Genomic DNA, 57,458 nt, shown 5'->3' on the forward strand with positions numbered 1-57,458 from the left:
CGCGTCCGGTGGGACGGCATCGACACCGCAACCGCCGACCGCCACCAGCTCTTCAGCAGCGTCGCCCTGCTCGCACAGAACTTCCAGCGCTGGTCGTTCACGCTGCGCGCCAACCTGCTCCTCGGCCGCCCCGAAGTCGCCTGCGGCCAACAGCAGCTGGAAGCCGCCGCCGACTACGCCGACCTCAACCCGGTGATCGAGGAACTGCCCCGCGGCTGGGGCACCCTGATCGCCAAGGGCTTCGAAGGCGGGGTCGGCCTGTCCGGCGGCCAGTGGCAGAAGGTCGCCCTCGGCCGCACCCATCTGCGGCTGACCACCCCCGACGCCCACGGCCGGCTTCCCGCCCTCGTGGTCGTCGACGAACCGACCTCCGCCATGGACCCCGAAACCGAAGTCGAGACGTTCGAGCAGATCCGCCAGCTCACCGGCCTCGGCGTCACCGTCATCCTCATCACCCACCGCCTCGGCGCCACCGCCAAGGCCGACCACATCGTCGTCCTCGACCACGGCCGCCTGATCGAGCAGGGCACGCACGCCGAACTGATGGCCCAGGAGCCGGCCACCCGCTACCGCGAGTCCTACCTCCTCCAAGCCGCCCAGTACAGCACCACCGTCCCACGTGTAGGGTCCGCGATTCCGTGAGCACCGTCGGCTGATCATGAGCACTGTCCGAGCAAATCCGGGTGATCATGAGCACTGACTCAACGACCTGCCCCGGGTCGTGGAGGCAGATTGCCGGGGCGGCGTGCGGCTACGGTGCAGCCCAGCACGTTGACGCGTTCTGCGACCTCGGTGCCCTGTTCGCCAAGAACCAGGTCCGAACCGGCCCACACGCAGTGAAGGCCCGGTGGATACCGGGCCTTCACGTCTGAGTAGCGGGGACAGGATTTGAACCTGCGACCTCTGGGTTATGAGCCCAGCGAGCTACCGAGCTGCTCCACCCCGCGTCGGTACGGTGAACTGTACGGCACCGACCCGGATCGGCCCAATCGACTTTCGCGATCTCGTCGGCATTCCACCCCTGGCCGAGCAGGAGGTGCAGGAGGAGCCGGGCCTCGAAGGAAGCCTTCCCCGTCGTCCTGGCTTCCAGCCACTTGGCCCGACGCCGGGACCGACGCCACGAGCTGTTCGAAGCCGGCCCCTGGGACATCGTCTTCGTCGACGAGGCGCACCATGCGCGCCGCCGTGGTTCACGGCCCGACGCATCGCCTAATGCGCTTCTCTCCCTGTTGCAGGAGATGAAGGAGAGGCGAATGTGGCAAGCGCTCTACCTGGCCTCGGCCACCCCGATGCAGATGTCCCCGCACGAGGCATGGGACCTCATAGAACTCTTCGGCCTGCCCGGGGGGTGGGGCCGCAGCGCGGCAGACTTCCAGCGCTACTACACCAACTTGCAGGAGGATCCTGACAAGAGGGACTGGCTCTTCCTCCACAAGCTGTTGACCGACTATTTTGAGAAGGGCGACCTGGCAACGCGACGGGACGTCCGCCTCGAACAGCGCATCAAGGACCAGCTGAGCTTCGCCAAGGCTGGCGCAATCGTCAAGATGCACAGTCGCCCGCTCACCTCGAGCATGGTCCGCCGTTGGTCTCTCGAACAGACCGCAGCAGCAGGGGAGTGGCTCAGCGCCCACACCCCCATGCGCGACCGGGTCTTCCGCACGACCAGACAAACCATGCGCCGCTATCAAGAACTCGGCATTCTCAAAGCTGATGTTGTCATTCCCCAGAGGGAGGTCAACGACGAGTTCATCCCCATGACAACACCGGAAAAGGAACTTTACCAACGGATCGACGACTACATCCGTCGCCACTACAACGCCTACCAGGGTGATCAGCACAGCCAGGCGCTTGGCTTCATCATGACCGTCTACCGACGCCGTCTCACCAGCTCCTTCCACGCGATCCGCACCTCGCTCCAGCGCCGCCTCGAGGTGCTCAGCGCAGGCGCCGCCCTCCAAGACCTCCTGGACGAAGACGACCGCCTCAGCACCGAAGACGACGCACTCTTCGAAGTCGTCGACCTGAACGTACGGGGTGAGCTGCTGGGGGCAGAACTGGCAGAACTGCGCCGCTTCATCGACGACCTCGGTTACCGCCGCGGCGAGGACTCCAAGCTCAAGCAGCTCATCGAGGACCTGAACGAGACGTGGAGCTCATACGACTCGGTCGTGATCTTCACGCAGTACACGGACACAATGGACTTCCTGCGAGAACACCTCGCAGCTGTGTACGGGCGGATCGCCACCTACTCAGGCCGAGGCGGGGAGGTGTACGCCCCCGCGAGCGACACCTGGCAGACAATCTCGAAGGCCGAGCTCAAGTCCCGGTTCCGAGACAAGGAAATCCGCGTCCTCATCGGAACGGATTCCATGAGCGAAGGACTCAATCTCCAGACCTGCGGCCGACTGATCAACTACGACGTGCCCTGGAACCTCATGCGGGTCGAGCAGCGCATCGGCCGCGTGGATCGAATCAACGCGTCGTATCCCGTAGTGAGCATCAGCAACTACTTCTACGCCGACACGGTCGAGCAGCGCGTCTACGAGGGCATCAAGGGAGATTTCGGCGACTTCATCCACATCGTCGGCGATGCTCAACCCGTCCTTGCTGCCACCGAGGAGGCCATCCGAAGCGCGGCAATGAGCGAACCAGGCCACCAGCAGGAGGAGATCACCCGCCAGGTCAACGCAATCCACGACCAGGTCACCTTGGCGACGTCTGCCTCCGTTCGCCTATCAGACCTGGTAGAACCTGACCCTGAATCACCACCGCAACTGGAGCCAGTGATCACCCTGGAGGACATACACGAGATACTCACCCGAAATCCCCTCACCGGACCACGACTTACCCCGGTCCCAGGACAGTTGGGGGTATACAGTCTCGAGCTGGCTGGAGCTTGCTCCGTGATGAGCTTTCCAGTAGATGGAGGTGAGCAGCCGCTACTTGGCACCAAGCGGCGAAATGTTACCTTCGACCGCTCGGTGGCAGACAACGCCGATAGCGATATGGAGCTGCTGACCTTCGGAGCGCCAGCTCTTCGTGCTCTCCTTGTCGAAGCAATGAGTGAGGCATCATAGAGGGCGTCTGAGAAATCCAGCTCAGGAAAGGCGACTTGCCGGTCGCCTCTTCGAGTGAGGTGTGCGGCGGCCAGTCGGCATGCGGGCGAGGCCGCGTCGTAGACGGCGCGGCGGGACGCGTCCGGCAGAACCAGTTCCTGCAGCCAAGCGCGGCCTGGGGCGCTGAAGCATCCGCCGTCGCGGGCATGGCCGAAATCGGCGAGGACCGCGTGGATCCGGTTACGCAAGGTGCGCAGGCGCTCGAGCTGGAAGTGATGGCGGAGTAGGGCGCGCTGCTGGCGCACGTCCAGCGGAGCGATCCACGCCTCCGGGAGTAGGTCGGCCCGCAGCAGCTGGCCCAGGGTGGGCGGCATCGACCTTGTTGTTCTTCGGCCTGGCGGAGGCGATCGCCTCGCACCGCAGCAAGTGGACCAGGTGGGGTTCGCAGCCGTAGCCCTCGAGGAGTTCGACCAGCCAGCCCCAGCCGTAGGCGGCCTCCAACGCCCAGGGTTACCGATCGGCGGGTACCCGATCACGCCGAGCGCCGTCTCGATCCCGTTGGGGACGTTCCGGTTGACCTGCACCGCGCCGTTTTGGTCGACAACGGCGATCTGGGACCGGTTACGATGCACGTCGATCCCGACCTAGACAGACCTTGCCGGGTCTCCTTTCCGATCATGTATACACCCGGACGATAGGAATCGCCGGGCCGTGCGCGGAAGGGGGCCCGGCCCTCATAAAGTCAGGTCACTACGGCTGTGACCTTGGACTTCTCGCGAGCCGCCTGCAGCGATTCGGGCAGCAGGCGCCATCCGATGGCCAAGATCATCTCGTGGGACTTTTCAGGGACTTTCAGCGCCGTCCGAGGGACATCCGAGGGACTTTTCGCCGCGTAACACGGCAAGCCCCCGAAAGATCGGAAAGGGCCTCCGACGCAGGTCAGAGGCCCTTCCGGGGGCAAAGCCCCTGGTACGGCGGATGGAGCCGGCCTGTACGCCGGGTTCTGTCTCCCGGGTTGCTTGCGCGGCCCGGGGAGGCGGCCATCCATCTAGGGCTGCCGTTGCCGACAGCCTCGTGCGGTCCACCCGCGGACTCGGGCGAGCAGCCTTCAAACGTCCGCGCACGGTGCCCGAGGGCACCGATCTTGACCTTGCTCCAGGTGGGGTTTACCTAGCCGGCCGGGTCACCCCGGTCGCTGGTGGTCTCTTACACCACCGTTTCACCCTTACCCACGCGCCGAAGCGGTGGGCGGTCTGCTTTCTGTGGCACTGTCCCGCGGGTCACCCCGGGTGGGCGTTACCCACCACCCTGCTCTGTGGAGCCCGGACGTTCCTCGGCGGGTCAGGGACCCGTCGCGACCGCCCGGCCGGCTCTTCCGCCGTAGTGGTCATCGTAGCCGCTCGGGCGGAGCCTCCCGTACACCGGACCGGGCCGCGGGCGGCTCGGCGCCGAGGCGGGCGGCCACCCGGGCGGCGGTCCCGGTGGCCCAGGCGGTGGTGGTGAGCAGGCCGAGGGCGAGGATCACGGCGCCGAGGCCGACCAGGATCCACCAGCCGGCGTGGCTGGCCGGGGCGAAACCGGTGGCCACCGGGCCGACCACCGCCGAGGTGACGACCGTACCGATCACCGCCACCCCCAGCGACTGGCCCACCTGGCGGCTGGTCGAGGCGACCGCGGCGGCCACGCCCGCCTGGGCGCGCGGCATGCCGGAGACCGCCGCGTTGGTGATCGGCGGGTTGACCATGCCGAAGCCGAAGCCGAACAGCGCGTACGCGACCAGCAGCAGCGTCGGCGGGGAGTCGGCGGTCAGCCGGGTGAGCAGCAGGCCGCTCGCGGCGAGGCAGGTCCCGGCCACGGCCAGCGGCAGGCGCGGGCCCCGGCTGCCGACGATCCGTCCGGACAGCGGCGCGCAGACCAGCATCAGCCCGGCCATCGGCAGCGTCCACAGGCCCGCCTCGACCGGACCGTAGTGCCGGACGTCCTGCAGGTAGAGGGTGTTGAGGAAGAGGAAGCCGCCGAGCGCGGCGAAGGCGCAGACCGCGGTGACGGTGGCACCGGTGAACGGGGCGCTGGCGAAGAACCGCGGGTCCACCAGCGGCTCGGCCACCCGCCGTTCCCAGAGCGGGAAGGCGATCAGCGCGGCCACCGCCGCGGCGGCGAGGGCGAGGATCAGCGGGGAGGTCCAGCCGTTGCCCGGGCCCTCGATGATCGCGGCGGTCCCGCAGCCCAGCAGGACGATCATCAGCAGCTGGCCCACCGGGTCCAGCCGGCGCGGCCTCGGCGCGCGCGACTCGGGGACGTGGCGGACGGTCAGCAGTATGGCGGCCAGCGCCACCGGGACGTTGATCAGGAAGATCGAGGGCCAGCCGGCGCCGTCCACCAGGAAGCCGCCCAGCAGCGGGCCGAGCGCCATCGAGATGCCGACCACGCCGCCCCAGACGCCGATCGCCCGGGCCCGCTCGCCGGGGTCGGTGAAGGTGTTGGTGATGATCGACATCGCCACCGGGTTGAGCATCGAGCCGCCCACCGCCTGCAGCGCCCGGAACGCCACCAGCCACTCCAGGCTCGGCGCCAGGCTGCACAGCAGCGAGCCGAGCGCGAAGCAGGTCAGCCCGATCCGGAACACCCGGCGGCGGCCGAAGCGGTCGGCCACCGAGCCGAACAGCATCAGCAGCGAGGCCAGCACCAGGGTGTAGGCGTCGATGATCCACTGCAGCCCGGAGGCCGGGGCGTCCAGGTCCTTCTGGATCACCGGCAGGGCGATGTTCACCACGGTGTTGTCCAGGCCGACGATGAACAGGCTCATGCAACAGATCGCGAGGACGAGCAGACGGCGGCGCCGGCCGTCGGCGGGGGCGGCGAGTGAGGCGGCATGGGACACGGACCGATCCTCCCACCTCCGGGGCGGGCCAGGGGCTACGAATCGGACCGTCCGGGTGGCGGGTGTCCGACCCGGCGGGCGCCCCGGTCACCCGTACCCGCCCGGCCGTCACGGCCTCGGCAGCCGCCCGTACGGCGGACTCCAGCGCCCGCCGGGTCTGCGCCGGCAGGCCCGCGGGCAGTCGCACGGACGGGGACTCCTCCACGGCGTCGCCGTCACCGGGCACCAGGTCCAGGGGGGCGCACGGTCGCCTCGCTCGCTCTCCTCGCTGCTCACCGTAGTGGTGAACGTCGGGCGCTCCCGCCGGATCGCCGACCGGGCGCGCGGCCGTCGGGGGCGGTGTAAGCGCTCGTAGGGTGGGGGCGAGTGGGCGTGCGCGAAGGGGGTTCGGGTGATGGGTGGTGCGGTGCGGGTCGCCGGGGGTGTGGTGGCGGCGGGCCTGGGGGTGACCGGGGTGCTGCACGCGGTGTGGGCGGTGACGCCGTGGCCGTTGCGGACACCGGAGGAGTTCGCGGACGCCGTGGTCGGGGCGGGTGACGGAGTGCCACCTGCGGCGGCGTGCGTCGCGGTGGCGGGGCTGCTGGGGACGGCCGCGTACCTGGTGGGGGCGGAGGCCGGGGTGCTGCCGAAGGTGGGGCCGGAGCGGGTGCGGCGGGCCGGGGTGCGGACGGTGGCCGGGGTGCTGTTGGCGCGCGGGGTGGGCGGGCCGGTGGTGTTCGGGCGGGTGAGTGAGCGCACCGAGCGGTTCCGGCGGCTGAACGTGCGGTACTACTCGCCCCTCTGTGTGGCACTGGGAGCCGGAGCGGCCGCAGTAGGGTGGCGGGGTTCGTCCGCCACAAACTGTTGAGGAGTCCGCTGTGCTGGTGCTGTTGCCGCCCTCGGAAGGCAAGGCCGGGTCCGGGGACGGCGAGCCGGTCGCGCTCGACCGGCTGTCGCTGCCGGGGCTGACGGCGGCGCGCGGCGCGGTGCTGGACGCGCTGGTCGGCCTCTGCCGGGGCGACGAGGACACCGCGGCCGAGGTACTGGGCCTCACCCCCGGTCTGCGCGGCGAGATCGCCAAGAACGCCGGTCTGCCGACGGCGGGTGCCCGTCCGGCGGCCGAGGTGTACACCGGGGTGCTGTTCGACAACCTGGGCCTGGCCACCCTGGACGCCGCCGCGTACGACCGGGCCGAACGTTCGCTGCTGGTGTTCTCCGGCCTGTGGGGCGCGGTACGGATCTCGGACCGGATCCCGTCCTACCGCTGCTCGATGGGCGTGAAGCTCCCGGGGCCGGGGGCGCTCGGCGCGTACTGGCGGGGCGCGATGGCCTCCGTGCTGCCGGAGGCGGCGGACGGGCTGGTGCTGGACCTGCGCAGCTCCGCGTACGCGGCGGCCTGGAAGCCGGTCGGCGAAGTGGCCTCCCGTACCGCGACCGTCCGGGTACTGCAGGAGCGGGGCGGCAAGCGCACGGTGGTCAGCCACTTCAACAAGGCGACCAAGGGCCGGCTCGTCCGGGACCTGCTGGTCACCGGGGCCGAGCCGAAGACGCCGGGTGAGCTGATGGACGCGCTGCTGGGGCTGGGCCACCGGGTCGAGTTGGCGGCGGAGGGCACGGCGCGCAAGCCGTGGCAGCTGGACGTGGTGGTCGCCGACGTGCACTGAGCGTGCGGGCGTGCTCCCGGGATGTGTGGGCGGGCCGCCGGGCCCGCCCACGGACGTCAGCGCAGGTGCGAGGTGTCGTTGAGCAGCCGCAGCGAGGCGTTGCCGTCCGCGTAGTACTGGACGGCGCAGATCGAGGCGGCGGACAGCTCCATCCGGTACATCGAGTCCGGCGGGGCGCCGAGCGCCAGCCGGATCAGGGTCTTGATCGGGCTGACGTGCGAGACCACCAGTACGGTCTTCCCCGCGTACCGGGTGAGGATCTTGTCCCGGGCGACACCGGCCCGGTGGGTGAGCGTGGTGAAGCTCTCGCCGCTGCCGGTCGGCTTGACCTTGGCGGAGCCGAGCCAGGCGGCCAGGTCCTCCGGGTAGCGCTCCTGCACCTCGCCGAAGGTCAGGCCCTCCCAGTCGCCGAAGTCGACCTCACGCAGCCCGTCCTCGTAGCGGACCTCCAGACCGAGCCGGGCGGCGACGGTCTCGGCGGTCTGCCGGGTGCGGAGCATCGGGGAGGCGACCACCGCCTGGATGCTGCCGCGCGCGGCCAGCGCCTCGGCGGCCCGCTCGGCCTGCCAGCGGCCCTTGTCGGAGAGCTCCGGGTCGGTACCGCCGCTGCCGGAGAAGCGCTTCTCCGGGGTGAGCGGGGTCTCGCCGTGGCGCAGCAGGACGAAGGTGGTGGGGGTGCCGAGGTCGGCGAGGGCGGCCCAGCCGGCCTTGGGGGCGGGGGTCTCCAGCGGCGGCTCGACGACGACCGCGGCCTCGGGCTTCGGCTCCCACCGGCGGCCGGCCTGGCCGGCGTCCATCGCCTCGTTGGCCAGCCGGTCGGCGTCCTTGTTCCGCTCGCGCGGGATCCAGGTGTAGGTGACCCGGCCGCGCGGGAAGACCGTGCGCGCCTCGGCGGCGAGCGGCTGCATGTCGGGGTGCTTGATCTTCCAGCGCCCGGACATCTGCTCGACGACCAGCTTGGAGTCCATCCGGACGTCCACCGAGGCGTCCGGGTCGAGCTCACGGGCCGCCTTGAGGCCGGCGATCAGTCCCCGGTACTCGGCCACGTTGTTGGTGGCGTGGCCGATGAACTCGGCGGCCTCGGCGACGAGCTGCCCGGTGTCTCCGTCCCGGACCACCGCGCCGTAGCCGGCCGGCCCCGGGTTGCCCCGGGACCCGCCGTCCGCCTCGACGATGAAGCGCGACGGCACCGGCTCAGACGCCCGAGTCGGCGGTGCGGACCAGGATCCGCGAGCAGTTCTCGCAGCGGACGACCTTGTCGGCCGGCTCGGCCTTGATGGCGTTCAGCTCGGTGATCGAGAACTCGGTGCGGCAGCCCTCGCAGCGGCGCTGGTAGAGGCGGGCCGCGCCGACGCCGCCCTGGGTCTCGCGCAGCTTGGCGTACAGCTTCAGCAGGTCGGCCGGGATGACGGCGGCCACGGTCTCGCGGTCGCGCTTGACCTTGTCGGCCTCGCCGTCGATCTCGGCGAAGGCGGCGTCGCGGCGGCCCTCGGCCTCGGTGAGGACCACGGTGGAGTGCTCCAGGCGGGCGCTCAGCTCCTCGACCCGGGTCTGGGCGGACTCCTGGCGCTCCATGATCTCCAGCACGACCTCCTCCAGGTCGCCCTGGCGCTTGGCCAGCGAGCCGATCTCGTGCTGGAGGTTCTCCAGGTCCTTCGGCGAGGTGATCGCGCCGGAGTCCAGGCGCTGCTGGTTGCGGGCGGCGCGGGAGCGGACCTGCTCGACGTCCTGCTCGGCCTTGGTCAGCTCGCGGGCGGTGTCGCCCTTCTGGGCCTCGGCGGCGACGACGAGGTCCTTGAGGGCGGTGTGGTCGGCCTTGGCCTTCTCGATCTCGGCGTGCTCCGGCAGACTCCGGCGCCGGTGGGCCAGCTGGTCGAGCTTCGAGTCGATGGCCTGGAGGTCGAGCAGGCGGATCTGGTCGGCGGGCGCGGCGTTCAAGCGGAAAGCTCCTGTGAATCGGGTCAGGCGGTGAAGGACATGGGGGCGTGCGCGGTCCACGGGTCGGTGACCCGGTGGGAGACCTTGGTCTCCACGGCCCAGCCGCACTGGTCGGCGGCGGCCAGCAGGGCGCGCTCGGCCAGGGCGAGCCAGGGCCACTCGGTGGCCCAGTGGGCGGCGTCGATCAGCGCGACCGGCGCGGCCTCGGTGGCCTCGGACGCCGGGTGGTGGCGCAGGTCGGCGGTCACGTAGGCGTCCACGCCGGCCGCCCGTACGTCGGCGAAGAGGCTGTCGCCCGAGCCGCCGCACACCGCGACCCGGCTGACCAGCCGGTTCGGGTCGCCGGAGACGCGCACCCCGGCGGCGGTGGCGGGCAGGCCCCTGGCGACCTGCGCGGCGAAGGCGGACAGGGCCAGCGGGGGTTCCAGCAGGCCGATCCGGCCGGTGCCGCGGCGGCCCAGCGGGTCGGTCGGGTCCGGCACCAGCGGGCCGGTGACCCGCAGGCCGACCGCCTCGGCGAGCGCGTCCGAGACGCCGGGGTCGGCGTGGTCGGCGTTGGTGTGGGCGACGTGCAGCGCGATGCCGTTGGTGATCAGCGTGTGCACCACCCGGCCCTTGAAGGTGGTGGCGGCGACGCTGGTGGTGCCGCGCAGGTAGAGGGGGTGGTGGGTGACGACGAGGTCGGCGCCCCACTCCACGGCCTCGTCGACGACCGCCTGGACGGGGTCGACGGCGAACAGCACGCGGCGGACCTCGGCCTGAGGGTCCCCGCAGACCAGGCCGACGGCGTCCCAGGACTCCGCCCACTGCGGCGGGTAGACCTCTTCGAGCGCGGTGATGACGTCGGACAGTTTCGGCACCTGTCGAGACTACCGTGCGCGCGGGTGCGGTCGGGCCTCGGCCGTTCGGGGGGTCGACTCCGTCGGTGTTCGGACGCGGGTGCCGTGGGCGTACGGATGCGCGTCAACCCGACACGGAGGCGTGTCAACCTGCGGTGGGACGCTCGTGCGGGCCCGCACGAGCCGTGCGGGCCCGCGCGCCGGGCGCTCGTGGCGCACAACAGGACCCTCGCACAAATTCGAAACCGCCTACGGATCACCCTTACGAGTGAAGTGACCGGGTCTGCGTTGAGGCTTCGGTTTTCTCGAAACTAACTTCATCCCTGCGAACGGGAGTTGCCCCAGTCGCCCCGGCCCTTGGCGAGCCGGGGGTCGAGAAGGGGTCCGCCGGATCAAGTCCTGGTGCGACCGGACCGATGGCGGAACACAGGGATGTGGCGTTCCTGCCTGTCGAGGCGCTCCCGTTCATTCCGAGGAAACCGATCAAGCCGGGCCGTGGTGCCGCGGGTGCCGAGCAGCGGCACCCGCGGCGGGACGGCCGAGACGAAGGGATGTGGCGGCGAATGAGGGCGGGCACATCGCTGCGTACGGCCGGGGACCGGGGATCGGCGGGGCGCGGGCCGGGTGCGGCCGGCTCGTGGCCGGAGACGACGCGGGCGGCGCTGGCCGGTGCCGGCAGCCGGGGAGGCGACGGCGGCTGGGACGTCACCGTCGGTGGCTTCTGGTGCACGGCCAGGCCGTCCGCGTCATCGCCCCTACCGGAGCAGGGGTGGAAGCTTCATGTGAGCGCGGCGTCGGTGGTGGGCGGGGAGGTGCTCGCGGCGGTGGTGCGGGTGCTCGCCGCGGACCCGTGCAGCTTCAAGTTCGCCGCCGGGGAGGAGCGGCTGCACGAGCTCAACTCCCGTAACAGCGACCGGGGTTCGGCAGGCAAGTTCATCACCGTCTACCCGGTGGACGACGCCCAGTTCCAGCGGCTGGCGGCCGAACTGGACCGGGCCACGGCCGGGCTGCCGGGCCCTGTGGTGCTCTCCGACCGGCCGTACCGGCCGGGCAGCCGGGTGCACTACCGGTACGGCGCGTTCGCGTCGCGGGCGGAGCTGGGCAACGACGGGGAGTACCGGTCGGTGCTGCGCGGGCCCGCCGGGGAGCGGGCCGAGGACGTGCGCGGCGGGTCGTACCGGGCGCCGGGGTGGGTGCGGGACCCGTTCACCGTGCCCACCGCCCCTGCGGCCGCCGTCGTCGCGGGCCGCCGGAAGGGCGGGGTGTTGCTGGCCGGGCGGTACGCGGTGACCGCCGCCGCACGGCACGGCGCCAAGGGCGGCGTGTTCCTCGGGCGGGAGGCGGCCAGCGGCGCGGAGGTCGTGGTCAAGCAGGCCCGCGCCCACATCGAGGTCGACCGCGCCGGGACGGACGCTCGCGACGCGCTGCGGCACGAGGCCGCGCTGCTCGCCCGCCTGGACGGGCAGGAGCTGGCGCCGCGCGCCGTCGAACTGATCGAGCAGGACGACTCCGTCTTCCTGGTGCAGGAACGAATCGCCGGACAGCCGCTGGGCACCTGGGTCGCGGCCCGGCTGCGGCGCGACGGCAGCCCGGACGTGGACTGGGCCGAGGCCGAGCCGGTGGTGCACGGGCTGCTCGACCTGGTCGAGCGGGTGCACGCCCAGGGGCTGGTGCTGCGCGACCTCTCCCCCGGCAATGTGATGGTCCGCCCGGACGGCGGCCTGCGGCTGGTCGACCTCGAACTCGCCGCCGAGACCGGCCACCGGGCGGGCTCGGCCGGCACCCCCGGCTACCGCGCCCCGGAACAGGGGCGGCTCGCCCTCGCCGGCTCCTGTGTCGCCGACCCGGCCGTGGACCTGTACGCACTCGGCGGGCTGCTCTTCCTGCTCGCGACCGGGCACGACCCGCTGCTGCCGGAGGACCTGCCGCAGGCGCGGCCGGTCGCCGGGCGTCTCGGGCGCTGGCTCGCCCTCGCGGCCCGCACGGGTGCGACGGCGCGGCGGCTGGCGCCGTTGGTGCTGGGGCTGCGGGCGGAGGAGCCCGGGCAGCGGTGGGGGGTGGCGCGGGTTCGGGCGGCGCTGCGCGGCACCGCTTCCGCCGGCGTCGCCCCGCTCTGGCAGACCGCCGCCCGGCAGCACGCGGGCCCCGCGCCCCGGCACAGCGACGGCCCGACCCTCGACCGTCTGCTGCGCGACGGCCTGCGACACCTCGCCGCCTCCGCGACGCCCGAGCGGCCCGACCGGCTCTGGCCCGTCGTCCCCGCCGGGGAGCGGACGGACCCGTGCAACGTGCAGCACGGCGCCGCGGGCGTGCTCGCCGTTCTGGCCCGGGCCGCGGCGGCCGACGGGCTGCCGGAGGAGGTACGGGCGGAGGCCGCGCGCACGGCCCGTACCGCCGCGGACTGGATCGAACGGCGGATCGCGGCCGAGCCGGTGGTACTGCCCGGGCTGCACTTCGGGCGGTCGGGGACGGCGTGGGCGCTGCTGGACGCCGCGGGCGCGCTGGGCGACGCCGGGTTGGCGGAGCGGGCGGCCGGACTCGCCCGCCGGGTCGCCGTCGAGTGGCCCAACCCCGATGTGTGCCACGGCGCGGCGGGCGCCGGGTTCACCCAACTCCGCTTCGCCGCCGAGGACTTCGGGGCCGAGGACTTCCAGGCCGGCATCGGCGCGGGTTTCGGGGCGGGTTTCGGGGAGGGTTTCGGGGAGGGTTTCGGGGAGGGTTTCGGGGAGGACTTCCTCCCCCGGGCCGCCGGCTGCGCCCGCGCCCTGCTGACCGCCGCACGACAGGAGTCGTACGGGACGGTCTGGCCGGTGCCGGCGGACTTCGACTCGGCGCTCGCCGGGATCACCCACCTGGGCTTCGCGCACGGCGCGGCGGGCGTGGGCGCCTTCCTCCTCGCCGCCGCCGCAGCCGTCGAGGACCAGACCCTGCGCGCCGACGCACTCGGCGCCGCCGTCGACGCCGGGCGGACGCTCGCCGCGACCGTACGGTGGGGCGTCGACCGGCGGACCGCCTGGTGGCCGCAGAGCGCGGCCGACCCCGAGCACATCCGGCTCTCCCACTGGTGCAGCGGCTCCTCCGGTGCGGGCAGCTTCCTGCTCCGGCTCTGGCGGGCCACCGGCGACGCCGCCACCCTCGACCTCGCCCGCGCCGCCGGGCGGGCCGTACTGGCCGGGCGCTGGCACAGCGGGGTGAGCGCCTGCCACGGACTGGCCGGCGACGGCGAGTACCTGCTGGACCTCGCCGAGGCCACCGACGAGCACGAATTCCGCAACGGCGCCGAGGAGTTGGGTCAGTTGACCGCCACCCGAGCCGCCCTGCGCAACGGCCTGCTGGCACTCCCCGACGAGACCGGCACCGGCTGCGCCACCGCCTACGGCACCGGCACCGCGGGCCCGCTGGCCTTCCTGCTCCGACTGCGCCACGGCGGCCCCCGGCTCTGGCTCGACCCCGCCCCGCCCACCCGGCGCCGAATCCCCTCCGGCGCGGGCGGGGTGAGCGAGGCATGAACGTGGCCACCCGCACCACCACCCAGGCCCTGCGGCGGCTCAGCTTCGCCTTCTCCGCCGACGGCAGCCACGCGGCCTGCCTGGCAGCGACCGCCGACAGCGGCTGGTACGTGGAGAGTTGGCGACTCCCGACGAACGGCGAACCGGCCGCGCCGACCCCGCTGCCGCTGTCCGGCAACCGCTCGGAGAACCTGCGCTCGCAGCTGATCGCGCTGCCCGACGGCTCGGTGCTGATCTGCCGGCACGACGGCGAGCGACACGACCTCGTCCGCCTCTCGCACGGCGAGAACGCCGCCTTCGAGCAGCAGTTGGCCTCGCTCCGGATGCCCGGACTGCGCCTGCTGCCGCTCCCGGTGTCGCCCGGCGCCGGTCCGCGCACACCGGTGGCGCTCGCGCTCGGCACCGACACCCGTCCGACGACCACCGCCTGGCTGGTCCGGTCGGACGGCAGCGAGCCCGTACAGGTCGCCGAGATCCCCGGTCTGCACGGCGGAGGCGTCTGGCTGGACCACGCGGGCGCGCTGCTCGCGCTGGACCGGGTGGCCGGCGGGTTGGTCCGCAGCGTGGCGCTGGACCTGCGCAGCGGGACCACCACGCCGCTGCTGGAGATCGGCGAGCGCAGCAACGACCGGCTGGTGCTGTTCGACCCGGACAGCCGCTTCGCGATGGTGCGCAGCGACGCGCCGGGCGTCGACCGGCTCGGCTGGGGCGTGCTGGGCGGCGGCGAGCCGCTGCGGTTCCCGGAACGCCTGCACGTCGCGGGCATGTTCCTGCGGCCGGTCGCGCTGCGGCAGGCGGCGGACGGCCCCCGGGTCGCGGTGCAGATCGACCACGGCGCCGGGTCGGCGCTCGCCCTGTGGCGGCCCGCCGTCAGCCGGCTGGACCCGCTGCCGGTGCCGCCCGGGCGGCTCGGCGCGGTCGGGCACTGGGGCGAGGCGGGGCTGCGGATCCCGTACTCCTCGCCCGACCACCCGGCGGCCCTGGCCACCCTGGACCTGGACGCCCTGCTGGCGCACGGCCCGGTCCCGGCCGGCTCGGGCCCGATGCCGCTTCCGCTCCAACTCGCGCCGCTGGGCTCGGGGTTGCCCGGCCCGTGGCGGGACACCGTGCTGCCCTGGCAGCCCGGCGGGCTGCGCTCCGCCCACACCCCGCCCGCCGGTTGGCGCCTCGACGGCAGCACGCCGCCCGGCGACGGCGGCCGCTGGCAGCCCGCGCAGAGCCTCGAACTCGCGGGCCCGGCCGGCCCGTTGGAGGCCGTGGTGTACGGCGGGGACTCCTGGCTGAGCAGCCCGCACCTGGTGCTGGCGCTGCACGGCGGCCCCGCGGACGCCTGGCGGCTGGAGTTCGACCCGGCGTTGCAGCGGATGGCCGCCGAGGGCCTGGCGGTGGTCGCGCCCAACCAGCGCGGCTCCACCGGCTACGGGGTGCCGCACGCGCTGGCCATCCGGGGCGCCTGGGGCGGGCCCGACCTGGACGACGTGCTGTACCTGCTGGAGGGCATCGCCGGCCAGCGCGCGGCGCTCGGCCTGGAACCGCCCGCACTGTTCGGGGTCAGCTACGGCGCGTTCCTGGCCCTGCTGGCGGCCGCGCACGCGCCGGCCGAGCAGGTCGCCCGCTGCGCGGTGGTCGCCCCGTTCCTGTCCGGTGCCCGGCTGCTCGCCGAAGCGGCGCCCCCCGTACGGGCGTTGACCACCCGGCTGGGCGGCGGCGAGCCGATCGCGGACGCCCGTGGCCCACGCGACGTGCTGCAGCTGGCGCACCGGCTGAGCGCGCCGCTGCTGGTGGTGCACGGCAACCGGGACGAGGTCGTGCCGGTGAGCCAATCCCGGTCGCTGCGGCATGAGTTGCTGCGGATCGGTCGGGTCGAGGGGGTGGACTTCCGGTACGTCGAGGCGGCCGGTTCCGGGCACGAGGTGCTGGCCGAGGAGGGCGCCGCCGTGCTGCACGAGCTGCTGGCCGCGTTCCTGCGGACCGGCCGACCGGGCTGATCCCGGCTTTCCACGGACTCCCGGGCCCAGTGCGGTCCGGGGCATCACCCCCGGTGCGGCGGATGGAGGCCGCCCGGGGTCAACACCAGACGCCCGCAGGCAGATCGCGGCGGGCGTGAACTCAAGGGGAGGACCCGATCATGGAGAACATGGTGGACTTCGAGACCGACCTCGCGGCACTGCAGGACCTGCCGGAGACCGAGTCCGTCGAGCTGACCGGCCACGGCAGCGGCTGCCAGTACACCTGTCTCATCCTGACCTGCCTGATCTTCACCAACAGCTGAGCCGTCGGCTCGGCCACCGGCCGATCGGGCGGTAGCCGCCGGGTGCCGTCCCCGCCTGTCCGGACAGGCGGGGGCGGCACCCGTCTTCTCCCACTGTTTCCAATCCCCCGACGGGAGGCACGACTTGCCCCGCCGCCCCACCGGCTGGACCCTCGCCCTCGGCATCGCCCTGCCGGTCGAGGCCGGCACCACCCTCGCCCTGCCCGCCGTGCTCGCCGGGGCCGTCGACGCCGTCCTCGGCCACCGGTCCGGGCCCGACGCGCTCCTGCTGCTCGCCGGCGTCCTGGGCGCGGCGGCCGCCGCCAACGCCACCGCCGCGGCCGCCGGACCGGCCTGCTCCGCCGAGGCCACCGCCGCCCTGCGCGGACGCCTGCTCCGCCACCTGCTCGCCCTCGGGCCGGGCGGCCGACTGCACGGCGGGCCGCCGCCCGGCGACCTCTCCGCCCGACTGCTGGGCTCGGCGGGCGACGCGGGCGGCCGGCTGCCCGCCGCTCTCGGCGCCGCCACCGCACTGCTCACCTCGGTCGGCGCGATCGTCGGGCTCGCGGTGCTGTCGCCGTGGCTGGCGCTCGCCTTCTTCGCGGGCGTGGTGCCCGGAGTCCTGCTGATCCGGCTCTTCCTGTGCCAGGCCGGGCCGGTCTTCGCCCGCTACCAGGAGGTGCAGGCCGACATCGCCGGCCGGCTCAGCGGCGCCCTCGCCGGGCTGCGCAGCATCCACGCGGCGCGCGCCGAACAGCGCGAGGCCGCCCGGGTGCTGGCGCCGCTGCCGGAACTCTCCGCCGCCGGACACGCACTCTGGGCGGCCCAGCGACGCACCGCCTGGCAGGCGACCCTGCTGATCGCCCTGATCGAGGTCGCGGTGCTCACCACCGCCGGGGCCCTGCTCGCGGACGGCGCCCTCGCCCCCGGCGCGCTCGCCGCGGCGGCGGGCTGGGCGGCGCTCGGCGCGGGACTGTTCGAGCAGGTCGAGGCGCTGGTCGGGGTCGCCCACGCACGCGCCGGGCAGGCCCGGGTGGACGAACTGCTGGCGCTCGCGCCCGCGCCCAGCGGTACGGCGACGCTCCCGGCCGGCAGGCCCGGGGAGGTCTCGCTCCGGGGCGTGGTGGTGCGCGACGGCGACCGGGTACTGCTCGGTCCGCTCGACCTCACCGTCCCCGGCGGCCAGACGGTCGCCCTGGTCGGGCGCTCCGGCTCCGGCAAGTCCCTGCTGGCGGCGCTGCCCGGACGGCTGCGCGACCCCGACGAGGGCACGGTGCTGATCGACGGCGTCCCGGTGAGCAGCCTGTCGGCCGACGAGCTGCGGCAGGCGGTCGGCTACGCCTTCGCCCGGCCCGCGCTGGTCGGCCGTACGGTCCGCGACGCGCTGGCCGGCGCCGGACCGGCCGAGGCGGCCGCCGCCCGGGCGGACGACTTCCTGCGGCGACTGCCCCTGGGGTGGGACACACCGCTGGACGACCTCCGGCTCTCCGGCGGCGAACTGCAACGCCTCGGCCTCGCCCGCCTCCTGGCCCGCCCCACCCGGGTCGTCATCCTCGACGACGCCACCTCGGGCCTGGACCTCGCCACCGAACACCAGGTCACCCAAGCCCTCGACCACGCCACCCACGGCCGCACCCGCCTGGTCATCGCCCACCGCGCCACCATCGCCGCCCGCGCCGACCTCGTCGCCTGGCTGGACGCCGGCCGCCTCCGCGCCCTGGCCCCCCACACCTCTCTCCTGCCCCACCCCGATTACCGCGCGGCCCTGTCGGACACGGCGCTGCAGGCAGCGACGGCCTGAGTTCCGGTGCGCCCCTTCCCACGCCGTACAGAAAGTCGACGACGTCGACTTCCCATGCCGCTGCGCCTCGCGCGCAGGAAGTCGGCCCGATCGACTTCCTGCGCGAGCCGCCCCCGACGGAGACGGACTCCCATGCAACCCGAGCAGCCCCGCCCCCTCGGCCCACCCCGAACCGCACACGCACCCGCGCGTCAGCGGGTCGCCGGGGCTCCGGGCGGGCGGCGCAGGCGTCGGCGGGCTTCGGGGTGGGGGTTGTTGTTCCGGCAGTTGGGCAGTACCCGGCGAGCGCTGGTGCGGTTGCTCCTGTGGTCCGGGGTGGAGGCGCTGCCGCCGTTGCTTTCGGGGCTGTTCGTCTCGGCCGCGGTCGACCAGGGGTTCCTGGCCGGGCGGCCGGCGGTCGGGGCTGCCTGGTCGGCGGGGTTCGGGGTGGCGATGGGGGTCCGGGCGTATGCGGCACGGGCCGGGTTCCCGTACCTCGCCGGGGTGGTGGAGCCGCTGCGGGACGCGTTGGTCGAGCGGGTGGTCCGCAGTGCGCTCGCGCGCCCCTCGGCGGATCCGGCCGAGGTCGCCAGGCTCACCGAGCAGGTCGAATCCGCACGGCAGTTGACCGCGACGCTGCTCCGCACCCTGCGCGGGGTGGGGGTCACGCTGGTCGCCGCCCTGATCGGGCTGACGCTGCTGGCGCCCGCCGTCCTGCCACTGGTGCTGCTGCCGCTGCTGGCGGCGGGGTTGCTGTTCGTCCGGCTGCTGCGCCCGATGGTGGCGCGGCGGAGGACGGTCGTGCTGGCCGAGGAGCGGCTCGCCGCCGACGCCGGACGAACCCTGCACGGGCTGCGCGATGTGCAGGCGACGGGTACCGGAGAGGAGGTCGCCCGCGCGCTGGCCGAGGCCGCGCAGCAGAGCGCGGCCGCCTCCCGAGCGCTGGGCCGGGCCTCGGCCCTGCGCGCACTCGTCGTGACGCTCGGTGGACGGCTGCCGGTGCCGGCGGTCCTCGCCGCGGCTCCGTGGCTGCTCGCGCACGATGCGCTGACCGCGGGCGAGCTGCTCGGCGTCGCCACCTACCTGCTGCAGCAACTCGATCCGGCCGTAAGGACTTTGGCCGGTACGGTCGGCGGCTGGCTGCTCGACCTCGCCGTAGTGCTGGACCGCCTGGCGACGGTCACGGCCGACGGCGGCCCTCCCGGCGCGGGAATCGCCGAGGGCGGCCGGCGTGATGTCAGCGGGCCGGACCGGCCGCCCGGCGTCCGGTCTAGCGCATCGGCCACGGGAGGCGGCTCGGCGTCCGGGACGCAGGGTGCGGGCGTTGGCGCGGAGAGCGTCGCCCCCGCCGGGGAGGTGCGCCTGCACGGCGTCCGGTACGCGCACGGTGTCGGCGCTCCGCCCGTGCTCGACGGGCTCGATGCGACGTTCCTCCCCGGGGAGCACATCGCCGTCGTGGGGCCCAGCGGGACCGGGAAGTCGACCTTGGCGGCGCTCCTCGCCGGGCTGATGGCTCCGGCGGTGGGCACGGTGACGGCGCCGTCGGCCGCCCTGCTGCCGCAGGAGGCGTATGTGTTCCCGGGATCGGTGCGGGAGAACCTCGTCTGGCTCGCCCCGGCCACCAGCCAGGAGCGGCTTGCCGCGGCCGTCCGGCGGCTGGGCGCCGCGGAGTTGGTGGCACGTCTGGGCGGGGTGGCGGGCGCACTGGGCGATCCGGGTGAACTATCGGCGGGTGAACGGCAGTTGATCGCGCTGGTGCGGACGTATCTGTCGCCCGCGCCGCTGGTGGTGCTGGACGAGGCGACCTGCCATCTGGATGCCGCCGCCGAGGAGCGGGTGGAGCGGGCCTTCGCCGCCCGGCCCGGGACCTTGGTGGTGATCGCGCACCGGATCAGTTCGGCGTTGCGGGCGGATCGGGTGCTGTTGCTGGACGGTGGGCGGGGCGTGCTGGCGCGGCACGGGGACCTGCAGGTGCTGTCGCCGCTCTACCGGGAGCTGGTCGGGCACTGGCTCGACGCGGGACGCGCGTCGTGATCTCGATAGGATCTCGTCCGTCCCGGCCGTTATGGTGGCCGGGGCACGGGCCGCGATCACCGGCTGTGGCGCGTACCGAAGCGCCCGATCGGGGACCCGACCGTGCGCCGCCGGCGCCGGACGGGCGCCGATGACCTGCACCCTCCGCACGGAAAAGACGATTCTCATGTCCGACACCCTCACCGACACCACCGGAACCGTGGCCAACGGGACCGACGCCGACGAGAAGACGGCCGAGGACACCGCGACGCACGGCCGCCACCGCGGCGCGTCCGCGGCCGACGAAGCCCCCGGATCCGACCCGCACGGCCGCCACCGCGCGGCCGGCGCCCGGGCCTGAGCCAGGGAAGACGATCCAGGGGAAACAACGACGAGGGCCCGCCGGGGAACACCCGGCGGGCCCTCGCGCGACGGCGGCGAGGCGTCATCGGTCCAGCGAGACCACCGTCCGCAGCGCCTCGCCGCTGCGCATCTGGGCGATCGCCTCGTTCACGTCCGCCAGCCCGACCCGGTGCGTGATCATCCCGTCGAGGTCGATCCGCCCGGCCCGCCACAGCTCCACGACCAGCCCGATGGTGCGCGCCACCGGCGCCCCGCCGTACAGCGAGGGCAGCAGGCGCTTCTCGTTGAAGAACAGCTCCCCCATGGAGAACTGCGCGCGGTCGTCCTGCGCGCCCGCACCGATGACGACCACCGCGCCGCCGCGTCGGGCCGCGTCGTAGCCGGCCCGGACGGTGGCCGAGCGGCCGACCGCCTCGAAGACGTAGTCGAAGCCGCCGCCCGGCAGGCCCTTGGCGAAGGCCTTCAGCTCCTCGGGGGCGATCGCCTCGGTGGCGCCGAAGGCGAGGGCCCGTTCGCGGCGCGAGGCCACCGGGTCGACGACGGTGATCCGGGCGGCACCGCAGACCCGGGCGCCCTGGACGGCGGCCACGCCGACCCCGCCCGCGCCGATCACCGCGACCGAGGAGCCGGGCTCGACCTCGGCGGTGTTGACGGCGGCGCCGATGCCCGTGGTGACCCCGCAACCGATCAGCGCCGCGGCCTCGTAGGGCAGGTCGGACGGCACCTTGATCACGGCGTCGGCGGTGACCACCACCTCCTCGGCGAAGGCCCCGGTGCCGTAGAAGCCGGAGGCCTCGGTGCCGTCGTCCGCCAGCCGGAAGCCGGGTGCGCCGAGCCGCCGCAGACTGGCGATGCAGAGGTGGCCGCGGCCGTGCTCGCAGTGGGCGCAACGGCCGCAGGGGGCCATCCAGCAGAGCACCACGCGGTCCCCGGGCGCGACGCCGGTGACGCCCTCGCCGACCTCCACGACCTCCCCGGCGCCCTCGTGCCCGGGGACGAACGGCGCGGGCTGCGGCAGGACGCCGCTCATCGCGGAGAGGTCGGAGTGGCAGAGACTGGCGGCGCGCATCCGGACCCGTACGGCGCCCGGTCCGAAGCCGACCGCCGTCACGTCCTCGCGGACGTCGAGGGTGTCCTGGCCGGTCTTGTGCAGGACGGCTGCGCGCATGGGGCTGCTCCCGGTGTGCGTGGATCGACGGTCGGGCCGATTCTGGCACGGGCGTCGCGGGGCGGGTAGAACACGTTCCAGGACGGGGCGGAGCCGCCGGACGCGCGTGCGATGTCGCCACTCACTGGCATGATCCCGGCCGTGCCTACACCTGTGCCCGCCGACATACCCGCCACCGCACCCGCCCCCGTCCACGGCTCGCCCTGCCCGGACTGCGGCGAGTCCCTGACCGCCGACCCGCGTTTCACCGCCTGGTGCCCGGCCTGCGACTGGAACCTCGTCCCCGGGGCGGAGACCGCCACCGCGATCACCCGGCGCGAACGGGCCGCCACCGTCCGCGCCGACCGGCTGTTCCAGGACCTCACCGAGGGAGAGGCCTCGGCCACCGGACGCCTGGACTGGCTGCTGGCCTCCGCGGTCGCCGGTCTCGTCCACCTCTCCACCGCCGCCCTGTTCTGCTGGGGACTCTGGCTGCTCGTCACCGGCGACACCCCACTGCGCTGCCTCGGGGCCGCCGTCCTCGGGCTCGTCGTCCTGCTGCGGCCGCGGCTCGGGCGGATGCCACGCGGCGAGAGCGTGGTCGACCGCGACCGGGCGCCGGCGCTGTACGGCCTGGCGGACCGGGTCGCCGCCGAGGTCGGCGCCGAACCGGTCGACACCATCCTGGTCGACGAGTGCTTCAACGCCTCCTACGGGCTGCTCGGGTTCCGCCGGCGGTCCGTCCTCACCCTCGGCCTGCCGCTCTGGGAGGCGCTCGACGACCAACAGCGGATCGCCCTGCTCGGCCACGAGTTCGGCCACCGCGTCAACGGCGACCACCGGCGCTCCCTCTGGCTCCACAGCGCGATCACGGCGCTCGCCGCCTGGTACGGGCTGGCCCGCCCGAGCCGCCTGCGCCACCCGGGCTCTCCACTGCTGATCCAGTTCGGCGAGATGATCGCCAACGTGCTGCTGAAGGTCGTCGCCTGGTTGCTGTACCGGGGCGTCGTACTGCTCGACCGGCTCACCTCCCGGGCCGGCCACCAGGCCGAGTACCGGGCGGACGCGCTCGCCGCCCGGGTCGGCGGCACCGAGGCGGCCCGCGGCATGCTCGCGGCCCTCCTCCTCGGCGGCTCCGCGCGCATCGCCGTCAGCCGGGCCCGCGCCGACGGCCGTCAGCGTCCCCGGGGGCACCGCCGCACCGCCCGCGCACAGGGGACCCGCGCACAGGAGTCCCACGACACGCACGAGGCACCGGCCGCCGACCTGTTCTGGGAGCGGCTGCGCGAGCGCCTCGTCTCCGTCCCCGACACCGAGCGCGAGCGGCTGCGGCGCTGCAGCGCCCGGGAGCGCGCCGCCGTGGACACCACCCACCCGCCGACCCACCTACGGCTTGCCCTGATGGACCGCTGCGGGGCCCGGCCCGCCGCCGTCACGACGACCCCCGCCGAGGTCGAGGCGATCGCCGCGGAGCTCGCCCCGCACCGTGCCCGGGTCGCCGCCGCCCTGCTCGAAAGCTGAGCCTGCCGCGGCCGCCCCGGCTACCGTCGAGTAGGGTCCGAGCACGTCCGCCCGCCGTCCCGAACCCGAGGAGCACCGCATGTCCGACCTGCTGGAGAGCGCCCGCCCGGCGCCCGAGGTGCTGGCGGCGTTCGAGGCGGCCACCGGGTTCATGCCGGTGGACGAGGGCCTCGCGCTGTACGCGGCGGCCGTGGCGGCGGCCCGGCGGACCGGGCTGCCGGTGCTGGAGATCGGCACCTACTGCGGCCGCTCGGCGATCCTGCTGGCCGCGGCGGCCCGCGAGACCGGGACGGTCGCGCTGACCGTGGACCACCACCGCGGCTCGGAGGAGCAGCAGCCCGGCTGGGAGTACCACGACACGAGCCTGGTGGACCCGGAGGTCGGGCGGATGGACACCCTGCCCCGCTTCCGCCGCACCCTGCACGCCGCCGGGCTGGAGGACCACGTGGTCGCGCTGGTCGGCCGCTCACCGCAGATCGCCGCGCTGTGGGGCCGCCCGCTGGGCCTGGTCTTCATCGACGGCGGGCACACCGATGAGCACGCCACCGGCGACTACGAGGGCTGGGCGCCGCACCTGGCGCCGGAGGGCCTGCTGGTGGTGCACGACGTGTTCCCGGACCCGGCGGACGGCGGCCAGGCCCCGTACCGGGTGTACCTGCGGGCGCTGGCCGAGGGCTTCGAGGAGGTCTCGGTGACCGGCTCGCTGCGCGTCCTGCGCCGCGCCGCCGCCTGAACGGATCGCCCCCACAGCCCCGCACGGATGCTCTAACGTCGTGCCGGGGCTGTCGGCCGCGGGTTCGAACGGTACGGTGTCCGCGCAGCACCAGGCGGCTGCACCAGGCAGCACCAGGCAGCAGCACGAGGCAACAGCACCAGGCAGAGCATCGGCGGACGGTGGGGGCCAGCGGCACATGACGGACCAGCAGAACACCGCTCCGGCGGTCTGGGACCCGACCGCGCGCGGCGGCGCGGGCGGCTGGGTCCGCAACCCGCAGCGGCAGGACGCCGAGCCCGCGCCCCCCGCGCAAGGCGCACAGCCCGCCGCGCCCGCCCCCGGCGCACAACCACCGAAGCCCGGCCCGGTCGCGCCGCCCCCCTCCCCGGGCGCCGTCGGCGACCAGGGCCCGCCGCTGGGCGCCCGCCCGTACCTGGCCACCGCGCCCGGCTTCGGCCCGCCCGCGTCCGGCCCCGAGGCCGCGCCCGGCTTCGGCCCGCCAGTCCCCGGCTTCGGCCCACCCCCGGCCGACGCCGCGCCGGCCCAGGGCCACGGGGCGCCCACCGCCGCCTTCCCCGCCGTCGCCCCGCCGCCGCCCGCCGCCGCGCCGTTCCCCTCCCACGCGACCCCGCAGACCCGGGGCCCGCAGGGAGCGCCGACGACCCCCGGCCCCGGCTACGTCTACCCACCGCCGCCCCCGGCCGCCGCGCCGGCGCAGCCCCCGTACGGGGCCCAGCCGGACTACCCGACCCACTACCCGGTCGACGACGAGGACGACCGGCCGCGCCCGGGCAAGGGCAAGGCCCCGCTGCTGATCGGCTTCGCGCTGCTCCTGGTGCTGGCGGTCGGCGGCGGCCTGCTGTACGCGAGCCAGGGCGGCGACGACAAGAGCGGCCAGGCCGCGCCCGCCCCGACGGCCGCCGGCTCCGGCAACCCGCAGCCCGCCCCGGCACCCACCGGTACCGACGCCGCGCCGAGCACCGCCCCGACCACCCCGGCCGGCGGGACCCCGTCCCCCTCCGCGACCGGTCCGGGCCCAGGCGCCCAGGCCCAGGCGCAGGCACTGGACGGTCTGCTCAGCGAGGGCGAGAACGCCAGGGCCCAGATCGGCAACGCGGTCGCCAAGGTGAACAGCTGCCCCGCGAAGGCCGACATCGAGAGCGCGGCCCAGGTCTTCGACAGCGGCGCCAAGCAGCGCGACGGCCTGGTGACCAAGCTCTCCAAGCTGAGCGTCACGGACCTGCCGGGTGGCGCGGACGCGGTGAACTCGCTCAAGTCCGCCTGGCAGCTGTCCGCCGACATCGACCGGTCGTACGCGAGCTGGGCGCGTGCCGTCGCCGGCCAGGGCTGCTCCGACAAGGCGCCGACCACGGCGGACAAGAAACACGCGGACGAGCTCAACCCGCAGGCCACCCAAGCGAAGAACGACTTCCTGACCAAGTGGAAGCCGATCGCGACCGCTTACGGCCTCACCCCGCCCACCTCGGACAGGATCTGACCCACCCGTGACCGGCTCCACCTCCCGACCGCCCCGCCGCCGCTCCGCCCTGCTGCGCGCCACCACGGTGGTGGCCGCGGTCGTCCCGCTCTGCACGGCGGGCTGGTTGGGCTGGCGCGCCCTGGACGACTCCGGCCCGGCGGGCGCCACGGCCGCGCCGCCGCCCGGCGCCGTCCAGTCCACCACCCAGGCCCCGGCCACCCCCGAGGCCCCGCCGGCCGGCGGCACGCCCACCGGAACACCCGCAGCGACCGGAACGCCGTCCGAAACGCCGACCGGGACCCCCACCGCGGCCCCCGGGGGCACCGCCGACCTCGCCGGCCGCACCATCGTGCTGGACCCCGGCCACAACCCCGGCAACTTCGCCCACCCCACCGAGATCAACCGCCAGGTGGACATCGGCAACTCCCGCAAGGAGTGCGACACCACCGGCACCGAGACCGACTCCGGCTACACCGAGGCCGACTACACCCTGGACGTCTCCCGCCGGGCCCGCGCCCTGCTGACCGCCCGGGGCGCCAAGGTGGTGCTGGTGCAGGACGGCGACCGTGCCTGGGGCCCGTGCATCGACGAGCGGGCCAAGGCGGGCGCCGACGCGCACGCCGACGTCGCGGTCTCGGTGCACGGCGACGGCGGCCCGGCGAGCGGCAGCGGCTTCCACGTGATCATGCCCGCCAAGGTGGTCGCCGGTAAGGCGGACAACTCGGCGATCGTCGAACCCTCGCACCGGCTCGGTCTGCTGCTTCGCCAGCACTTCCACGACGCGACCGGCGAGCCCTACGCCGACTACATCGCCGACGAGGGCCTGGACACCCGCTCCGACCTGGGGGGGCTCAACCTCTCCACGGTCCCCAAGGTGTTCATCGAGTGCGGTAACATGCGCAACTCCGTGGACGCCCGGCGGATGACGGACCCTCAGTGGCGCCAACAGGCCGCCCAGGGGATCGCCGACGCGCTGGCCGCCTTCCTGACCACGCACTGAGCGGGCCCGGCAAGGGAGTTGGGACGAACGGGCCTGGCGGACGACACTCCGACCGGCCCGCGCGGTTTGCAACGACTTCGCCCCATTCCCGGTCCCGCCGTGCACCGGCAGGACGGTTGGGCCTAGGCTTCTGGTCCGTTCGGGAGTTTCGGCCGGTCAGCCCGACCGCACGAATCACCGTCCACGACACGTCAACGAGGGGAACGTAAGTGAATCTGCGCGCTCTCACCAGGGGAGACGCCGCCGTCGCAGGCGCGGCCGTCCTGCTCTTCATCGCCTCCTTCCTGCCCTACTGGACCGTGAGCTGCGCCGGTCGGTACTGCGGGCCCGATGCCTCGCAGAACGCGTGGAGCACCGAGCTGTTCCCCATCCTGCCCTCCATCTACCTCCTCGGCATCGCCGCCGCGGTGCTGATCCTGGTGCAGCGTTTCCAGGGTCCGGGTGCGGCCAACCGCCAGGTGCTCGGCCTGCGGCTGGACCAGTGGGGCATCGCGTTCGCCGTGGCGGCGCTGTGGACCTCGATCTGGGCGCTGGGCGGCGGCTTCAACGGCGCCGGCATCAGCCACGGCTTCGGCGCCTGGCTCGGCCTCATCTCGCTGATCGTGCTGGCCGGTGCGGCCGCCGCGAGCCCGCTGGTGCCCGCGCTGAAGGCCCCGCTGGTCACCGACCGCCCGGCCGTCCCGTACCAGGGCGGCTACCCGATGCCGGGTCAGCCCGGTCACCCGGGCGCCCCCGGTCAGCCCGGCCAGTACGGCTACCCGGCCCAGGGCCACGACCCGGCCTTCGGCGCCCAGCCGGCCGGTGGCTACGGCTACCCGGGTGCCGGTCAGCCGCAGCCGGGCCAGCCCGGTCAGCCGGTGGCCGGCCAGCCGCAGGACGCCGGCGTCCCGGCCCCGCAGCCGACCCCGGCCGCCCCGCAGCCGGCCGCCCCGGCGGCGGACTTCCAGCCGTTCTGGTTCGCCGTCCCGGCCCCGCGCCAGCTGGCCCCCAAGGACAACCCGGCCGGCGCCCCGGTCGGCGAGGTCGTGCCGGGCACCTGGTACCTGGCCGTCGAGCAGCGCGGTGCCGCGCTGGTCGCGCAGCTGCCGGACGGCACCCACGGTGTGCTGGGCGACACCTCGGGCATCCAGCGCGGCTGACGCCCACCACGCGGAAGGGGCGGGACCGGATCACCGGTCCCGCCCCTTCCGTATGCGCCGGTCGTCAGCAGCAGTCCTGGACCACCAGCCCGGCGGGCAGCTGCTCCCCGCCGAAGACCGCGACGGTTGCCGGGTCCCCGCCGAGCGCGGCCACCGCGAGCAGCAGCGACCCGGCCGTCCAGGTGGTGCGCTCCTCCGGCCAGATCGCGTCGTCCTCGAAGACGTACCCGGTCCAGTACGAGCCGTCCTCGTGCCGCAGGTGCTTCTGGATCCAGCGCAGGATGTCCACCGCGCGGTCGGACTCGCCGATCGCCCAGAGCGCGAGGGCCAGTTCGGCGCTCTCGCCGCCGGTCACCCACGGGCGGTCGCTGACGCAGCGCACGCCGAGGCCGGGGACGACGAAGCGGTCCCAGTCCCGCTCGATCCGGGCCACCGCCGCGTCGCCGCGCAGGCCGGTGCCGAGGATCGGGTAGTACCAGTCCATCGAGTAGCGGTCCTTGTCGAGGAACCGCTCGGGGTGGTGGGCGATGGCGTGCCGCAGCCGCCCGGCCGCGAGCTCCCAGTCGGGCTGGGGCTCCTCCAGGTAGTCGGCGACGGCCAGGCCGCAGCGCAGCGCGTGCAGGATGCTGGACGAGCCGGTGAGCAGCGCCTCGTCGGTGGCGGTGCCGTCCTCGTCGACCCGCCAGGCGATCGGGCCGCCGGGCAGCCGCAGGCCGACGATGAAGTCCAGGGCCCGGCGGACCACCGGCCAGATCCACTCCAGGAAGGCGTCGTCGCCGGTGCTGAGGTGGTGGTGCCAGACCCCGACCGCGATGTACGCGCAGAAGTTGCTCTCCTTGGCCCGGTCGGTGACCACGCCGTCGGTGTACGCGGCGTACCAGGAGCCGTCCGGGTTCTGCTGGGCGGCCAGCCAGCGGTAGGCGGCCTCGGCGGCGGCGTGCTCGCCGGCGGTGTCGAGGGCCATCGCGGCCTCGGTGTGGTCCCAGGGGTCCAGGTGGTGACCGGTGAACCACGGGATGGCGCCGTCGGGGCGCTGCTCGGCCAGGATGCTGCGGACGGTGCCGGCCGCCTGCTCGGCGTCCAGCACCCCGTCGAGCAGCAGCACCTCGGGGACGGCGGCGGTCATGCGCCGGCCCGGCCGGACTCGGCGCGCTGCGACCCGGTGCGGTGGGGCTTGGACGCGTAGGCGACGAAGCTCTTGCCGATGACCGGGTTGAGCGCCTTCTCGGCGGCCTTGGTGAGGGTGCTGATGACCGGGGTGCCGACGATGTCCCAGACCAGCAGCTGGTGGTACGCCTTGACCGGCAGCGCCTTGTCGTTGTTCACGCCGACCGCGCACTTGATCCACCAGTACGGCGAGTGCAGCGCGTGCGCGTGGTGGGTGCCGTACGGCTCCAGGCCGGCGTCCTTGAGCTTGCCGAGCAGCTCGTCACCCCGGTAGATCCGGATGTGGCCGCCCTCGACCTCGTGGTACTCGTCGGACAGCGCCCAGCAGATCTTCTCCGGCAGCCAGCGGGGCACGGTGACGGCGAGCAGGCCGCCCGGCTTGAGGACGCGGAACATCTCGTTGAGCACGCCCTTGTCGTCGGGTATGTGCTCCATCACCTCGGAGATGATGATCTTGTCGAAGTACTCGTCCTCGAACGGCAGCGCCAGCGCGTTGCCCTCCATCGCGACCGCCGATGCGCCCTCGGGGGCCTCACCGGCCTGCTCCATCGCGGCGAACCACTTCTTGACCTCGGCGATCTCCTCGGTGTTCTGGTCGAGGGCGATCACGTTGGCACCGCGGCGGTAGCACTCGAACGCGTGCCGGCCCCCGCCGCAGCCCAGGTCGAGCACCCGGTCGCCGGGGGCGAGCGGGAAGCGCGAGAAATCGACGGTCAGCACTGCAGGGCTCCCATTCCTATTGCTACCAAGCGCTCTTGACGCTTCGTCAGGTCACACGCGCGTCGTCGGATCGGTCGGGCGACACCGCTCGGGCGCGCCACTCAGGGCACGTACCGCCAGCCGGGCCCGGAACGCGCCCGGGCACCCGCGCCGGTGGCGATCGCCGCGCGGTACGCCTCGGCGGTCAGCTCGGCCGCCCGCTCCCAGGTGAACCGGGCCAGCACCCGCTCCCGCCCGGCCGCGCCGAGTTCGGCGCGCAGCCGCGGGTCGTCCAGCAGCCGGCCGAGTGCGGCGGCCAGCGCGTCCGCCTCCCCCGGCGGCACGGCCAGGCAGGTCTCGCCGTCCGGCCCGGCCACCTCGGGGATCGCCCCGCCGGTGGTGGCGACCAGCGGGGTGCCGGTGGCCATCGCCTCGGCGGCGGGCAGCGAGAAGCCCTCGTACAGCGACGGGACGCAGGCCACCTCGGCCGAGCGGTACAGGTCGACCAGCTCACGGTCGCTCAGGCCGGTGCGGAACTCGATGTGCTCCGCCAGCCCGAAGCGGCGCACCGCCTCGGCCACCGGCCCGTCGTCCTTCTGTGGCTTGCCGACCACCACCAGGTGAGCGTCCCGCTCGGTGCGGACCTTGGCCAGCGCCTCGACCAGGTACACCAGGCCCTTGAGCGGCACGTCCGCACTGGAGGTGGTGACGATCCGGCCGGGGACCCGCTCGATCTCCGCCGAGGGCGACCAGAGCCGGGTGTCGGCGCCGATCGGGACCACCGAGATGGCGCCGGGGGCGGCGCCCAGGTGCTCGGCGATCTCGCGCTGCGAGCTGCCGGAGACGGTGATCACGTGGTCCAGCCGGGCGGCGACCCGGCGCTGCATCCGGGTGAAGGCGTACCAGCGGCGCAGCGAGAGCCGCTTCAGCCGGGTGGTGGCCGCGTCCAGCTCCAACTGCCGGTCCACGGTGATCGGGTGGTGGATCGTGGTGACCAGCGGGAAGCCGTGCCGGGCCAGGCCCAGCAGGCCGTAGCCGAGGGTCTGGTTGTCGTGCACCACGTCGTAGCGGCCCTTGTGCCGGGCCAGGTACTGACGGGCGCGCAGCGAGAAGGTGAGCGGCTCGGGGAAGCCGCCGGTGCGCATGGTGGCGAACTCCAGCACGTCCACCGGCCCGCGGAACTCACCGCGGGCGGGCGTGCGGAAGGGGTCGTCGGCGCGGTAGAGGTCCAGGCTGGGCAGCTCGACCAGGCGCACCGAACCGGGCCCCTCGACCTCGTCCAGTACGGGGTAGGGCTGGGCGCCGATCACGTCCACGTGGTGGCCGAGCCCGGCCAGCTCGCGGGAGAGGTGCCGTACGTACACGCCCTGACCGCCGCAGAACGGGTCCCCGCGGTATGACAGCAGGGCAATCCGCAGCGGCTGCGCGGTCATCCTCGGCCCTCATCTCTGGTCTGCTATCGGTGCTACTGGTGCTGCCGGTCGCTAAAGTAGATCAGGTTTCAGTGGCTGTGGAACTCGTCATCGACCGTGTGAACAATGAGAGACCTCGAAGATACCGGCCCGTAGCTTTCGCTCAGGAGCCAGGGCTGGTGATTCCCGCCACGCCGGGCCGACCGACCGCGGGACGACTTCGGGCCGACCTTTCTGGAGCACGCCGCCACCCACGCGCCCCCCGGGAGCACACTTGCCGTCGCCGACCACGTCCGTGAGCCCCGCCTCCGAGCCCTCGGGCGAGCCGCCGCTGACCGCGCGCCAGGCCGAACGGCGCCGCCGCATCCTGCGGGCCGCCACCGCGCTGGCCGCTCGCGGCGGGTACGAGGCGGTGCAGATGCGGGAGGTCGCGGAGAGCGCGCAGGTCGCCCTCGGGACGCTGTACCGGTACTTCCCGTCCAAGGTTCACCTGCTGGTCGCGGTCATGCTGGAGCAGCTGCAGGGCCTCCAGGACCACATCCGACGCCACCCGCCGACCGACCGGGAGCCGGCCCTGCGGGTCGCCGACGCGCTCACCCGGGCCTTCCACGCGCTGCAGCGCGAACCGCTGCTGGCCGAGGCGATGGTCCGCTCGATGTGCTTCGCCGACCGCTCGGTCGCGGCCGTGGTGGACCGGATCAGCGCCGCCACCGGACAGCTCATCCTGGACGCGATCGGCCAGTCCGGGCCGCCCAGCGAGAGCCAGCGGGCGGCCGTCCGGGTGATCGAGCACACCTGGCACTCGGCCCTGGTCGCCTGGCTCTCCGGGCGCGCCTCGATCGCCGAGGTGAGGGCCGACCTGCACACCGCGGCACGGCTGCTGACGCTGGCCTGACCACACTCGGGCCGGAACCGGACTGGAACCTGTTCCTGCCCCACCGAGCCCGTCCGGCCCGGCCCGGCGGCTAGAGTCGACGGGCGTCGCGGCCCCGGCAAGGATCCAAAGAGTCCAAAGGATCCAAAGGGCCCAAAGGGTCCAAAGGGTCCACGAGACGGGCCCTGGCCCGGGCGCCCGCTCCCGGCACCCGTCGAGGACTACGGAACGGCCCCCGCCCGGGCCACCACCGCTCACCGAAAGGCACACCCGCACCATGCACACCGCCGCCCGACTGGGCGCCGCCGCCCTGTCCGCCGCGCTGCTCGCCGGCGTCGCCGCCGGACCCGCCCTCGCCGACAGCTCCTCACCGTCGGCCCCCCTGCCGGAGGGCCTGTACGGCAAGAGCGACCCCACGTACGACGGCGTCTGGCGGCAGTCCCTGGCGCTCACCGCGCTGTCGGCGGCCAAGGTCACCCCGGCCGACTCCGCGGTCGCGTGGCTCACCGGGCAGCAGTGCGATGACGGCGGCTGGCCCTCCTACCGGGCAGCCGGCGCGGCCTGCGACGCCAAGACCGAGGACAGCAACGCCACCGCCGTCGCCATCCAGGCGCTGGTCGCCCTCGGCGGACACCAGGACGCCGTCGACAAGGGCGTGAAGTGGCTCAAGGCCAATCAGAACGCCGACGGCAGCTGGCCCTACAACCCCGGTATCCCGGGCGACGCCAACTCCACCGGACTCGCCGTCAACGCGCTGTTCGCGGCCCGGACCGACCCGGCGAGCGTCGCCAAGGCAGGAAGCGGCGGCGCGGCCGGGAAGAACGCCTTCGACGGCCTCGCCCACTTCCAGCTCGGCTGCGCCGCCCCCGCCGACCAGCGCGGCGCCTTCGGCTACCAGCCGGACCCCGCCGCCGGCGCCCTCACCCCCAACACCCTGGCCAGCGCCCAGGCCGCGCTCGCCGCCGCCGGCGGACACCTGCCGGTCGCCACCTCGGTGCGCGCCGACACGGCGCCCAAGGCCCTCGCGTGCGCCGACGGCTCCGCGCCCGCGACCGTCCCGCACGCCGAGGCGGGCGAGGCCGTCGGCGCCTATCTCACCAGCCAGCTCACGGCGGGCGGCGAGCACCTCACCCTCATCACCCCGGGCGCCGATCCCAAGCCCGACTACACCGCCACCGCCTGGGCCGCGCTCGCCCTCATCCAGAGCGGCCACCCCGACCAGGCCACCGACGCCATCGGCTGGCTTGAGGGACAGGGCGCCACCTGGACCAAGGACGGCACCGACGCCGCCGCCACCGCCACCCTGCTCCTGGTCGGCCAGGCCGCCCACCGCGACCCGGCCGCCCTCACCGGCCAGCTCACCGCCCTCGGCCCGGCTCCCAAGGCCACCGCCGCCGCCTCGGAGGCGGCCTCCCCCTCGTCGAAGAAGAGCGACGGCATGGGCCAGGTCTGGCTGATCATCGTCGGCCTCCTCATCGGCATCGGCGGCGGCCTGCTGCTCAGCCTCCAGCGCAAGCGCAACCCGAACCTCTGATGCGCCCGGCGGTTCACCCTCCGGCGGGCCGGGCCCGCGCCCCGCGCGCCGGAGGCGGCTCGGCGGCCCGGGTTCTCCTCGCGCTGCTCGGGGCGCTGCTGCTCCTCTCCACCGCCGCGCCCGCGCAGGCCGCCTCCGGATATCGGTACTGGGCGTTCTGGCGCGGGGCCGACGGCGGGGCGTGGATGTACCAGCAGCAGGGGCCCGCGATCGCCGTACCGCCGGACGGGGCGGTCGACGGGTGGCGGTTCGCCGTCAGCCCCGACGGCGGGCAGGAGGCCGCGAAGCCCCGCGCTCAGGCGCGCTTCGACGAGATCTGCGCGCGCACGCCCGCGCAGGACGGCCACAAGCGGGTGGCCGTCGTGCTGGACTTCGGGACCGCCGAGGACGCCGGGTCGTCCGCCGCGCAGCCGCCCGAGCAGCGGACCGCCTGCGCCAGCGTCGCGCCGCGCGCCAGCTCGGCCGAGGTGCTGGCCGCCGTCGCGCCGCCGCTGCGCTACGACACCAACGGCCTGCTGTGCGCCATCGCCGGCTACCCGAAGGCGGGCTGCGCCGAGCAACTGGGTGCGGCCGCCGCGCGGCCGGACAGCACCGCCAAGGCCGGCCCACAGAGCGGCAGCAGCAGCGGCAGCAGCGGCCCGAACATCGGCCTGGTCGCCGGCGGCGCGCTGGTCGCCGTCCTGGCCGGGGGCGCCGTCCGGCAGGCGCGCCGCCGCAACCCTTGACCCCTGCCCGCAACTCCCGACCCCTGCCCCCGTCTCCCAGGACAGACCCGTGAGCAGCACCGCCCGCAGCACCCGACCGCCCACCGGCCCCCGCCAACTACACCCCGGGGCCTGGTGGTTGTGGGCGCTCGGGCTGGGCGCGGCGGCCACCCGCACCACCAACCCGGCGATCCTGCTGCTGCTCGCCGCGACCGCCGGGTACGTGGTCGCGGCGCGGCGCGGCGATGCGCCCTGGTCCCGTTCGTACGGGGCGTTCCTGCGCCTCGGCCTGGTCGTCCTCGGCATTCGCCTGACCTTCGCCGTGCTGCTCGGCTCCCCGATCCCCGGCACCCACGTGCTGTTCACCCTGCCCGAAGTCCCGCTCCCCACCTGGGCGCAGGGCATACGGATCGGCGGACGGGTCGCCGTCGAGGGCCTGCTCGCCGCGCTGTACGACGGGCTACGGCTGGCCACCCTGCTGATCTGCGTGGGCGCCGCCAACTCCCTCGCCAGCCCGGCCCGCCTGCTGCGCACCCTGCCCGGAGCGCTCTACGAGGCGGGCGTGGCCGTGGTGGTGGCGATGACCTTCGCGCCCAACCTGATCGCCGACGTCCGCCGGCTACGCGCCGCCCGGCGCCTGCGCGGCCGCACGGACAAGGGCGTCGCGGCCGTGCTGAGCGTCGGACTCCCCGTCCTGGAGGGCGCGTTGGAGCGGTCCATCGCCCTGGCCGCGGCGATGGACACCCGCGGCTTCGGCCGCACCGCCGACGTCCCGCGCACGCTCGCCCGGGCGACCGCCGTGCTCACCCTGGCCGGGCTGCTCGGAGTCTGCCTGGCCGCGTACGGACTGCTGACCGCCGGGGGCGCCGGATGGGCGTTGCCCGTCCTGCTGCTCGGTCTGGCCGCCGCCTTCGCCGGACTGCTGCTCGGCAACCGACGGTCCGTCAGAACACGCTACCGGCCGGATCCCTGGGCCCTGCCCGAGTGGCTCACGGCGGGCTCCGGCGTCGCCGTGGCGGCCCTCACCACCTACCTGGCCGCCCAGGACCCGGCCGCCTTCTCGCCCACCGTCGTCCCGCCGACCGTCCCCGTGCTGCCACTGGCCGCCGTGCTGACCGTACTGCTCGGCCTGGTACCGGCGCTCGCCGCCCCGACCCCGCCCCGGAGGGCATCGTGATCACCTTCGAGCAGGTCTCCGTACGGTACGCGGGCTCCGAAGCGCCCGTTCTCGACAACGTCGACCTCACCCTCCCCGAGGGCGAACTCTGCCTGCTGGTCGGCCCGTCCGGCTCCGGCAAGTCCACCCTGCTGGGGACGGTCAGCGGCCTGGTGCCGCACTTCACCGGCGGCGTGCTGCACGGCCGGGTCACCGTCGGCGGCCGCGACACCCGCGAGCACCGGCCGCGCGAACTCGCCGACCTGGTCGGCACGGTGGGCCAGGACCCGCCGGCCCAGTTCGTCACCGACACCGTGGAGGACGAACTCGCCTACGGCATGGAGTCCCTGGGCCTGCCGGGCGACGTCATGCGGCGCCGGGTCGAGGAGACCCTCGACCTGCTCGGCCTCGCCGACCTGCGCGACCGTTCACTGAGTTCCCTGTCCGGCGGCCAGCAACAGCGCGTCGCCATCGGCTCGGTGCTCACCGTGCACCCGCGCGTACTGGTCCTGGACGAACCCACCTCGGCACTCGACCCCGGCGCGGCCGAGGAGGTGCTCGCCGTCCTGCAGCGGCTGGTGCACGACCTCGGCACCACCGTGCTGATGGCCGAACACCGGCTGGAGCGGGTCGTCCAGTACGCCGACCAGGTGCTGCTGCTCACCCCGGGCGCGCCCCCGGTGCTGGGCGAACCGACCGAGGTGATGGCGCACTCGCCGGTGCACCCTCCGGTGGTCGGCCTCGGCCGGCTCGCGGGCTGGCGGCCGCTGCCGCTGTCCGTCCGCGACGCGCGCCGCAAGGCGGCTTCCCTGCGCGCCGAGCTGGACGGCCGCGTGCCCGCTGCCGCCGACGTTTCGGGCGGTGCGCCGATCGCCGTCTCCGACCGCCTCGCCGTCCGACGCGGCCCGGTGCACGCCCTGCGCGGCGTGGACCTCGCGCTGCGCCCCGGCGAGATCACCGCCCTCATGGGCCGCAACGGCGCCGGCAAGTCCACCCTGCTCGGCAGCCTGGTCGGCCTGCACGCCCCCGCCTCCGGCAGTGTCACCGTCGGCGGCCGCACCCCGCACCGGACCCGCCCCGCCGAACTGATCCGCCAGGTCGGCCTGGTCCCCCAGGACCCGCGCGACCTGCTGTACGGCGAGAGCGTCGCCGCCGAGTGCGCCGCCGCGGATGCGGACGCGGGCGCTGTCGCGGGTTCGTGTCGCGCCCTGGTCGAACGCCTGCTACCCGGCATCGCCGACACCGCGCACCCGCGCGACCTCTCCGAGGGCCAGCGGCTCACCCTCGCCCTCGCCGTGGTGCTCACCGCCCGACCCCCGCTCCTGCTCCTGGACGAGCCGACCCGCGGCCTGGACTACGCCGCCAAGGCCCGGCTGGTGGAGATCCTGCGCGACCTGGCGGCGGAGGGCCATGCCGTGCTGCTGGCCACGCACGACGTCGAGCTGGCCGCCGAACTGGCGCACCGGACTCTCATCCTGGCCGAGGGCGAGATCGTCGCGGACGGGCCGACGGCGGAGGTCGTGGTCTCCTCGCCCGCTTTCGCCCCGCAGGTCGCCAAGGTGCTGGCGCCCGGGCCGTGGCTCACCGTCCAGCAGGTCGCGGAGGCGCTGAGCGCATGAGCAGCCGTCCTGTTCCGCTCGGGCGCCGGTCGATCGGCGCGCTGCTGCTGGTGTCCTTCGTCGGCGTGACGGCCTTCGGCTGGCCGCTGCTCGCCTCCACCAAGTCGGCGCTGGTGGGGCACTCCGCCGATGCGCCGTGGCTGTTCGCCTTGCTGCTGCCGCTGTTGCTCGCCGTCGTGATCGCCCAGATCTCCGAGGGGCGTTCGGCGGGTGGCGGGGCACCCGGGCTGGACGCCAAGTCCGTTGCCCTGCTGGGGGTGTTGGCGGCCGCCGGCGCCGCGCTTCGGCCGCTGGGCGCCGGGACGGCGGGCCTGGAGCCGATGTTCTTCCTGATGGTGCTGTCGGGGCGGGTGCTCGGCCCCGGCTTCGGCTTCGTCCTGGGCTCCCTGTCGATGTTCGCGTCCGCGCTGCTCACGGGCGGGGTCGGGCCGTGGCTGCCGTTCCAGATGCTCGCGATGGGCTGGGTCTGCCTCGGCGCGGGCTTGTTGCCCGGCTCCGGCACTCTTCGTGGCCGCCGCGAACTGCTGCTGCTGGCTGTTTACGGCGCGCTGTCGTCCGTGTCGTACGGCACGATCATGAACCTCCAGGGCTGGGCGTACATCGGCGGGCTGGCCGGCTCCATCTCCTTCGTCCCCGGCGATCCGCTGCCCGCCAACCTGGTCCGCTTCGCCGCGTACTGCCTGGCCACGTCGCTGGGTTGGGACCTGACGCGCGCAGCGCTCACGGTCGTGCTCTGCCTCGCCCTCGGCACACCCGTCCTGCGTGCCCTGCGCCGCGCCACGCGGCGTGCGGCCTTCGACGCGCCGGTCACCTTCCGCCCGCCAGGCGAGTGAACCGCCGTTTCCCTGGCGCGCCGTACGCCTTCGATCTTCCCGTTCGTCCACGATCATCACGACCGTGATCCGAACCCTCGCCCGTACCGCCACCATCGCCGCGACGACCGTCACGCTCGCTGCCGCCTTCGTCTCCCCCGCCGCCGCCGTCACCTTCATCGGCCGCGACGTCCCCACCACCGCCACCATCGCCCCCGGCCAGACCGGCGCCGTCCCGTGGACGTACCAGAACACCGGCGGCGCCGGCCTGCTCCCGCCCTCCGGCATGACGGCAGTCTTCACCGCCCCCGGCAACACCACCTTCCCCGCCCAGACCACCGTCCCCACCGAGTACAGCGGCGACGGCGCATCCTGGACCGGCAACAACGTCGGCCTGCGCAACTGCACCCTCAGCAACGGAAACCTCACCCTCACCTGCGACGGCTACGGCCGCAACGGCGGCAACAGCGGCTGGCCGTCAGGCGGTTACTTCCGCTTCTCCCCGCAGGTCACCGTCGACCCGTACGCGCCGGACAGCACCACCCTCCCGCGCGGCAACGGCAGCTTCCGCTACATGCGTCCCGACAGCGGCACGGCCTACACCATCGACAACGGCACCCTCAACGTCGCCACCCCGCCCCGCACCTCCAGCGCCATGTGCCTGGACGTCGGCAACACCCGCTTCAACGCCGACAACGTCCGGGTGTGGCAGTGCCTCGGGCACACCAACCAGCGCTTCGTCCTGGACGGGGGCCGGGTGAAGGTCGCCGACACGGTGGGGACGGCGCAGGAGATGTGCCTCGACGCCGACTACACGGGCGAGAACGGCGACAACGTCCGGATCTGGGCCTGCGAGTACACCCAGGCCGCCCGCGCCAACCAGACCTGGCTGCTGCGCGAGGGCTCGTTCGTCCTCCAGCGGACCGTCGGCACCGCCGACGAGATGTGCATCGACGTCGGCCCCGACCGCGGCAACGGCGACAACGTCTTCCTCTACACCTGCGGCGCTGCCAACCAGAACCAGAAGTTCGTGGTCGAGAACGGCTACATCAAGGTCCGCGACTCGCTCTGATCGGGCCTGCCACTAGGGTGAACGTTCGAACTGCGAGCCAGAACGGGAGTTCACCCCGGTGTCCGACGAGCCCCACGACAGCACCGACGACGAGGACGAGGACGACCCCTGGATCGTCGCGGCCTGCCCCGTCGGCCCCGAACTGGCCGCCCAGATCGCCGGGATGGCGGAACTCGACTGGGAGGACATCGGCATCACCCGGAAGGCGATGACCGATGCCGGCTGGCGCCCGAACGGCGGCTACCTGGGCGACCTCAACGAGAGGGCCTACACGCCCGCAGGCCACTTCGTGTACGGCGACGACTGCTTCGCCATGCCGTTCGCGTACGAGTACTACGTCCACCCCGACCGGGCGATGTCGGAGGACTTCTGGGGCGCGCTGCCCGGCTGGCAAGGCCTCGTTCACCCGCCGACCGGGGCCTTCGGATCCCAACTGGAAGCCGTCGTCGCCCAGTTCACCGCATTGCTCGGCCCGCCCGACCACGACGTGACGCATGAGCGACGCCCGGGGCCCAACTACCGCTGGCGGTACCGAATCTGGCGCCGGGGCGACAACGCCTTGGTAGTGGCGCCTGGCCTGGACGGCTTCTCCTACTCCCAGTTCGAGCACGCCTTCGTCCAGATCCGCCCCCTCCCGGCCGACGCGCCGCTGCCGCCGGTCACCGGCCTGCCTGACTTCTTCTCCTGGTGAGCAGCACCGCTCAGGTCTGATCCGCCCGACAGACACCACACATCTGCCCAGCGAACGCGACGGGCCGCCCGCACATCCCGCCCTGCCCGGGGCACTCGTGCCGGCGCGGCCCGTCTGCTGCACGTTGTGCCACAGGCACAGGCGGCACCTTCGCAATCCGAGCCGCCACGATCACCCCGACGCTGTGCGTCACCTTCTCCGGCAAGGGAGCGCCCAGAATCCCCGCCAGCACGTCCTTGCTCCATCCACCCGCAAGCAACCCCTCCACCCGCACCGCCAGGTCGGTCAACGGCTTCCCCGCCAAATCCATACGAGGCTCCCGCCGCCCGAGTTCGAGCAGAAGCCCCATGCCGGCCGTCAACTTCTCGGACGGAGGGACGGAAGGGACTTCCACTTCCTTGACCCTCAGTTCCTTGGAAGGGCTTCCCGCGATCCCGTCGCCCGCCACCCCAGCTCCAGGCGGCCCGGCGGCCCGGCGGCCCGGCGGCCGGAGCCACGGGAACCGGCGGCACCGTGTGAACCGCCTTGCCCGTTGTCACCGGCACCTCATGCACCGAAACGACCGTCCGCACCTGCCCGGTGACCGGATCCCGCAACGTCCGCCGGACGTAATGCCCCGCCGCCTCCAACTCCCGCAGCGCCCGCGAGACGGTCGCCCGCCCCTCCACGCTCTTCGCGGCGAGCGTCCGGACGTCCTCCCGCGCCCCATCCGGCAAGCTGAGCAGGTAGCCAAGAAGGCCCCGTGCCGCCCAACTCAGCGAGTGCTTACGGACGACATGCCCGTTGTCGAGGACCATCCGCGCCGCAATGTTCACCCTAGTTCGGTAACGACACGTCAAACTCGGATCCACATCACCCATTCGGGCAGCGCACGCGCACACAACCCGGCGCGCCCCCGGCTCCACACATTTCGTGCTAGCTAACGGGCGCCTCACGGCAGCAGAAGAACTCGTCACAAGCGCGGCATCTAGTCTGAAGGTCGCGCCCCAGCGCTGCGGCGGTCCCGACCGGTCGAGCAGCGGCTCTGCGATCGGCCTTCCCCGGCGGGTGTGCTCAGCTGGCCTTCAACCGCTCCAGGAACTCCGGGACGCCGTCGACCTGGCGGTAGGGCTTGAAGGCCGGCGCAAGCTCCCGAACCAGGGCGACGCACCGCGGGGCGCCGATGCGGGTGGCCAGGTCGAGCGACTCACTGGTGACGGCGAGTGCCTGCTCAACGTCGTTGGCCTGGAGGTAGCCCTTGGCCTGGTAGGTCAGGAAGATGCCACGTGTCTTGTCCCTGGCGCGGGGCAGCAGGGTCATGCCCTCGGCGATCCGGGCATGGGCCTCGTCGGTTCGGCCGAGGTCGAGGAGGCACTGGCCGGAGTCCACGGCGAGGTCAGCCGGGCTCATCCATGCGCACCAGCCGGGTGCGGGGTCGGCGGCTTCGACGGCGAGGGCGGATTCGGCCTCGGACAGATCGAGGTAGCAGGCGGAGCGGTCGCCGAGCGCGGCGTGGGCCCTGGCCCGGCGGAGGAACAGCAGAGATCGGGCGGTGGGGTGCTCGATGCCGGAGAGCGCGTATCCGAGCTGGTCCACGGAAACCTTCGGCTCGCCGAGCCAGTTCGACTGGTAGGCGAAGTCGGAGAGCACTCCGGCGCCGTGGTCGCGGTCGCCGGCGGCGTGCGCGGACTGCAGGGCCGCACCCCACAGCTTCCCGGCCGCCCAGTGCTGGCCCTGGTCGAAGCGGTGCCATCCGCAGGTGGTGGCGAGCGAGGCCGCCAGCAGGTGCAGCCTGCGGCCAGTGCTCTCGTTGTAGCGGCCGTCCTCGATCAGCTCGGCCACCGTGGCGAGGTGAGCGTCCATCAGGCGGATCGTGTGCTGACGCTGCTCGGTGGGCAGGGCCGTCAGCTTCGTGCTGGTGTCCTCCAGCCAATCCACGAGTTCGGCGTCCACCCGCTTGCCCCCAGGGGCCGACGTGAGACGCTCGGGTTCGATCGTGGCCCACTGGGCGGCGAGGCCGGCCAGCGAGATAGCGCTGTAGGTCATGAAGCTGCGTCGGTCCATGGAGGCTCTCTGTGCATCGCGGAGGGCTTGAACGGTGTAGGCGGACCCCAGCGGCAGCGGTTCGTCGCGTCCGGGCAGCCAGTGGGGCCAGCCGTACGCCTCCATCTCCGAGACCTTGACGCCGAAGGCTTCGGCGATCAGGAGCTGGGAGTCGAGGTTCGGCGTCTTGCGCCAGTTCTCCCACCTGCTGACGGCCGCCTTGTCCGCGCCGGAGAGGAGCCCGTGGCGGCGGGCGGCCCGGTCGAGGCGGGCGACAAGGTCGCCCTGCGACCAGCCGCGCAGTACGCGTGCGTAGGCGAGGGGGTGCCGGATCGGGTCGTCCACGGGCCAATCCCATCATCGACAGTGACCGCGAGCCTACTGCCAGCGAGAGCGGGACAACCCCGGGACTACAGACAATGCCTGTTCAGTGACGGTGAGTTGGGCTGTACTCGACACACATCGAAGAACTTCCTTCACTAAGCGGAAGGAGTCTGCCCATGAAGCGACGCGCTGCGGTCATCGGTCTCGGCCACCAGGCGCGTGAGGACCACCTGCCCGGCCTGCTCGGCTCCGGCAGGGCCGAACTGGTCGCAATCTGCGACAGCAACCCCGACATCCTGCGCGAGCGTCAGAAGTCCCTCCAGGTAACTGCCTTTACCCGGGCCGCCGACCTGCTGGACACCGCCTGTCCGGACTTCGTGATCGTCGCCGTCCCGCACCACGCGGGCCGGGCCGTGATCGAAGAGTGCTCAGCCCGGGGCGTGCACGTCCTCAAGGAGAAGCCGTTCGCCACCTCGCTCGCCGAGGCTCGCGAACTCACCGCGATCTGCCAGGCCGGGCAGGTGGAGCTGATGGTCACCCTCCAGCGGCGGTTCAACCCGATCTACACCAGCGTGGTGCAGTTCCTCGACCAGATCGGCACCCCGTTCCTCATCGACGGCCAGTACACCTTCCACACCGACGACCCCGGCGCCGGCTGGCGCGGGGACGTCAAGCAGGCCGGTGGCGGCTGCATCATCGACATGGGCTACCACCTCATCGACCTGCTGCTGTGGTACTTCGGCCTGCCCAATCGCGTCATCGCTGATTTCTCGGCCACAGCCCTGCCCGAGGCCGGCTACGACGCGGAGGACACCGCCGTCATCCAGCTCGGCTACGAATCCGACCTCTACGGCTCCGTCCTACTCTCGCGCTGGGCGGCCCCGAAGACCGAGAAGCTGCACGTCGTCGGCACCCGCGGCTCGGTGCTGCTGACCAAGGGCCACCTCCAGCGGCTCGACCTGGGCGGCACCGTCGTGGAGGAGCTCGCCCGGCCGCACGCGCCCGCCAGCGCATCGACCGCCCAGATCGACTACTTCTGCCGGGTCCTGGACGGCGAACGCCCAAACACCTCCGGCCCGGAACAGCACCTCGCCCACGCCGCCTTCATCGCCTCCTGCTACGAGTCCAAGGCAGCCGGGCGCTACATCGACCCGAAAGAGATGCTGTGACCTCAACCCTCGCCCTCCTCGGCGGCCAGCCCGAAGTGACCGCCGCCGGCCCGCACTTCGAGTGGCCGCCGATCGACGACACCACCCGGGCCAAGGTCGCCGCCCAGCTGGACGCGGCCGTCTCCCTCCCCGGCCGGTCCGGCATCGTCGCCGACCTGGAGGACGGCCTGCAGGACTACTTCGGCGTCCGACACGCGGTCACCACCAGCTCCGGCACCGCCGCCCTGCACGCCACCTACTGGGCCGCGAGGATCAAGCCCGGCGACGAGGTCATCGTCCCGGCCTGGACCTTCCACGCCACCGCTTCCCCGCTGTTCCACCTCCGCGCCGTGCCGGTGCTGTGCGAGACCAGGCCGGACGGCAACATCGACCCGAACCGGGTCGAGGAGCTGATCACCCCGCGCACCCGCGCGATCATGGTCACCCACCTGTGGGGCAAGCCCGCCGACATGACCGACCTCGTGGCCGTGGCGAACGCCCACGACCTGGTGGTGCTGGAGGACGGCTCCCACGCCCACGGGGCCAGCATCACCGGGCAGAAGGTCGGCACCTTCGGCCTGGCCTCGGCCTTCTCCCTCAACGGACCCAAGCCACTGTCCGGCGGTGAGGGCGGGTTCGTCCTGACGGACGACGACGACACGTACCACCGGGTCATCACGCTCGCGCACTACAACAAGCAGGCCAAGACCGAGATCCCGGAAGGCCATTCGCTCGCGCGGTTCGCGGTCACCGGGGCCGGCCTCAAGCTCCGTATTCACCCCCTCGCCGCCGCAATCGCCCACGACCAGCTCGCTCGCTTGGACGGCTACCTCTCCGGCCGGGCGGAGATCGCGCGCTACCTGACCGGACAGCTGGCCCGGATACCGGGCCTGGAGGTCACCGAGATGCCCGAAGGGGTGGTCCCGTCCTGGTACGGGCTGACGCTCACCTACAAGCCGGACGAGCTCGGCGGCCTGCCGATCGAGAAGTTCCACCAGGCGCTGATCGCCGAGGGCGCCACCGAGTTCGACCGGCCCGGCTCCACCTGTCCGATGAACCAGCTGCCGCTTTACCAGCACCCGACGATGCTGTTCCCCGGCCACCCGAACTCCCACCGGCGGTACGAGCCGGGCGATTTCCCGGTCGCCGAGCATGCCCATGCCCACACGATCAAGCTCCCGGTCTGGCATCGTGAGCAGGATCTGGCGCTGGCCGAGCGGTACGCCCGTGCGGCCGTGAAGATCAGCGACCATCACAAGGAGCTGCTGTGACCGTCACCTCCCCCGAGTTCGTGGCCGGCTTGGCGGCCGACGCCTCAGCCGCCGGCATCACCGGCTTCGTCGCCGCCGCCGTGATCAACCACGACGGGCGGGTCCTACTCGTGCGCCGCAACCCCGACGACTACATGGGCGGCCTGTGGGAGATCCCTTCCGGGACGGTCGAGGCCGGGGAGACCATCCTGGACACCCTCCACCGAGAGACCGTCGAGGAAACCGGCCTGACCGTCGACCAGGTCACTGGCTACATCGGGCACTTCGACTACAAGAATAGCCACGGCGGTACCACTCGCCAGTTCAACTTCGCTGTCACTGTGGACAAGACCGAGCCGATCGTCCTGACCGAGCACGACGCTCACCAGTGGGCTCAGCCCAGCAACCTGCCCGAAGTCAGCGACGCAGTCCGCAACCTGATCACCTCCTGAGTCAGAGCCGTCAGGCTCTGCTGAGTGGCCCGCTCCTCGAAGCCATCGAGGAGCGGGCCGCTTCACCTCTGGAGCCAGCAAGGGCGGGGCCCAGAGCTCCCACCGGGGCCCGCGCGGCTGGAAGCCCAGCACGTCCGGCGGAAGGCCACTCGCGCCGCTGGCCGGCCAGACGTGGCGAAGCGGGCGCGGCGGGTGCCGGATCGGCGGACGGTATCAGGCGGGTGCCGTGAAGACAGTCAATCCCGAAGCCCAGGCAGCTCGGCTGGCGGGTTGCCCAGCAGCGCGCAGAACCGCATGGATGAGGCGCTCGCGCTTGCGCTGGACGCCGAGGAGCTGGCCCCCGAACAAGTCGGCTACCACTTCATCCCCAGGCAACTGGTGACCGACTGGGTCCGCCAACAGCGAGGCCGTCCAAGCTACCTGCTTGCGCGCGTCGCGCACCGGCTCGGAATCACCGGGTGATGGCCACCGACGGCTACAGTCATCGCCGTGAACAACTCCCAGTTCAACGAGGTCGTGGCTCAGCCGCGCTCCGCCGCCGGCGTGCTGTTTTTCGACGGGGATGACCGCGTACTCCTCGTGAAGCCGACCTACAAACCCGGCTGGGAGATCCCCGGCGGCTACCTGCACGCGGGTGAGACCCCAAGCGCGGGAGCGGCCCGGGAAGTCAAGGAGGAACTCGGCATCACGCCGCCGATCGGCCGCCTCCTGGTCGCCGACTGGGCACCCCACCCCACTGAGGGCGACAAACTCCTCTTCGTCTTCGACGGCGGAGTCCTCCCGTCCGATCGGCTCGACCAGATCGCTGTCGACCAGGTCGAGATCAGCGAACACGCCTTCCACTTCCGCGACCAGCTCGACGCACTCCTCATTCCACGCCTCGCCCGCCGGGTCCACGCCGCCTGCACCGCCCGGGTTCGCGCCGAGACCGTCTATCTGGAGCACGGTGCTCCCCTCACGTGACCCCGCGTGCCCGGGCCGCCAAGCCCGGGCACGCGGGCAAGTTTGACCGTGTGGAGCTGGTAAGTGAAGAAAGCAGCCACAGGGCCTGATGTCGGCCTTCGAGGGCCTCGAAGGCCAACATCACTCACCGATCACCTGTCCCCTATTGCATAGGGAGTCGGCTAATCGACTTCCTACGCAACCCCGCACAACTCCGTTGCCCCTTCGGCCCGGCTGGCAGACCGGCTGCGCATGGTGGCGTCGCTGGCGGCTCGCGTGGATACGGCAGTAGCACAAGACTGTGTTGAGGAACTTCGTGCACTCGGGGTTTCGGCCCGGAGACAGAGGGCGGCGTGACGGTAACGGTTCAGCTCCTGGACGGTGAGCACACTGCCGAGCTGGAGAACAAGTTGAAGCAGGTGTTCGCCGAGGCGTTCGCGGAGCCTCCCTATGGTGAGGGACCCCACAGGGCACAGCCCGTCGATGATCCCGGCGACGTCCAGACGGCACAGAAACCACGCGGACGCGGGCAGAAAGCCCAGCCGCTTCTCCATCACCGAGGTGGTCAGAAGCTCAGCGCAGGAACGGTGGACCCGAGAACGGGCCGAACCGCTGAAGACGGGCACGCCACCTTCAACGCCCCGCACCCCGTCCCGGACACCACCCCGACGTCAAAACGCCTCAACGAAGGACCTGCGAAAGACAGGCCTAGCGGTCCACAACCGACAACAGCACGTCCACCAGCCGCTCGGCGGCGTCCGGCCGGCCGTGCTCGGCGGCCCGCCGCGCGATGTCCGCGCGGCGGGCCGGGTCGGTCAGCAGCGGGCCGATCTCGGCCCGCAGGGTGTCCGAAGTGGCGCGGCCGAGCAGCGCGACCGCCGCGCCGGCGTCGGCCAGGTGGCGGGCGTTGTGCTCCTGCTCGTTCCCGGCCGATGTCGCCAGCGGGATGAACACCGCCGCGCGACCCAGGGCGGTCAGCTCAGCCAGCGTCCCCGCGCCACTGCGCGAGACCACCACGTCCGCCAGGGCGAGCACGTCAGGCAGCTCCGGGCCGACGAAGCCGGTCACCAGGTACCGGCCGCGCAGGTGCTCCGGAAGCGAGGCCGCGCGGTCGCGCAGGTCGGTCTCGTGGCTGGGGCCGCACTGATGGATCACGTTGGCGTGGCCGAGCAGCCACGGCAGGATCTCGCTGACCAACCCGTTGATCTGTTGGGAGCCCTGCGCGCCGCCGGTGACGTACACGGTCGGCCGGGAGCCGTCGAAGCCCCACAGGCCCAGCGCCTGAACCGCCTTGTCCGGCTGGCCGGTCAGCACCTCGGGGCGCACCGGGTTGCCGGTAACCACGGCGGTGGCTCGGGCACCCTCGGGCAGGAACTCCAACGTCGACTCGGAGGAGACCGCGACGCGCGCCGCCATCCGGGCCAGGGCCCGGTTGCCCAGACCAAGCCGGACAGTCTGCTCGTGAACGACCAGCGGCCGGTGGCACATCCGGGCGGCCAGCCCGACCGGCACGGCGACGTAACCGCCGGTGCCGAGGACCACATCCGGGTCGAAGGCGGTGACTGCGGAGCGGGCCTGGGCGACGCCGAGGGGGACGCGCCCCATGTCCTTCACGTTGGCGGGCGACATCAGCTTGAACGGGTTGGCGCTGCGCCGGATCTTCCCGGTGGCGACGGTCTTGAACGGGATGTTCTCGGCGGCGGCGACCTTGGCCTCAAGACCGGTGGCGGTGCCGATCCACAGCACGTCCAGGGTGCCGCCGGCGTGGGCCAGCCGTGACCGCAGGGTGCGGATCGCGGTGAGGGCCGGATAGGTGTGCCCGCCCGTCCCGCCGCCGGTGACGATCAGCCGCAGGGGCCGTCCGAGGCGGGAGACGAGAGCACTGGCGTCGCGGTTCACGTGTGGAACATACCAGCTGCCGATAGGCCTTCTGCGCAACTGATCTGATGCCACATCAGACACCTGGAAAATGTCCGGCGATCACGACTCGGGTCGACCACCGTCACGGCCGTGACATTCGGCATCCGTCGCGTCGGATCCGCAGCGCGCCTCGGAGTGAGGCCCCGAGGCGCGCTCGGTTCACGACGAGTGCGATGGATGACGTCCTCGACAGCCTCCGCGCGCCCCGACCGCGCGGCCGGCGCGCGCGGGGGCTGTGAGGGTCAGATCAGACCCTTGGCCTCGTCGCCGGCGGGGAAGGGCTCCATGACCGCGATGTCGAGGGGCTCGGCGAGCGCGTCGCCGATGGCGGCGGCGATGGCAGTCAGGGTGTCGCCTGCACTGTGGGCGTCCAGGGTGGCCTGGTCGGCCCACTTCTCGACGACGGTGACGCGGTCGGTGCCGGCGTGGACGGCGTAGAGCTCGCAGCCGTCCTCGGCGTGGACGGCCGGGGTGTGCTTCTCGAAGGCGGCCAGGACTTCGTCGCGTCGGCCGGGCTTGGTCTTGATCGTGGCAATGACAATGGGCATGAGGACCTCCAAGTACGTTGAGACGATCACGCTATCGACGGCGGTCGATGAGAATGATTCGGCGAACCACCCAATCGCCCGCCGAGGAGACGTTGTTGAGCCGGATCATCCTGATGTCAGACCCCGAGGTGGCCGCGGTCCCGGTCCGGGAGTGCGGCGAGCGACTCGTGGACGTACGCGGCCCCGAACTGCCGGTCGACGGCCGCAAGCAGGACGGCACCGGCGCGTTCGCCCAGCTGCGGACCGGCGTCCTGGACCGGCTCCTAGACGCCCAGACGAAGCTGCCCGACGGCATCCGCCTGCTGTTCGTCGAGGGCTACCGGCCGCCCGCCCTCCAGAGCCGCTACTTCGACGAGTACGCCGCCGAGTTGCGCACCGCGAACCCCGACTGGCCGGACGACCGGATCAGGTCGGCGACCAGCCGGTACGTCTCGCCGCCCGAGATCGCACCGCACAGTGCCGGTGCCGCCGTCGACCTCACCCTCGTCGATGCCGACGGCCGTGAGCTGGACCTCGGGACCAGGGTCAACGCGAGCCCCGAGGAGAGCGCCGGGGCCTGCTACACCGACGCCGACGGCATCAGCACGCAGGCCCGCGCCAACCGGCGTCTGCTCAGCGGCGTCCTGGCCGGCGCCGGGCTGGTCAACTACCCGACGGAGTGGTGGCACTGGTCTTACGGCGACCGCTACTGGGCGCTGGCCACCGGCGCACCGACCGCGCTCTACGGCCCGGAAGACCGGTAGCCGGCCACCACGACACACGGTTATGGGGTCACGCCCGAACGAGGGCTGGGGTCAGGATGGTCTCGACGTCCAGCAACCGCCCGGAGGAGAGCACGCGTGACCGGGCACAGTGCCGAGGAACTCCCCGGCATCGCCGTTGCGATCGTCGTACAGGATGGCCGGGTACTGATGGTGCGGCGACGGGTCGCCGAGGGGCAGTTCTCCTGGCAGTTCCCGGCCGGGCAGATCGAGCCGATGTTCGGACCGGTGCAGGAGTACCTGGACGCCGCACTCCCCGACTGAGCGCCCGGCTGAACGTCCGGCTGAACGTTCGGCTAAACATCCCAGCGGAAGCCCGGAGTCGGCCCGGCGCACCCCGAATGCACCCGACACGCCCTGGCACGCCACCTGCCCTCCAGTGTAGGTCCACCGTAAATTTGACGGAACGTCATCATTTCACCAGGCCCGCCCGGCTAGGTCCCTTTCTGTCGATCGGTGGTTGCCATGCGACGTATCCCCCTGTGGGCGCGACTCCTCCGGCTCGGGCTCGGCGGCTGCCTCCTGGCGGCCGCCACCACCGGCAGTGCCGCAGCCGTCCCCGTCACCCCCACCGCCCCCACCACCCCGCAGCACCCCAGGGCCGGCTCCCCACAGGAGCAGCGCATCGAGTCGCTGCTCTCCCAGCTCACCACCACCGAGAAGGCCACCCTCCTCCGCGGCGTCGGCGCCCCGGACGGCGTGCACTCCGTCGGCTACGTCCGGGGTGTCCCCCGTCTCGGCATCCCGCCGCTGCTGCTGTCCGACGGCCCGGCCGGTGTCCGGGACGGCCAGCCCGCGACCGCCCTGCCCGCGCCCGTGGCGCTGGCCGCCGCCTTCGACCCCGCGCTGGCCACGACGTACGGCGACGTCCTGGGCCGTGAGGCGAGGGCACGCGGCTACCAGGTGCTGTACGGGCCGATGGTGAACATCGTACGAATCCCGCAAGGTGGGCGGAACTTCGAGACGCTGGGCGAGGACCCGTTCCTCGCCGGGCAGCTCGCCGCCGCCGAGGTGCGCGGCATCCAGGCACGGAACATCGCCGCGCAGGTCAAGCACTACGCCGCCAACAACCAGGAGGACAACCGCCAGTCGTACAGCTCGGACGTCGACGAGCGTACGCTGACCGAGATCGAGCTGCCGGCCTTCCGGGCGGCCGTCCGGAGCGGCCGGGCCTGGTCGGCGATGTGCGGCTACAACCCGGTCAACGGCATCTGGGCGTGCGAGCACTTCCCGTTCCTGCGCGATGTGCTGAAGGGCCGCTGGGGCTTCGACGGGGTGGTCGGCTCCGACTACCCGGCCACCCACTCCACCGTCAACGCGGCGACCGGCGGCCTGGACCAGGAGTTCGGCGGTTCGACGTACTTCGCCGACCTGCCCGCCGCGGTGGCCGACGGACGGCTCGCCCCGGCCGTACTGGACGACCAGGTCCGCCGGGTCCTGCGGCTGATGGTGCGCACCGGGGCGCTCGACGGCGGACAGCCGCCCGCCTCCGACCCGGCCGCCGGCGCACGCGACGCCCGGACCGCGGCCGCCGCCGGGACGGTGCTGCTGCGCAACCAGGCGGCCGGCGATCAGGGGGCGGTGCTGCCGCTGGACTCCACCCGGCTCAGGTCCGTCGCGGTGATCGGCCCGTGGGCGGACCGGGCGTACACCGGCGGCGGCGGATCCTCGCACGTCACCCCCTACACCGAGCACACGGTGACGCCCCGCCAGGGAATCGCGGCAAGGGTGGGAGCGGGGGTCTCCGTGCGCTACCACCCGGGCGACGACGCGTCCGCGGCGGCCTCGGTGGCCGCCGGGGCGGACGCCGCCGTGGTGGTGGTCGGCGACGAGGAGACCGAGGGCGCGGACCGCGGCTCCCTCGACCTCGCCGCAGCGGACGACGCGCTGATCCGGGCCGTCGCCAAGGCCAATCCGCGCACGGTGGTGGTGCTGAACACCGGTGGTCCGGTCACCATGCCGTGGCTGGACGCGGTGTCGGCCGTGGTCGAGGCCTGGTATCCGGGCGAGCAGAGCGGCGCCGCGCTCGCCGACGTGCTGTTCGGCGACACCGAACCGGCCGGGCGGCTGCCCGTCACCTTCCCGACCTCGGCGAACGCCACCCCGGTCCAGGACGCCTCCCAGTACCCCGGCACGGACGGCGCCTACCACTACACCGAGGGCCTCAAGGTCGGCTACCGCTGGTACGACGCGAGCGGCACCGCCCCGCTCTTCCCCTTCGGCCACGGCCTCTCGTACACCACCTTCGACTACGCCAACCTCACCGTGACCGGCCCGGACCCCGCCGGGCGGGTCGGCGTCGGCTTCGACCTCACCAACCGGGGCAGCCGCACCGGCACCGAGGTGCCCCAGCTGTACGTCTCCTTCCCGTCCGCCGCCGGGGAACCGCCGCAGCAGCTCAAGGCCTTCGACAAGGTCACGCTGGAGCCAGGCCGTTCGACGCACGTGCAGCTCCGACTGGACCGTTCCTCCTTCGCCACCTGGGACACCGACGCCCACGGCTGGCGGGTCCCCGGCGGCCAGTACGGTCTGACGGTCGGCTCCTCCTCCCGCACGCCGAGGCTGCAGGGCGCCGCGCTCGTCCCGGACTCCCCCGCCGTCTCCGCCTGGTCCGGGCGGATCACCGGCGCCGACGGCTCCTGCCTGGACGCCGAGGCCGCCGCCACGGACTCCAACGAGTCGGTACGGACGGCCGGTTGCGCCGGAACGGCGGCCCAGGACGCCACGGTCGGCTCGGACGGCAGCATCGGCGTGCTCAACGGCTGCCTGACCCCGGACGGCTCCGCCGACGGCGCCGCCGTCCGGCTGCGGGACTGCGCCCAAAACGCAGCCCGGAGCACCGACCAGGTGTGGCGTCCACGCCCGGACGCCTCGCTCCTCCACCCGGCCTCCGGCCGCTGCCTCGCCACCGCCGACGGCCGACTTCTGCTGCGGGACTGCTCGGGCGCCGCCGAGCAACGCTGGGCCACCCCCCGCCCGAGCGGCCCGCTGACCGGCATCGCCGGGCAGTGCGTGGACATCGACCGCGCGGCGACGACCAACGGGAGCGCCGTGCAGCTCTATCACTGCAACTCCACCGGCGCGCAGGACTGGTCCGTCCAACAGGGCGGCGAACTCAAGGCGTTCGGCAAGTGCCTGGACGTCACCAACGGCTGGACCGCCGCCGGCACCCCCGCCCAGCTCTACGACTGCAACGGCACCGGCGCCCAACGCTGGCAACCCCGCGGCGACGGCACCCTCCTCAACCCCGCTTCCAACCGCTGTCTGGACGCCCGGGACGGCAGCAGCGCCGACTGGACCCGGCTGCAGATCTGGGACTGCCACGCGGGCCCCAACCAGCGCTGGACGCTGCCCTCCTGAGCCGCTCCCTCCTGAGCCGCGCCTACCTCGACCCCGCCGTCCTGAACCGTCAGGCGGCTGCCCGGCTCCGCCGCACCAGCACGGCGGACAGCGCACACACCGCCGCCGGGAGCAGCAGCGCCACTGCGAGCTCGCCGTCACCGCCGCCGACGAAGGCGCCCGTGACCGCCACGCCCACGGTGGCGCCGACCTGCCGTACGGCGTTGAGCAGGCCGCCCGCCGCACCGGCGATGCCCTCCGGCGCGGTGGTGACCACGGCGGTGACCAGCGCGGGCAGGGCGAAGGAGACCCCGAAGCCGGCCGCCGACAGGCCCACGGCCAGCAGCGGGTACGGCGTGCCGAGCAGCACGGCCACGGCGAACGCCGCGCAACCAACGGCCAGCAGCACCAGCCCGCCCAGCACCGGCTTCCGCGGGCCGACCTTGGCCACGATCCGCCCGGTGAGCAGCGGGTTGAAGCCCGGCGGCAGGGTCATCGGCAGGAACGCCAGCCCGGCCGCCGTCGGCGACAGCCCCAACTCCCCCTGCAGCAGCAGCGGCAGCAGGAACAGCACGCTCAGCATCGCGAAGTTCACCGCCGCGCCCGCCAGCAGCACCGCACCCATCCCGCGCGCCCGCAGCACGGCCGGCTGCAGTACGGGGGCGGGGCTGCGCCGCTCACGCCGGACGAAGGCGAGGCAGGCCGCGACCGCTCCGATCCCCGCCCAACTCACCTGAATCCACTCGGAGTCGCCGAGAGCGATCAGCGCGTCGGTGAACAGTGCGAGGGTCGCGCAGGCGGCCAGCTGGGCCCACCAGTCGATGCGGCGCTCCCCGCGCGGCCCGTACACCGCCCGCCCGGCGACCAGGCCGAGCACCAGCACCGCCAGCGGGACGTTCACCAGGAACACCGCCCGCCACCCGGCGAGGTCGACCAGCACCCCGCCGACCAGCGGCCCGAAGGCCATCGCGCAGCCGCTGACCGCCGCCCAGACGGCCACCGCCCGGGCCCGCTCGGCCGGTTCGGGGTACAGCCGGGTGATCAGCGCCATGCTGGCCGGCACGCAGGCCGCCGCCGCGACGCCCAGTACGGCGCGCAGCAGCACCAGCGTCCAGATGTCCGGCGCGAACGCGCTCAGCAGCGAGCCGGCGCCGAAGGCGGCGATGCCGAAGCGGAAGGCCCGGTGGGCGCCGTAGCGGTCGGCGGCGGCCCCGGCCGACAGCAGCAACGCGCCGAAGGCGACGCTGTAGCCGGTGACGGCCCACTCCAGTCCGGCGGTCGAACTGTCCAGCGAGGAGGCCAAGTCGGGCTCGGCGACCGCGAGGACGGTGGTGTCGAGCAGCACCATGAAGTAGCCGAGCGAGATGCCCAGCAGGGCGCGCAGGCGGGTCGCCCCCGACGGACCGGCCGAACCGGCCGAACCGGCCGAACCGGCCGAACCGGCCGAACCGGAGACAAGGACAGGAGCAGTCATCGGGTTTCTCCAAGTCGGTGGGGGATCGGCCACCCACTCTGCTGCCCCGCCCCGCCCCGCTCCACCGCCGATCCCTCATACACCGTTCGGAATACCCGAACGCCCCCGTACGCTGTCCCACAGCACCAGCACCAGCACCAGCACCGACATGACCACGACCACACCACGGCCGGCCGTTCGGGGGAACCGAGGAATCCAGTGGAACTCCGTCAGTTGCGCGTCTTCGAAGCCGTCGTCGCCCACCGCACCGTCACCGCGGCGGCGGTGTCGCTCGGCCTCGCACCGTCCTCCGTCTCCGAGCAGATCCGCACCCTCGAACGCAGCCTGGGCATCGAGCTGTTCGACCGGGCCCCGCGCGGGATGACCCTCACCCCGGCCGGCGAGCGGTTGCTGCCCTGGTCCCGCAAGCTGCTCGACCAGGCCGACCAGGCCCGCCGCGAGGTGGTCGCCGACCGGGCCCGGCTACGCCTCGGCGCCCTGGAGACCATCGCGGCCACCCACGTCCCGGCCGTCCTGGCCCGCCTCGCCGAACGCCGGCCCGACCTGGACGTCTCCCTGCACACCGACACCGCCCGGGACGCCCTGCTCGGCGGCGTCGCCGCCGGGGCCCTGGAAGCCGCGCTGATCCTGGACACCGCCGGCCCGCTCGGCGAACTCGGCTTCCACCTCCCGCCCGCCCCGCTCGACTACCTCGACCTCAAGGACGTCCCGCTCGCCCTGGTCGCCGCCCCCGCCCACCCGCTGGCCCGGGCCACCACCCTCACCCGCGAGGACCTCGGCGGCCAACGCCTCCTGGTCAACGCCCCCGCCTGCTCCTTCTGGCTGGCCGGCGAACGCCTGCTCGGCCACGACGTCGAACGCGTCCGCACCGGCGGCGTCGCCGTCACCCGCGCCTGCGCCGAACAGGGCCTCGGCATCGCCCTCCTCCCCGACTTCGCCGTCCACGCCCCCCTCACCGCCGGCACCCTCATCCGCCTCCCCCTCGACCCCCCACCCCTCCACCTCCGCCTCGTCTGGCGCGCCGACCGCGAAACCGTCCCGGGCCTGCGCGACGTCCTCTACGCCGCTGCGGCCTGATCCGCCGCGCCGCCCACGGCGGGTCCAGCCCGCCCGAAGTGCCCGTCGCCGGGCGCACACGGCGAACGGCGCGCCCCGGAAAACCGGGACGCGCCGCTCACCGTGTCCTGGCGTCAGGCCTTCGGGCCCGCCGACTGGACGACCTCGAAGGACCACAGCGTGGAGCCCGAGGCGGCCGGACGCTTGGGGGCCTCACCCTCGTGGTGGGCCGCCTTCATCGGGCCCTCCATCCAGGCCTGGAAGGACGCCTCGTCGCGCCAGCGGGTGTAGACGAGGTACTCGTCGGTGCCCTCGACCGGGCGGAGCAGCTCGAACCACTCGAAGCCGTCCGAGTTCTCCACCGCGCCGGCCCGCGAGGCGAAGCGCTGCTCCAGCACCTCGCGCTGCTCGGCGGGAACCGTCAGTACGTTGATCTTGACGACGGACATGCCGCTCCTTCTCCTCCGCCGGGGTCCCGGGTGCGGGCTCCGGCTCGGTTGCTGCCTACGGTCAGCAGTCTCCTACACCTCACGCGGGCAGGTCAGGCGACCCACGGCGGGAGGACGCGCCGGTCGTCACGCGGAGCGAGGGCGCAGGCGCCGGGCGGGGTGACGGCGTCGGGGTTGTAGGCGTGGGAGGGGGAGGTGGAGGCGACGAGGGCGGTGAAGCCGTCGGCGGTGGAGATCCGGCGGGGCGCGTCGGCGGGGAGGACGAGGCTGTCGCCGGCGCCGAGGGTGTGGGACTCCCCGGCCAGGTCCACCGTCACGGAGCCGGCCAGGAAGGTCCAGATCTGCTCGGCGTCCATCGCGTGCAGCGGACCCTGCGTGTCGGCTGACATTTCAACTCGCCACAGGGCGAGGGAGGTCGAGCCCTGGGTGGGCGAGGCACAGGTGGTCATGACGGCGTTCGGGGTCTCGGTGCGGCGGGCGTCGACCGAACGGATCACGGGCATGGCGAAGGAACCCCCTAAGATGGACAATGACATTGTCTATATGGTCAATGAGGTTGTCTATCGTGTCAACTGAGCCCGCCCCGCCCGGCTTCGAGCTGCCGCTGCGCCTGCTGTTCGCCTTTCGGACGATCATCGACGAGCTGCACGAGCGGATCGCCCGCGAGGGGCACCCCGACCTGCGCCCGATGCACGGCTTCGTCTTCCAGGCGATCGGCCCCGACGGCACCACCGCCGTCGAACTCGGACGGCGGCTCGGCGTCTCCAAGCAGGCGGCGGGCAAGACGGTCGAGAACCTGGAACAGCTCGGCTACGTCGAACGCGGCAGCGACCCCGCCGACGCCCGGCGCAAGGTGGTCCGCCTCACCGACCAGGGGGTGGACTGTCTGGTCCGCTCGGCGCGGATCTTCGACGAGCTGCGCGCGGAGTGGTCGCAGACCCTCGGCGAGGAGCAGCTCCGCCAGGTCGAGGACGGCCTGCGGCGACTCGCCCCCGGGGACCCGTTCCGGCTCGACACCCCCCGCTGGTTCGGCGGTCCGTGAGCAACAATCGGGGTGCGTACGGACCACATGGGGGGATCGGATGAGAGCGCGCACGGCCATCACGGTGGCCACCATCCTGCTACTCACGGCTTGCTCGTCGACAGGCTCGGGCTCCGGGCGGATGTCCCCGGAGGCCCGCACCTACCTGTCCGAGGCGCTGGACCTGCTCCAGCGGAAGTCCCTGAACACCGCGAAGGTGGACTGGCCGACGGTCCGCAGTCGGGCCTTCGCCCAGGCAGCCGCGGCCCGCACCCCGGCCGACACCCACGCCGCGATCCGCACCGCCGTGGCCGCCCTCGGCGATCGGCACAGCCGGTTCTACCCGCCCGGGCAGGCCGCCGCACTCACTGCCGACCCGGCGACCGTCGACGCCCCGACGGTCTCCCAACTGCCCGGCCGGATCGCCCGCTTGAGCCTCCCGGCGGTGAACGGCTCGGAGCACACCTACACCGAGTACGTCACCCGCGGCCGCACCGCGGTCTCGGGCACGGAAGCCTGCGGCTGGGTGGTGGACCTGCGCCGGGAGACCGGCGGCGGGATGTGGGCGCCGCTCGCCGTCGCCGCGCCGCTGCTCGGCGACGGCCCGCTCGGCGCCTTCGTCACCGCGGACGGCAGCCGCAGCACCTGGTCGATCCGCGGCGGCGTGCCGTACCTGGACGACGCCCCGCAGGCCGCGCCGGACACCGGCAACAGCACCGCCGCCGTCCCGCCGGTCGCCGTCCTCACCGGCCCGGCGACGGGCAGCGCGGGCGAGGCCGTCACCATCGCCTTCATCGGCCGCCCGGACACACGCAGCTTCGGCGCTCCCACCTACGGGGTGCCCACCGGCAACGACCCGTACCGCCTCTCCGACGGCGCCGTCCTGCTGCTCACCGGCGCCGCCGAGGCCGACCGCGCCGGCCGCGTCCACGAGGGCCCGATCGAGCCGGACGAGTTCGTCGACCCCCGCAAGGACGACGACCCGACGCTCGCCGCCGCCGTCGAGTGGCTGTCACGGCAAACGGCTTGCAAGCAGAGCGACAGGAGCGCCGACCGCTAGAACGACCGACCCTCGCCCCGGTACGGCGGCTCCGGTCCGACCGGGTCCGGCCGGTCCCGGAGGTCGGCGCAGAGGGTGGTGCTGAGCCGGGTGAGCAGTTCGGCGAGGTCCGCGTACTGTTTCTCGTCCCAGTCGCCCAGCAGCTCGGAGAGTTGGGTGCGCCGGGCCTCGACGAGGCGCAGCGCCGTCTCCTCCCCCGCTTCGGTGAGCCGCAGCGACCGGCTGCCGGTACGGGCGGCGAGGCCCCGGCCCTCCACCTCGCGGACGGCCTCCTCGACGACCGCGATCGGGATGATCCGGTGCTCGGCCAGTTCGGCGGGCTCCGTCGAGCCGTGGTGGTGGATCTGGAGCAGCAGCCAGCTGGAGGCGGGCAACAGGTCGAGTCCGGCGGTGGCGGTGATCCGCCGGAACAGGTCCCGCCGGGCCTCCCGGGTGCTCAGCACCGAGAGGGAGCGGGCGATCTCGTCCAGCGAGCTGCGTTCGACCGGATTGAGGCCGATGGACTCGCTGAGGTCCGGCGCGGTCACGGTGGAGCGCAGCTTCTGCTCGCGCAGGAAGAGCGACAGGACGAAGGCGACCGCCGCGACGGGCGCGGCGTACAGGAACACCCGGGTGATCGACTCGGCGTACGCGTGGTGGACCCCGGCCTGGGCGGCGGCCGGCAGCCGGGCGAT

The 57,458-nt window shown here is 73.4% G+C and carries 50 protein-coding genes, 1 tRNA gene, 1 other RNA gene and 2 pseudogenes (1 of these 54 running past the window's edge); 35 read left to right on the top strand and 19 right to left on the bottom strand.

Features of this window, described 5'->3' with window-relative positions; translation table 11 throughout:
* The coding region (locus tag ABZW30_RS27745; protein ID WP_355673923.1) for an ABC transporter ATP-binding protein at positions 1 to 642 on the top strand (642 nt) is incomplete at its 5' end.
* A 231-nt stretch (positions 643 to 873) separates the two neighbouring features.
* Here ABZW30_RS27745 and ABZW30_RS27750 read toward each other — a convergent pair.
* Positions 874 to 947, bottom strand: a tRNA-Met gene (locus ABZW30_RS27750).
* 306 nt (positions 948 to 1,253) lie between these two features.
* On the opposite strand from ABZW30_RS27750, the gene ABZW30_RS27755 reads away from it, so the two are divergent.
* Together ABZW30_RS27755 and ABZW30_RS27760 are read left to right on the top strand one after the other, a co-directional pair.
* Positions 1,254 to 3,080 carry a helicase-related protein gene (locus ABZW30_RS27755; protein ID WP_355673924.1) on the top strand — a complete coding sequence of 609 codons (1,827 nt, stop codon included), beginning with the start codon at positions 1,254 to 1,256 and terminating at the stop codon, positions 3,078 to 3,080.
* A 35-nt stretch (positions 3,081 to 3,115) separates the two neighbouring features.
* Positions 3,116 to 3,346 (top strand): hypothetical protein, encoded by a 231-nt coding sequence (locus tag ABZW30_RS27760; protein WP_355673925.1) that lies wholly within the window; start codon positions 3,116 to 3,118, stop codon positions 3,344 to 3,346.
* A 689-nt stretch (positions 3,347 to 4,035) separates the two neighbouring features.
* Here the strand turns inward: ABZW30_RS27760 and rnpB are convergent.
* Positions 4,036 to 4,433, bottom strand: an RNA gene (gene rnpB, locus ABZW30_RS27765) — RNase P RNA component class A.
* 13 nt (positions 4,434 to 4,446) lie between these two features.
* Positions 4,447 to 5,940 (bottom strand): MFS transporter, encoded by a 1,494-nt coding sequence (locus ABZW30_RS27770; RefSeq protein ID WP_355673926.1) that lies wholly within the window; start codon positions 5,938 to 5,940, stop codon positions 4,447 to 4,449.
* A gap of 394 nt (positions 5,941 to 6,334) precedes the next feature.
* Between ABZW30_RS27770 and ABZW30_RS27775 the strand changes: the two genes are divergently transcribed.
* Both ABZW30_RS27775 and yaaA read left to right on the top strand, forming a co-directional pair.
* Positions 6,335 to 6,787, top strand: coding sequence for a DUF3995 domain-containing protein (locus ABZW30_RS27775; protein ID WP_355673927.1), 453 nt, complete (start codon positions 6,335 to 6,337; stop codon positions 6,785 to 6,787).
* Between the two features lie 10 nt (positions 6,788 to 6,797).
* The gene (yaaA, locus tag ABZW30_RS27780; protein ID WP_355673928.1) at positions 6,798 to 7,583 is read left to right on the top strand and encodes a peroxide stress protein YaaA; all 786 of its coding nucleotides are present in this window, start codon (positions 6,798 to 6,800) and stop codon (positions 7,581 to 7,583) included.
* 56 nt (positions 7,584 to 7,639) lie between these two features.
* On the opposite strand, the gene ABZW30_RS27785 is transcribed toward yaaA, so the two are convergent.
* From ABZW30_RS27785 to ABZW30_RS27795, 3 genes are read right to left on the bottom strand one after another with little or no spacing between them, the layout of a single operon-like run.
* A complete protein-coding gene (locus ABZW30_RS27785; RefSeq protein WP_355673929.1) occupies positions 7,640 to 8,773 on the bottom strand; it encodes a bifunctional RNase H/acid phosphatase in 1,134 nt (377 codons plus the stop codon).
* A 4-nt stretch (positions 8,774 to 8,777) separates the two neighbouring features.
* Positions 8,778 to 9,521, bottom strand: coding sequence for a C4-type zinc ribbon domain-containing protein (locus ABZW30_RS27790; RefSeq protein WP_355673930.1), 744 nt, complete (start codon positions 9,519 to 9,521; stop codon positions 8,778 to 8,780).
* 23 nt (positions 9,522 to 9,544) lie between these two features.
* Positions 9,545 to 10,381, bottom strand: coding sequence for a Nif3-like dinuclear metal center hexameric protein (locus ABZW30_RS27795; protein ID WP_355673931.1), 837 nt, complete (start codon positions 10,379 to 10,381; stop codon positions 9,545 to 9,547).
* A 542-nt stretch (positions 10,382 to 10,923) separates the two neighbouring features.
* On the opposite strand from ABZW30_RS27795, the gene lanL reads away from it, so the two are divergent.
* The 6 genes from lanL (at position 10,924) to ABZW30_RS27825 (ending at position 20,274) form a co-directional block, all read left to right on the top strand.
* Positions 10,924 to 13,869, top strand: coding sequence for a class IV lanthionine synthetase LanL (gene lanL, locus ABZW30_RS27800; protein WP_355673932.1), 2,946 nt, complete (start codon positions 10,924 to 10,926; stop codon positions 13,867 to 13,869).
* Positions 13,866 to 15,857: an alpha/beta fold hydrolase gene (locus tag ABZW30_RS27805; RefSeq protein WP_355673933.1), complete on the top strand. Its 1,992-nt coding sequence runs from the start codon at positions 13,866 to 13,868 to the stop codon at positions 15,855 to 15,857. The genes lanL and ABZW30_RS27805 overlap by 4 nt, the downstream gene beginning before the upstream one ends.
* A gap of 140 nt (positions 15,858 to 15,997) precedes the next feature.
* The gene (locus tag ABZW30_RS27810) at positions 15,998 to 16,141 is read left to right on the top strand and encodes a VenA family class IV lanthipeptide (RefSeq protein WP_157882160.1); all 144 of its coding nucleotides are present in this window, start codon (positions 15,998 to 16,000) and stop codon (positions 16,139 to 16,141) included.
* 124 nt (positions 16,142 to 16,265) lie between these two features.
* Entirely contained in the window at positions 16,266 to 17,921 is a 1,656-nt protein-coding gene (locus ABZW30_RS27815) for an ABC transporter ATP-binding protein (RefSeq protein ID WP_355673934.1), read from the top strand.
* A 291-nt stretch (positions 17,922 to 18,212) separates the two neighbouring features.
* A complete protein-coding gene (locus ABZW30_RS27820) occupies positions 18,213 to 19,934 on the top strand; it encodes an ABC transporter ATP-binding protein (protein WP_355673935.1) in 1,722 nt (573 codons plus the stop codon).
* A gap of 166 nt (positions 19,935 to 20,100) precedes the next feature.
* The gene (locus tag ABZW30_RS27825) at positions 20,101 to 20,274 is read left to right on the top strand and encodes a hypothetical protein (RefSeq protein WP_355673936.1); all 174 of its coding nucleotides are present in this window, start codon (positions 20,101 to 20,103) and stop codon (positions 20,272 to 20,274) included.
* Positions 20,275 to 20,358: 84 nt separating this feature from the next.
* On the opposite strand, the gene ABZW30_RS27830 is transcribed toward ABZW30_RS27825, so the two are convergent.
* The gene (locus ABZW30_RS27830) at positions 20,359 to 21,444 is read right to left on the bottom strand and encodes an alcohol dehydrogenase catalytic domain-containing protein (RefSeq protein ID WP_355673937.1); all 1,086 of its coding nucleotides are present in this window, start codon (positions 21,442 to 21,444) and stop codon (positions 20,359 to 20,361) included.
* Positions 21,445 to 21,585: 141 nt separating this feature from the next.
* On the opposite strand from ABZW30_RS27830, the gene ABZW30_RS27835 reads away from it, so the two are divergent.
* The 5 genes from ABZW30_RS27835 to ABZW30_RS27855 all read left to right on the top strand — a co-directional run bounded on the left by ABZW30_RS27835 (position 21,586) and on the right by ABZW30_RS27855 (position 27,278).
* On the top strand, positions 21,586 to 22,944 hold the full coding sequence (locus ABZW30_RS27835) for a M48 family metallopeptidase (RefSeq protein WP_355673938.1): 1,359 nt from the start codon (positions 21,586 to 21,588) through the stop codon (positions 22,942 to 22,944).
* A 79-nt stretch (positions 22,945 to 23,023) separates the two neighbouring features.
* Complete coding sequence (locus tag ABZW30_RS27840) at positions 23,024 to 23,677, top strand: class I SAM-dependent methyltransferase (RefSeq protein ID WP_355673939.1); 654 nt, start codon at positions 23,024 to 23,026, stop codon at positions 23,675 to 23,677.
* Between the two features lie 178 nt (positions 23,678 to 23,855).
* Positions 23,856 to 25,157: a hypothetical protein gene (locus tag ABZW30_RS27845; protein ID WP_355673940.1), complete on the top strand. Its 1,302-nt coding sequence runs from the start codon at positions 23,856 to 23,858 to the stop codon at positions 25,155 to 25,157.
* Positions 25,158 to 25,164: 7 nt separating this feature from the next.
* Entirely contained in the window at positions 25,165 to 26,139 is a 975-nt protein-coding gene (locus tag ABZW30_RS27850) for an N-acetylmuramoyl-L-alanine amidase (protein WP_355673941.1), read from the top strand.
* 209 nt (positions 26,140 to 26,348) lie between these two features.
* Positions 26,349 to 27,278, top strand: a complete 930-nt coding sequence (locus tag ABZW30_RS27855; RefSeq protein ID WP_355673942.1) for a hypothetical protein — start codon at positions 26,349 to 26,351, stop codon at positions 27,276 to 27,278.
* A 64-nt stretch (positions 27,279 to 27,342) separates the two neighbouring features.
* Here the strand turns inward: ABZW30_RS27855 and ABZW30_RS27860 are convergent, their stop codons facing one another.
* The 3 genes from ABZW30_RS27860 to ABZW30_RS27870 all read right to left on the bottom strand — a co-directional run bounded on the left by ABZW30_RS27860 (position 27,343) and on the right by ABZW30_RS27870 (position 30,577).
* Positions 27,343 to 28,404: a prenyltransferase gene (locus ABZW30_RS27860; RefSeq protein ID WP_355673943.1), complete on the bottom strand. Its 1,062-nt coding sequence runs from the start codon at positions 28,402 to 28,404 to the stop codon at positions 27,343 to 27,345.
* Entirely contained in the window at positions 28,401 to 29,165 is a 765-nt protein-coding gene (locus ABZW30_RS27865) for a class I SAM-dependent methyltransferase (protein WP_355673944.1), read from the bottom strand. The genes ABZW30_RS27860 and ABZW30_RS27865 overlap by 4 nt, the downstream gene beginning before the upstream one ends.
* A 101-nt stretch (positions 29,166 to 29,266) precedes the next feature.
* Positions 29,267 to 30,577 (bottom strand): glycosyltransferase family 4 protein, encoded by a 1,311-nt coding sequence (locus ABZW30_RS27870; protein WP_355673945.1) that lies wholly within the window; start codon positions 30,575 to 30,577, stop codon positions 29,267 to 29,269.
* 253 nt (positions 30,578 to 30,830) lie between these two features.
* Between ABZW30_RS27870 and ABZW30_RS27875 the strand changes: the two genes are divergently transcribed.
* From ABZW30_RS27875 to ABZW30_RS27910, 8 genes are all read left to right on the top strand, one after another.
* The gene (locus ABZW30_RS27875) at positions 30,831 to 31,451 is read left to right on the top strand and encodes a TetR family transcriptional regulator (RefSeq protein ID WP_355673946.1); all 621 of its coding nucleotides are present in this window, start codon (positions 30,831 to 30,833) and stop codon (positions 31,449 to 31,451) included.
* Positions 31,452 to 31,707: 256 nt separating this feature from the next.
* A complete protein-coding gene (locus ABZW30_RS27880; protein ID WP_355673947.1) occupies positions 31,708 to 32,964 on the top strand; it encodes a prenyltransferase/squalene oxidase repeat-containing protein in 1,257 nt (418 codons plus the stop codon).
* Entirely contained in the window at positions 32,964 to 33,689 is a 726-nt protein-coding gene (locus ABZW30_RS27885) for an SCO2322 family protein (protein WP_355673948.1), read from the top strand. Before ABZW30_RS27880 ends, ABZW30_RS27885 begins: the two co-directional genes overlap by 1 nt.
* Before the next feature lie 49 nt (positions 33,690 to 33,738).
* Complete coding sequence (locus tag ABZW30_RS27890; protein ID WP_355673949.1) at positions 33,739 to 34,845, top strand: energy-coupling factor transporter transmembrane protein EcfT; 1,107 nt, start codon at positions 33,739 to 33,741, stop codon at positions 34,843 to 34,845.
* Complete coding sequence (locus tag ABZW30_RS27895) at positions 34,842 to 36,443, top strand: ATP-binding cassette domain-containing protein (RefSeq protein ID WP_355673950.1); 1,602 nt, start codon at positions 34,842 to 34,844, stop codon at positions 36,441 to 36,443. Before ABZW30_RS27890 ends, ABZW30_RS27895 begins: the two co-directional genes overlap by 4 nt.
* Positions 36,440 to 37,276: an ECF transporter S component gene (locus ABZW30_RS27900; RefSeq protein WP_355673951.1), complete on the top strand. Its 837-nt coding sequence runs from the start codon at positions 36,440 to 36,442 to the stop codon at positions 37,274 to 37,276. Before ABZW30_RS27895 ends, ABZW30_RS27900 begins: the two co-directional genes overlap by 4 nt.
* Before the next feature lie 64 nt (positions 37,277 to 37,340).
* Positions 37,341 to 38,327 (top strand): RICIN domain-containing protein, encoded by a 987-nt coding sequence (locus ABZW30_RS27905; protein WP_355673952.1) that lies wholly within the window; start codon positions 37,341 to 37,343, stop codon positions 38,325 to 38,327.
* A gap of 58 nt (positions 38,328 to 38,385) precedes the next feature.
* A complete protein-coding gene (locus tag ABZW30_RS27910; protein WP_355673953.1) occupies positions 38,386 to 39,018 on the top strand; it encodes a hypothetical protein in 633 nt (210 codons plus the stop codon).
* 10 nt (positions 39,019 to 39,028) lie between these two features.
* Here the strand turns inward: ABZW30_RS27910 and ABZW30_RS27915 are convergent, their stop codons facing one another.
* From ABZW30_RS27915 to ABZW30_RS27925, 3 genes and pseudogenes are all read right to left on the bottom strand, one after another.
* Positions 39,029 to 39,466 (bottom strand): hypothetical protein, encoded by a 438-nt coding sequence (locus tag ABZW30_RS27915; RefSeq protein ID WP_355674001.1) that lies wholly within the window; start codon positions 39,464 to 39,466, stop codon positions 39,029 to 39,031.
* 178 nt (positions 39,467 to 39,644) lie between these two features.
* Positions 39,645 to 39,878 (bottom strand): annotated as a pseudogene (locus ABZW30_RS27920) (helix-turn-helix domain-containing protein); the annotation flags it as partial.
* Positions 39,879 to 40,071: 193 nt separating this feature from the next.
* Positions 40,072 to 41,385, bottom strand: coding sequence for a helix-turn-helix transcriptional regulator (locus ABZW30_RS27925; protein ID WP_355673954.1), 1,314 nt, complete (start codon positions 41,383 to 41,385; stop codon positions 40,072 to 40,074).
* Between the two features lie 155 nt (positions 41,386 to 41,540).
* Here ABZW30_RS27925 and ABZW30_RS27930 point away from each other — a divergent pair, with 155 nt between their 5' ends.
* From ABZW30_RS27930 to ABZW30_RS27950, 5 genes are all read left to right on the top strand, one after another.
* Entirely contained in the window at positions 41,541 to 42,533 is a 993-nt protein-coding gene (locus tag ABZW30_RS27930; RefSeq protein ID WP_355673955.1) for a Gfo/Idh/MocA family oxidoreductase, read from the top strand.
* A complete protein-coding gene (locus ABZW30_RS27935) occupies positions 42,530 to 43,783 on the top strand; it encodes a DegT/DnrJ/EryC1/StrS family aminotransferase (RefSeq protein ID WP_355673956.1) in 1,254 nt (417 codons plus the stop codon). The genes ABZW30_RS27930 and ABZW30_RS27935 overlap by 4 nt, the downstream gene beginning before the upstream one ends.
* A complete protein-coding gene (locus tag ABZW30_RS27940) occupies positions 43,780 to 44,214 on the top strand; it encodes an NUDIX hydrolase (protein ID WP_355673957.1) in 435 nt (144 codons plus the stop codon). Before ABZW30_RS27935 ends, ABZW30_RS27940 begins: the two co-directional genes overlap by 4 nt.
* A gap of 270 nt (positions 44,215 to 44,484) precedes the next feature.
* Positions 44,485 to 44,676: a hypothetical protein gene (locus tag ABZW30_RS27945; RefSeq protein ID WP_355673958.1), complete on the top strand. Its 192-nt coding sequence runs from the start codon at positions 44,485 to 44,487 to the stop codon at positions 44,674 to 44,676.
* 27 nt (positions 44,677 to 44,703) lie between these two features.
* Complete coding sequence (locus ABZW30_RS27950; RefSeq protein WP_355673959.1) at positions 44,704 to 45,177, top strand: NUDIX hydrolase; 474 nt, start codon at positions 44,704 to 44,706, stop codon at positions 45,175 to 45,177.
* A gap of 687 nt (positions 45,178 to 45,864) precedes the next feature.
* Here the strand turns inward: ABZW30_RS27950 and ABZW30_RS27955 are convergent.
* The gene (locus tag ABZW30_RS27955) at positions 45,865 to 47,055 is read right to left on the bottom strand and encodes a UDP-N-acetylglucosamine--N-acetylmuramyl-(pentapeptide) pyrophosphoryl-undecaprenol N-acetylglucosamine transferase (protein ID WP_355673960.1); all 1,191 of its coding nucleotides are present in this window, start codon (positions 47,053 to 47,055) and stop codon (positions 45,865 to 45,867) included.
* Positions 47,056 to 47,318: 263 nt separating this feature from the next.
* Complete coding sequence (locus tag ABZW30_RS27960; RefSeq protein WP_355673961.1) at positions 47,319 to 47,624, bottom strand: putative quinol monooxygenase; 306 nt, start codon at positions 47,622 to 47,624, stop codon at positions 47,319 to 47,321.
* Positions 47,625 to 47,719: 95 nt separating this feature from the next.
* Between ABZW30_RS27960 and ABZW30_RS27965 the strand changes: the two genes are divergently transcribed.
* The 3 genes and pseudogenes from ABZW30_RS27965 to ABZW30_RS27975 all read left to right on the top strand — a co-directional run bounded on the left by ABZW30_RS27965 (position 47,720) and on the right by ABZW30_RS27975 (position 51,745).
* Complete coding sequence (locus tag ABZW30_RS27965) at positions 47,720 to 48,367, top strand: M15 family metallopeptidase (protein WP_355673962.1); 648 nt, start codon at positions 47,720 to 47,722, stop codon at positions 48,365 to 48,367.
* Positions 48,368 to 48,463: 96 nt separating this feature from the next.
* Positions 48,464 to 48,598: pseudogene (locus ABZW30_RS27970) on the top strand (NUDIX domain-containing protein); the annotation flags it as partial.
* A 252-nt stretch (positions 48,599 to 48,850) separates the two neighbouring features.
* The gene (locus ABZW30_RS27975; protein ID WP_355673963.1) at positions 48,851 to 51,745 is read left to right on the top strand and encodes a glycoside hydrolase family 3 C-terminal domain-containing protein; all 2,895 of its coding nucleotides are present in this window, start codon (positions 48,851 to 48,853) and stop codon (positions 51,743 to 51,745) included.
* A 49-nt stretch (positions 51,746 to 51,794) separates the two neighbouring features.
* Here the strand turns inward: ABZW30_RS27975 and ABZW30_RS27980 are convergent, their stop codons facing one another.
* Positions 51,795 to 53,198, bottom strand: coding sequence for an MFS transporter (locus ABZW30_RS27980; protein ID WP_355673964.1), 1,404 nt, complete (start codon positions 53,196 to 53,198; stop codon positions 51,795 to 51,797).
* A 198-nt stretch (positions 53,199 to 53,396) separates the two neighbouring features.
* Here ABZW30_RS27980 and ABZW30_RS27985 point away from each other — a divergent pair, with 198 nt between their 5' ends.
* On the top strand, positions 53,397 to 54,275 hold the full coding sequence (locus tag ABZW30_RS27985; RefSeq protein ID WP_355673965.1) for a LysR family transcriptional regulator: 879 nt from the start codon (positions 53,397 to 53,399) through the stop codon (positions 54,273 to 54,275).
* A gap of 113 nt (positions 54,276 to 54,388) precedes the next feature.
* Here ABZW30_RS27985 and ABZW30_RS27990 read toward each other — a convergent pair whose 3' ends face one another.
* Positions 54,389 to 54,703: an antibiotic biosynthesis monooxygenase gene (locus ABZW30_RS27990; RefSeq protein WP_355673966.1), complete on the bottom strand. Its 315-nt coding sequence runs from the start codon at positions 54,701 to 54,703 to the stop codon at positions 54,389 to 54,391.
* Between the two features lie 92 nt (positions 54,704 to 54,795).
* The gene (locus ABZW30_RS27995; protein ID WP_355673967.1) at positions 54,796 to 55,206 is read right to left on the bottom strand and encodes a cupin domain-containing protein; all 411 of its coding nucleotides are present in this window, start codon (positions 55,204 to 55,206) and stop codon (positions 54,796 to 54,798) included.
* 62 nt (positions 55,207 to 55,268) lie between these two features.
* Here ABZW30_RS27995 and ABZW30_RS28000 point away from each other — a divergent pair, with 62 nt between their 5' ends.
* Together ABZW30_RS28000 and ABZW30_RS28005 are read left to right on the top strand one after the other, a co-directional pair.
* The gene (locus ABZW30_RS28000; protein WP_355673968.1) at positions 55,269 to 55,745 is read left to right on the top strand and encodes a MarR family winged helix-turn-helix transcriptional regulator; all 477 of its coding nucleotides are present in this window, start codon (positions 55,269 to 55,271) and stop codon (positions 55,743 to 55,745) included.
* A gap of 40 nt (positions 55,746 to 55,785) precedes the next feature.
* A complete protein-coding gene (locus tag ABZW30_RS28005) occupies positions 55,786 to 56,784 on the top strand; it encodes a S41 family peptidase (RefSeq protein ID WP_355673969.1) in 999 nt (332 codons plus the stop codon).
* Here ABZW30_RS28005 and ABZW30_RS28010 read toward each other — a convergent pair.
* Positions 56,781 to 57,458, bottom strand: partial view of an MFS transporter gene (locus tag ABZW30_RS28010; RefSeq protein WP_355673970.1) — the final stretch only. The gene runs 1,395 nt beyond the window's last position; the window shows 678 of its 2,073 coding nt (coding positions 1,396–2,073); the start codon falls outside the window, past its right edge — the gene reads right to left on this strand; the stop codon is at positions 56,781 to 56,783. The two genes, ABZW30_RS28005 and ABZW30_RS28010, sit on opposite strands and share 4 nt — an antisense overlap.

Origin of the sequence: Kitasatospora sp. NPDC004669 (genome assembly GCF_040609455.1) — a bacterium.
In the GTDB taxonomy this organism is placed as follows: Bacteria; Actinomycetota; Actinomycetes; order Streptomycetales; family Streptomycetaceae; genus Kitasatospora.

Coding starts and splice junctions, on each gene's coding strand:
- ABZW30_RS27755 (WP_355673924.1), top strand. CDS start 1,254: ATGTGGCAAGCGCTCTACCTGGCCTCGGCCACCCCGATGCAGATGTCC.
- ABZW30_RS27775 (WP_355673927.1), top strand. CDS start 6,335: ATGGGTGGTGCGGTGCGGGTCGCCGGGGGTGTGGTGGCGGCGGGCCTG.
- lanL (WP_355673932.1), top strand. CDS start 10,924: ATGAGGGCGGGCACATCGCTGCGTACGGCCGGGGACCGGGGATCGGCG.
- ABZW30_RS27805 (WP_355673933.1), top strand. CDS start 13,866: ATGAACGTGGCCACCCGCACCACCACCCAGGCCCTGCGGCGGCTCAGC.
- ABZW30_RS27810 (WP_157882160.1), top strand. CDS start 15,998: ATGGAGAACATGGTGGACTTCGAGACCGACCTCGCGGCACTGCAGGAC.
- ABZW30_RS27825 (WP_355673936.1), top strand. CDS start 20,101: ATGTCCGACACCCTCACCGACACCACCGGAACCGTGGCCAACGGGACC.
- ABZW30_RS27830 (WP_355673937.1), bottom strand. CDS start 21,444: ATGCGCGCAGCCGTCCTGCACAAGACCGGCCAGGACACCCTCGACGTC.
- ABZW30_RS27840 (WP_355673939.1), top strand. CDS start 23,024: ATGTCCGACCTGCTGGAGAGCGCCCGCCCGGCGCCCGAGGTGCTGGCG.
- ABZW30_RS27845 (WP_355673940.1), top strand. CDS start 23,856: ATGACGGACCAGCAGAACACCGCTCCGGCGGTCTGGGACCCGACCGCG.
- ABZW30_RS27860 (WP_355673943.1), bottom strand. CDS start 28,404: ATGACCGCCGCCGTCCCCGAGGTGCTGCTGCTCGACGGGGTGCTGGAC.
- ABZW30_RS27870 (WP_355673945.1), bottom strand. CDS start 30,577: ATGACCGCGCAGCCGCTGCGGATTGCCCTGCTGTCATACCGCGGGGAC.
- ABZW30_RS27880 (WP_355673947.1), top strand. CDS start 31,708: ATGCACACCGCCGCCCGACTGGGCGCCGCCGCCCTGTCCGCCGCGCTG.
- ABZW30_RS27885 (WP_355673948.1), top strand. CDS start 32,964: ATGCGCCCGGCGGTTCACCCTCCGGCGGGCCGGGCCCGCGCCCCGCGC.
- ABZW30_RS27900 (WP_355673951.1), top strand. CDS start 36,440: ATGAGCAGCCGTCCTGTTCCGCTCGGGCGCCGGTCGATCGGCGCGCTG.
- ABZW30_RS27930 (WP_355673955.1), top strand. CDS start 41,541: ATGAAGCGACGCGCTGCGGTCATCGGTCTCGGCCACCAGGCGCGTGAG.
- ABZW30_RS27960 (WP_355673961.1), bottom strand. CDS start 47,624: ATGCCCATTGTCATTGCCACGATCAAGACCAAGCCCGGCCGACGCGAC.
- ABZW30_RS27975 (WP_355673963.1), top strand. CDS start 48,851: ATGCGACGTATCCCCCTGTGGGCGCGACTCCTCCGGCTCGGGCTCGGC.
- ABZW30_RS27980 (WP_355673964.1), bottom strand. CDS start 53,198: ATGACTGCTCCTGTCCTTGTCTCCGGTTCGGCCGGTTCGGCCGGTTCG.
- ABZW30_RS27990 (WP_355673966.1), bottom strand. CDS start 54,703: ATGTCCGTCGTCAAGATCAACGTACTGACGGTTCCCGCCGAGCAGCGC.
- ABZW30_RS27995 (WP_355673967.1), bottom strand. CDS start 55,206: ATGCCCGTGATCCGTTCGGTCGACGCCCGCCGCACCGAGACCCCGAAC.
- ABZW30_RS28005 (WP_355673969.1), top strand. CDS start 55,786: ATGAGAGCGCGCACGGCCATCACGGTGGCCACCATCCTGCTACTCACG.